This window comes from Novosphingobium profundi, from assembly GCF_018491765.1.
GTDB classification, from domain to species: domain Bacteria; phylum Pseudomonadota; class Alphaproteobacteria; order Sphingomonadales; family Sphingomonadaceae; genus Novosphingobium; species Novosphingobium profundi.
The window spans coordinates 1-55,885 of sequence record NZ_JABWCU010000020.1 but is presented as its reverse complement, the minus strand read 5'-3'; the positions used below and the strand labels follow the sequence as shown (position 1 = coordinate 55,885).

Genomic DNA, 55,885 nt, shown 5'->3' with positions numbered 1-55,885 from the left:
GAGCCGGACGCGAGGGCGCCCATGCGGCGCGCGTTTCAGCTGGGAGAGCCGAATTGTCCGTTGAGGCCGTTGCCGTTTCCGATCGGGTGCAGAAAGCTGCGATCGATCGTCTTCTCAATCCGCGCAGCGTGGCCATCGTCGGCGCTTCGGATCGCCCGGGCTCGCTGGGCGCTTCAGTGCTCAAGAATCTCGTGGGCAGCGACTTTCCGGGCGTGATTCATCTCGTCAATCCCAAGCGCGAGGAAATCGGCGGACGCCCCTGCGTGCCCGACGTCGCCGCCTTGCCCGAGGGCATCGATGCGGCGGTTCTCGCGATCCCGCAAGGCGCGGTGCTCGAGGCCGTGCGCGAACTTGCGAAGAAGCGCTGCGGCTCGGCGGTGATCTTCTCGGCCGGGTTCGCCGAGGACGGGGCCGACGGTCTCGCCCGCCAGGAGGAACTGGCGCGTATCGCGCGCGAGGCGGGCATGGTGATCGAAGGGCCCAACTGCCTGGGTCTCGTCAATTTCGATGCCAATGTCGCGCTGACTTTCGTCGAACTGCCCGAGGCGCGGGCGAAAGGTGCGCGCAAGGTCGGCGTGGTCTCGCAGTCGGGTGCGATGGCGGCGGTTCTGGCCACCACCATGATTGCGCGCGACGTGCCCTTGTCGTGCTACATTTCGACCGGGAACGAGGCTGCGAGCGGGGTCGAGGACTACCTCGACTACCTGGCCGCCGACGAGGGCACCGCCGTCATCGCGATGATCGTCGAGCATTTCCGCAAGCCTGCCGATTTTCTCGCCGCCGTCGGGCGGGCGCGAGCCAGGGGCAAGCACGTGGTGCTGCTCCACCCGGGCTCGAGCGAGGCGGGGCGCGAGAGCGCGGCCACGCACACCGGTGCCATGGCGGGCGACCATGCGGTCATGGAAACGCTGGTGACGCGCGCGGGCGTGATCCTCGTCGAGGGGCTGGAAGAATTGGGCGACGTCGCGGAAATGGCGCTGCGCTGCCCGCGCCTGCCGGGGCCCGACCTTGCCGTGGTTTCCGAATCGGGCGCGCTCAAGGCGATGATGCTCGACGGGGCCGAGCGCCTCGCGCTGACCTTGCCCAAACTGGGCGATGCCGACAGTCCGGCGCTGCGCGAGGCGCTGCCGCCCTTCGTGCCGGTCAGCAACCCGCTCGACATCACCGCGCAAGGCCTGGTCGATCCTACACTCTACAACCGTACCATTGCCGCGCTCGGCGGCGATCCGCGCATCGACACGATCCTGGTGCCGCTGATCCAGACCGACACCCACACCAGCCATGTCAAGTTCGCCGCCGTCGCGCAGGCGATCGCGGACCTCGACGGCGCGAAGCCGATCGTGGTTGCCGGGGTCGACGAGGGCGGCGGGGTCCTGGCAGACGACATCGCGGCGATCCGCGCGCTCGGCGTGCCCTATTTCCCGACGCCCGAACGCGCCCTCAAGGCTCTCGCCCGGCTTGCGCACGGCCGCGCGGCTGTGGGCAGCGGCGCGCCGAGCGAGGCGGTCCGCATCGACGGACCTGGCCCTGGCGAAGTGATCCCCGAGTACCGCGCCAAGGCCTTGCTTGGCCCCCACGGTATCCGCTTCTCGCCCGGCGAACTCGCGACCACGGCGCGCGAAGCGCGCGCGATCGGCGCGCGGCTCGGTTATCCGGTGGTACTCAAGGCCCAGGCCGCCGCGCTCAGCCACAAGAGCGATGCCGGCGGCGTGATCGTGGGGATTGCCGACGGCGACGCGCTTGAAGCCGCCTGGGCGAAGATGCAGACGGAGGTTGCCGCCGCGCGCCCCGGTCTCGTGCTCGATGGCCTGCTCGTCGAGGCGATGGGCCCGCGCGGGGTGGAGATGATCGTCGGCGCCAGGCGCGATCCCAGCTGGGGGCCGGTGCTCCTCGTCGGCTTCGGCGGCGTGGCGGCCGAACTGCTCCACGACGCGGTCCTCCTCGCCCCCGACCTCACCCGCGAGGAGATCAAGGCGCAGATCCGCACCTTGCGTATGGCCCCGCTGCTCGAAGGCTTCCGCGGCGCCCCCCTGGCCGACCTCGACGCGCTAGCTTCCACGGTAGAGGCCCTCGGCGCCATCGTGCGCGGCACGCCCGAAATCGGCGAGGTCGACCTCAATCCCGTGCTCGTCCTGCCCCAAGGCGAAGGCGCCCTGGCGCTCGACGCGCTGATTTCGGGCTAGTCGCCGGTCTGGCAGTCAGGAGTAAGCGGATTTTCGAGGGGCAAGGCCCCTCGAGCTCCCAGAACCGTGCAAATTGGGCCGGTTTCGGAAAGTCTGGTTTGGAGCCGGGTTGCGGGGATAGCTGCCGCTCGTTCGGAGTCGGATTGCGTCGTTCGCCGAGCGGGTGTTGAACGGCAGCTTCACCAGAACCTGCCGTTCGCCATGTCGCGTGCATATGCCCGCTTTGTCCCAGGGCGCGATCTGCGGGATCCGGCAGAGCGGGCGCCGGGCAGGGCACCGCGCGACATCTACATTCCCGATCTGCGTCTAAGATCGGGAATCATCCCCGGTCAGCTGACCGAAGGCATAAAGTTCAAGCAATGCGACTTTCGATACGAAGAGTCAGAACCAGTCCACTTGCCAGACATAGTCCTTGAAGGCCCAAGGCGCGCTGGTTTGGAGGATCGCCATCGGATAAATCCGCTTCAGTTCGTCACCGAAGGTCGACACGCCCGCATTCAGACCGTCTTCCCACTGAAAATGCCACCATTCCGCGCCGAGGGCGTTAGCTTCGCCCGTTTCGAACCCTTTTCTCGCACGAATCGACCTGAACCCATTTTCGCCGAAAAGCTTCGTGAGGTCTAGGAAATGTCCTGTGATCGACACGCCTTTCACCCGGTTCGCATAGGTGACCGCGTCGTCCACGGTCGATATGGGCGGCAAGCTTCCGGCCTCGGCACGATCGGGCGAACAACGCGCATAGACATTATAGCGACGGTCACCCAATCGCTGGACGACATAGGGATCGACTTCCGGCTTTTGCATTCCACTCCAGACGAAAAGATCCAGGGCGCGTCCCGAGTAATGGAATGAGGTCGCGCTCCGGTTCGAATTCAGCTTGGCGTTCAGATCGCGGATTCCGCCGGACGACGTCAGCATGCCGCCCCTCCGCCTCACTTCATCGTGGACCTTCAGTTAGAAGCCCATGGCGTCACTTCTCAACCTGACCCTGCCATATCCGTCTCCGTATTTGTCCGCCGGCCCAATCACGATGGACAGACGCTCGTCCACCGGCAGAGGGATCGGACCCGATAGTTCCGCGTGCAGGATTTGCGATGCATCGCGGAGCGCCTTCATCGTCACCGGGCCGACCCTCCCATCGGGATATAGACCATATGACCGCTGAAAAAGGATCACCGCATCCTCGGTGTCTTCCCCGAATATCCCATCCTCCTGCAAGGAACGGAACTCCCTCGTCTCTCCACGTCCTTTGAGATGCAGTCTGTTCAGCGTCTCCTGAATCGATTTGACGCTGTCTCCCCGGGATCCCTTCTCGATGATCATGATTTTGCCCCAAATGACGTTGCGAGTCGACATGCCTCTTACGGCCGAGTGGCGTTTGATCTCGAACCCGGCGAGAACCGGCATCTCCCGCAGCCCGAGACCGCGGGCGTTACCCCCGTCAGGGCAGTTTGCAGGCGGCCTGCGGTCCGGGCCATTCTGCTGGGCTGACCTTCAGCATCGCCTGTACCGTCTCCGGACTGGTAAGTTCGACATGCTCCAGCTTGCCTGCCTGGTCGAAGGACAGCAGCACGGGGGTCTTCCCACCGGCTGACATGACTGCGAGGGCGCCGACCGACAGCAGTTTGCCGCCGCTCTTCTCCTGCACGCAGACGAAGGTGCTGAAGTCCCTGCCAAGCGCTAGCATGGCGTCCGCCCCAAACAGCGACTTGTGCGAGGCGTCGGTGAAACGGAAGCTGTCCAGCTCGATCAGCAGCGCCTTGAGCGTGTCATAGCTGCTGTCGATCATCGTGCCGGAGACCACTTGGCCAAGCGCCGCATTGATGTTGCTGACGCGCACCTTGTATGGGACCGCGTCCACTATTGGATCGGCGAACACATATTCGGCGGACAGGCTCTTAAGCCTGTTGATGTCCGAGGCGGAAAAGCATTCGACCGACCTTATATCGGACATCGTATTGTATCGGCTATAAGCCCTCACCACTGCAAAGCGCGCCGCCAGCGCGTCGTCTCCCACCAGAAACTGTCCGAGCCAACGCCGCACCGCCTGACATTGCTGCGCCATGCTGTCCCTAGTGGTAGCGCTATTGAGGCTCTCGTGACTGAAGCCGCCAGCAAGATTCTGCGTTATGGTCTTGGCCATGCTGTTGACCGAGGTGATGTCAGCGGGGAACATGGCCCGGTTGATGATCTCCCCATACTCGGGCCACTCGTTCCCGTCCGTCAGCAATGACCGTTTGTAGCCCATGAAGAAGGTGACGTTTGGTTCCCAGTTCTTCGCCAGCGTGGGGGCCGACGTGTCTGCATTGATACCCTTAAGGCTGAGCTGCCAAGCGTCAGCGAAGGCGTTCGCAGGCGGTTGAAAGGCAAATCCTACCGACAGCTCGTCTCTCGAAGACTTCGCGAAGACAGTGGTGATAGTCGCATCCAGTCGTCCCGCAATCTGTTCAAGCTTCGCCACCGCAGGCGTCGAGACGAAGGCCATCGCATTGGCTCCGCCGAGGAGTTGGGTGACCATCTTGGCGTCCGACGCGAAAGTGGTCGCTGCCTTAGAGTCGAAGCTCTCTGAGGTCTCGAGCACGAAGTTAAGCTTCAGACCTGACTGACTTTCATTCGGGAGATAGGCAGTCAACTGCACTCTGTCACCGATGATTTTGGAGAAGCACTTAGGCTCACCGGCCTCCGGCTTCTCATTCGCCGACATCTGGTAGATTGGAAGGGCAACCGAAGTCTGGCGGTTCAGCTGTGGCTGGATAGACAGGGTAACCGACGACGCGACCGATTTAGGGGAATTGAACCAGGCTCGTGCATAGCTCCACCAATCCGTCGTTATGCAAGCGTCATCGTTTATTGGCGTGTTGCCCGTGAATTTGACAAAAAGCGCGCCATAGTAACGGCCGCTAGCCGGCCTGCCTCCATCAGGGTTTTTGATGGGGTTGATAATCTGGGAGAGTTTAACGGGCTGAGCACTTGCAGCTGAAGTGGAACATAGAAATGAAACGCATAAAATAGCGCTCTTCGTGAGATAAGATCTTGCCATAAATCCCCAAGTTATCAAACAAAGAATCATTTACCCCTATTTTTACATGCATGTCATCGCTTATGATAGAAATGCAAGATAAAATGGAATTGATTATGGAGAAATACTGTAAAAAAATCTGATTTGTAACGCAAATTTATTGGAATATTACTGAACATCAGAGGGGTTAGTGACCTTCACCGCAATGAGGCTGACCGCCTGTCTTTCGTGCTGCAGCCTGACAACAGGCTGCCCTGAGCGCAGTCGAAATTCTTCGAAAGAAAGGGGGCGCCACCGAAACGCACGTGGTTAACGTGCAGCATGGGCGCTATGCGGGCTGCCCCCTTGCGGCTATGCTCTTCTCGAGCAATGCCAGTCCATGCCATTGATTACTCCAACTCTCGCAAGGACGGTGTGAATCATAACATGCTGGTATTACTCAACAACTTTTGGATCGGGCTCTGAATGTTTTGGCTGCTGCCTCATGGTCGGCATACGCGATTGTTGTCTTCACTGCCCCGATGAGCGAAAGCCAGCTTTCCACCCATCGCGACTGCTGATCGATCTGCTCAGTGAGGGGAACCGGCCGGTCCGCTCTCAGACGCGCAGATCGGCCCTCGAACGACCGGCAAGGGCGCGAAGCCGACCAGTTGCAAACGCCTATTGCAGGCGTCTCTTGACGCACTATTCTACTGACATGGGCAACGGCTACAAAGGTCTCGAACCACGCAACCGAAACGGATGCCTGATTGCTGCGATCATAGGGCTATTTGCTTTCGTCTTCCTCGATCTTGGGCGCATTTTTGGCGATCCGGCTCCGGGAACGGAGGATGCGTGGTGGCGGCAAGTGCCGTTTTTGGTGCCGACCTTGATTGCCGTAACGATAACGTTCTTATGCGTTCGGTTCATCAGCGACCGCAAAGATTCGGATGGCAGCTAGCCACCCATCTGGGCCTCCAACCGACCTGGACGGAGAGGGAAAGCGGTCGGTCGGCTCTCTGGCACGTCAATTCGGCTCTTGAGCGACCGTCAAGGGCGCCAACCAGCCTTGATCATGCCCAAAAAAAGCCGCTCTCCCCGTCGGGAAAGCGGCTTTCGGTCGATCCAGGCCAGGAAGAAGCGATCAGCTTTCCGCCTTGGCCCGGTCCTTGTCGTAGGCGCCGAGGCCTGGCTTGTAGCTCTTTTCGTCGATGAACTGGCGGATGCCTTCCTTGCGGCCTTCGCTCTTGTCGTGGAAGTTCATCGCTTCCTGCAAGCGCACGAGGTAGTCCTCGGCCTCGTCGTAGGTCATCAGGCCCACGCGGCGAACCGCGTCCTTGGCGAACTTGAGCGTGACGGGGTTCTTCTGGAGCAGCATCTGCGCGACTTCGGCGGTGCGCGCCTCGAGCTGGTCGGCGGGCACGCTTTCGTTGACGAGGCGCATCGCGCTGGCCTGCTGGCCGTCGACGAGGTCGCCCGTCAGCGTCATCCACATGGCATCGCGCATCGGCAGGAGGTCGACGACGACCTTGGTCACCCCGCCGCCGGGCAGGATGCCCCAGTTGATCTCGGACAGGCCGAATTTGGCCTCGTGCGAGCAGATCGCAAGGTCGCAGGCGAAGAGCGGGCCGAAACCGCCGCCAAAGCACCAGCCGTTGACCATCGCGATCGTCGGCTTCTGGTACCAGCGCAGGCGGCGGAACCAGCCGTAGCTCTCGCTCTGCGACTTGCGCACGCCGCGCAGGCCCTGCGCTTCGGTTTCGCGGAAATATTCCTTGAGGTCCATGCCCGCCGACCAGGCGGTGCCCTGGCCGCCCAGCACGAGCACGCCCACGTCGTCGCGGTATTCGATCTCGTCGAGCACTTCCATCATGCGGCGGTTGAGCTTGGGGCTCATCGCGTTGCGCTTGGCGGGGCGCGAGAACCAGACCCAGGCGACGCCGTCCTTGACTTCGTAGGTGACGGTATCGGCTTGTTCTTCACTCATCGTCGACTTCCTTTCGCTGGCAGGCTCTCCCGGCCCGAGGTTTTATGTATCCTCAGGATACAATAATGGAAGCGGCGATCAAGCAAAACCGTCATCTTTCGTCGAGGTGGCGAGCGATCAGGTGTGGGGGCCGGTATTGGGCGCGTAGGCGCAGATCTTGTTGCCGTCCGGGTCGCGCAGATAGGCGCCGTACATGTTGCCCGGCGAATTGGGGCGGAAGCCCGGCTCGCCCTCGCAGGTGCCGCCTGCGGCGAGGCCTGCCGCGTGGAAGGCATCGACTGCGGCGTAGTCGGGTGCGCTGAAACCCAGGGTATGGCCGTTGGCAAAGGTCGCCGGCTCGCCGTTCGCGGGCTTTGCGATCACCAGCGCTCCCGCGGCTGCGGGATAGACGTAACCGATGCCGCCATAAGGCTGGGCAACGTAGCCAAGCGCGCCGAGAACCCCGTCGTAGAAGGTCTTGGATTTCGCGAGGTCGTTGCTTCCGAAATAGGCGTGGGTGAACATGACAGGGGTCCTCTCTACCAGGTGTTGGTCGTTTCAGGCCTGCGCCGGGGCGGGGCTGCGCGCGATCCGGAGTGCGATGGCGAGCATGGCCGCGAAGGCGCTTCCCAATACCATCGTCAGCGGCTGAAGCGAAACCGGCGGCCACAGGCTCACCGCCGCGCTGGCGAGCGCGGTGACGGCGAGCTGGATCGTGCCCAGCGTTCCGGCGGCGGCGCCAATGCCGCTGCGCACCGCGTCGAGCGCGCTTGTCGCGGCTGGGGTCAGGACCAGTCCGGCGATCATGAAGAGCAGGACCGAGTAAGCCTGGAACGCGGCGAGCGGCACGCCATCCGGTACGAGGAGCGCGCCAAGGCCGAGCACGGCGGTCAGCAGCAGGGCGGTGCTGGCGGCACTTGCGGCAAGGCGAACTGCGCCCAGGCGCTTCAGGAGGCGCGGGGTAAGCTGTGTCGCCAGGATCGACATGGCCGCGTTGAGCGCGAGCAGGAGGCTGAACCAGCCGGGCGTGAGGTGGTAAAGCCCGGAATAGACGAAAGGCGCGGCGGTGACGAAGGCAAAGGGCACCGTTGTTGCAAGGCCCGCGACGAGGGCCCAGCCGACAAAACGTCCATTGCCGAGCAGCGCGACGATCGCGCGCGGCAAACCGCCCGAGTCCGTCGCGCGATCGGCTGGCGCCAAGGTCTCCGGGAGAAGCAAAAGCACGCACAGCGCGGCAAGAAGTCCCGCCCCGGCGAGGATCACGAAAAGTCCGCGCCACGACACCAGGTGGAGCAGTCCGCTGCCGAGCAGGGGCGCCAGCATCGGCGAGATGCCGATGACGAGGAAGGTGAAGGCCATCAACCGCGCGGCGTGGTGCCCTCTGTGCAGGTCGCGGATGATGGCGCGCGCGCTGCTCGTGCCCGCGCAGGCGCCCATGCCCTGGAGAAAGCGCAGTGCCACGAGTTGCTCGAGGCTTTGCGCAAAACTGCACGCGAACGAGGCGAGGACGAAGAGGGCGAGCCCGGCGATGAGGGGGCGCTTGCGCCCAAAGCGATCGGCCAGCGCGCCGATGGGAATTTGCGCGAAGGCGAGCCCGAAGAAGAAGGCGGACAAAGTGCGCTGGACGGTATTCGCATCGCCGTGGAGCGCGTTCGCCATTTGCGGCATCGCCGGCAGGTAGAGGTCGATCGCGAAGGGGCCGAGCGCAGAGAGGAAGCCGAGCGCAATTCCGAAGCCGAGCCGTGGGCCGCCCGGCTCGGGGCTGGCGGGGATGGTCTGCGAGGCCTGTGTCATTCGGCGTGCCTTGCACGCGGAGCGGGCGACATTGCGAGCTTATTCATAACGAATGTTATAATGTGTGTTGCTTACGAAGCAAGGCATGACTGCGCGCGTGCAACCGCGCCGTGCCGTGCAATTTGCGTTCTGGGAAAGCGCACGGCACGGCGCGCCAAGGTTTCTCGATCGGGAGCTGGCGGTGCTTTGCCGGGAGGTCGGGTCAGTCGTCCGCGTCGGGGCGGGTGCGCTCGAGGAACAGCGAGTGGCCCTCGGCGTCGGTTGCCTCGAGCGTGTCGATCAGCGTGGTCAGGATATGGTCGAACATGGCCACTTCGTGGGGCTTGAGCTGCGACAGGAGATAGTCGGCCACGCGGTCGGTCTGGGGGCGCATGATGGCGTAGAGACGCTGTCCTTCGGCCGTCAGATTCAGGCGCTTTCGGCGGCGGTTGGTCTCGTCGCGCTCGACCTTGACGCGGCCGTGGCGTTCGAGAGCGGCGATCGCGCGCGAGACGCTCATGGCGTTGACGCCGGTGCGTTCGACCAGTTCGTGGCTGGCCGAATCGGGGTGGCGCCCGATCAGCATGAGCATGCGGAACTCGTTGATGCTGATCTTGTACTGGTGCTCGAGGTTGACCGAGAAAGGGGTCATCAACCGGTTCGACAACTTGAGCAGACGATGGAGGATCGCCGCGTGCGGACTGACCGAAACCACCCCGTCGGCCGGGGCTGCAACAGGCTCGCCTGGCAACGATGTCGGGTCGGTTTCATCCATGGATGTCATTTGGGCGTCGGCTTTGCTGGTTGTCAAGATCATCACGAATGTTACTTGTCTCGCTCCGGGATGAGGAGCCAGGCAGGGCTATGCACAAGGTGGCAACGGACGATCGGGGCGCAATCGGAACCTTCTTCAAGGCGTGTGAGGCTGCGCTCGGCATGGATCGGGTGCAGGCTCTGGCACAAGACCGCATGGCCTATACCGACCAGATGGGCTTCGATGCAACCGCGCACGAGCCGGCCGGAGCGGTCGCGCCGCGTTCGGTGGAGGAACTGCGCCAGGTGGTGCGCCTGGCCAACGCGCACGAAGTTGCGCTCTGGCCGGTCTCGCGCGGCAAGAACTTCGGGTACGGCGGCGCCGCGCCGGTGCTGGCGGGAAGCGTGGTGGTCGATCTCTCCGGGCTGAAGCGTATCCACGAGATCGACGTGAAGCGCGGGTTCTGCGTGGTCGAGCCGGGGGTCGGCTTCTACGACCTCTACGACGAGCTGGCGCGGCTGGGACATCCTTTGTGGATGTCGGTTCCGGGCAACGCCTGGGGCAGCGTGGCGGGCAATGCGCTCGAGCGCGGCAAGGGGCCGCAGCCTTACGGTGACCATGGGGCGCAGATCTGCGGACTCGAGGTTATGCTGGCCGACGGCTCGCTGGTGCGCACCGGGACGGGCGCGATGGCGGGCTCGAAGACCTGGCACCTGTCGCGCGATACTTATGGTCCGGCCTGGGACCAGATGTTCTGCCAGTCGAACTTCGGGATCGTCACGCGGCTCGGCCTCTGGCTGATGCCTGCGCCCGAGGCGACCTTGTCGATGGACTATGCGCTGGCCGAGCCGGGCGATCTCGCGCGCGGGGTCGATGCAATCTATCCCTTGCGCCAGCGCGGGTTGATCGATCACGATCCGGCCTGGGTCAGCTATGTCGGGATCGCCTCGTTCGTGGGGCCGCGCCGCACCTGGTACGAAGGGGAGGGACTGCTGCCCGAAGAAGTGGGCGCACAGATCCGGCGCCAGCTCGGCATCGGCTGGTGGAACGCGCAGCTCAACTTCTACGGGCACGAGGAGGTCATTCGCGCCAAGGCGAGGGTCGTTGCCGATGCGTTGGAGAAGGCGCTCGGTCCGCGGCCCGAACCGCGCCTCTGGCGCCAGGGCGACGACTTCGGCGCGAGCCACGCGGGCATTCCCTCCACCCGCGACATGATGATGATCGACTGGTACGGCGGACGCGGCGGGCACCTCGGCTTCTCGCCGATCCTGCCCGCCGATGGCGCGCTTGCGCAGGCGCAGTTCGAACGCACGCGCGCGCGCTTCGAGGCGGCGGGCATCGATTACTACGGGGCCTTCTCGGTGGGGGGACGCGCCATCATCAGCATCAACGAAATCCTCTACGACCGCGACGATGTGGCGATGGCGAAGTCGGTTCCCGTGCTGATGAACCGGCTGATCGAGGACGCCGCGCGCGAGGGCTATGCCGAGTATCGCACGCATATCGACGCGATGGACCGCGTCGCCGCAACGCTCGACTATGGCGCGCGCGAGGGTGGGCCCGGCGCGATGGCGCGGCTCAACGCGTTGCTCAAGGATGCGATCGACCCCAACGGCATCCTCGCTCCGGGCAAGCAGGGCATCTGGCCTGCGCGCTATCGCGAGGGGGGATCGGCGCGCGTGCTCAGGCCATGAGTGCGCAGCTCACCCCGGTGAACTTGCCGTCCTCCACGTGATAATGGATGTACTGGCGCAGTTCCTGGACTTCGCCGGCGCGGATCGGGAAGAACTGGTCGAGCCCCTCGGCTGCAAGCGCCTCGGCGGTGAGGTCGCGCTTCGCCGCGATACGGATCACCCCTTCGAGCGCGACGAGTTCCTCGCTAGCCGCGAACCGCTCGATGCTGAGGCTTTCCTCGACGTGGTCGTGGAGGAAGCCGTAGAAGCGCTTGAACGCCTCGCGCGTCGGCAGTTCCACCCCGAAGAAGGCGAGCCGCGCGCCGGGCGCGTAGAAATCGTAGACGGCATCGTAGTCGCGCGCGTTGAAGGCGGCGGCGTAGCGTTCGTAGTCCTCGCGGGTCATGCGGTTCTCTCCCCTCTTGCGCCGGGCTCTGCGGGCGCTTGCGCAAATTCATAACGAACGTTACGATCGAGCGCAACGAAAGCCATCGCACGTGGTGGAGGGAGAGAGAATGACCCGGACGGCCCAGACCGCAACGCCCGAGACGCGCGCCTACACCGCGCAGGAGCAGGCCAATATCGATCATGTGCGCGCGATGATCCGCGAGGTGCTCGACGCGCTCGATCCCGATGCGGTCGACCGCTTCATCGTGCCCGGCTACATCCAGCACAACCAGATGGTGGGGCAGGGCACCGAGCCGCTCAAGCAGTTCCTGCGCGAGGCGAAAGTCCATTCGCCCGAGCCCGTCCACGACATCAAGCGCATCTTCGCCGATGGCGACCACGTCATCGCGCATTACCACTTGCGGCGCTGGCCGGGCGACACCGGCTACGCGATCATGGATATCTTCCGGCTCGAGAACACCATGGTCGTCGAGCACTGGGACGTGATGATGGAAGTGCCCAGCGACAGCCCCAATCCGATCGGGCCGTTCTGACTGTGGCGCGCGCAGATCGCTTCACGGGCAAGCGCGTGGTCGTGCTGGGCGGAAACAGCGGCATCGGCCTTGCCTGCGCGCAGGGGTTTGCCGCCGAAGGAGCGCTGGTGCGCCTGACCGGGCGCGACCCGGCCACGATCGCGCGAGCAACCGCGTCGATCCCCGGCGCGCGCGGGTCCTCGGTCGACATCGCGGATCTTGCCGCGATGGACGCGTTTTACGCCAAGGTCGAGCAGGAGGACGGCGGGATCGACGTGCTCATGGTCAATGCCGGGATGGGCGGCTTCGCGCTGCTCGAGAGCATGACGCCCGACTACTGGGACCAGGTCCACGCGATCAACCTGCGCGGCTGCGTCTTTGCCATGCAGAAGGCGGTGCGGCTGATGGGCGATGGGGGCGCGATCGTCGTCACCGGCTCGATCGGTGGCCATGCCTTCGTGCCGGGCAACGCGGCCTATGGCGCGGCCAAGGCGGGCCTCGCGCTCGCCATGCGCCAGTTCGCGGGCGAGTACGTCGGGCAGGGCATCCGCGTCAACATGGTCAGCCCCGGGCCGATCGAAACGCCCTTGCTCTACCGCAACCCGGGCATGGACGAGGCGGCGGTCGAGGCGATGCGCGCGCAGATGATCGCGGCGGTGCCGATGAAGCGCATGGGCGCGGCGAGGGAAGTGGCCGACGCGGTGCTGTTCCTCGCCTCGGCCGAGGCCAGTTTCATCACCGCAGCCAACCTGATGGTCGACGGCGGCGCGCTCGAGATCGGCTGAAATGCGAATTGGATGAGGATGCCATGACCCACGATACCACGCCCTATGCCGGGCCCTTTTCGACGATCGACAACCCGCGCCTCGAATTCGCGATGGAAGTGCGCCTGACCTTCCCGCGCGTGCAGATGATTGCCAACACCCCGGCGGGCGGCAACCGCAGCGCGGTCTACGTCGAGGGAGGCACCTTCGAAGGGCCGCACCTCAAGGGCAAGGCGGTACCCGGATCGGGGGGCGACTATGCCTATTTCCGGCCCGACGACGTGGCCGTGTTCGACGCGCGCTACATGCTCGAGGAAGACGACGGCACGCTGATCCTCCTCAATAACCGGGGCTTCCTGTGGGGGCGCAAGCCCGGCACGATGGACCGATTGCGCGACTGGGCCTTCAAGGGGGGCGAGCCGGTCGAGCAGCAGGAGTACTACTTGCGCGGCAACCCCAGTTTCGAATGCCCGGTGGGCAAGCACGACTGGCTCACCAAGCACGTCTTCATCGGGGTGGGCGAGCGCCGTGCCGATGGCAACCTCCTGCGCTACTACGCGCTGATCTGAGGGCGGGCAGGGCATGGAAGCGGAAAGCCTGGAGGCGCGCAACGCACGCGTGGTGCTCGACATGTGGCAGGGGGTGATCCGCGAGGGCAGCCGCGAGGCGGTGCTGCGCTACATCCACCCCGACTACGTCCAGCACGCGGTGAACCTGCCCTCCGGGCGTGAGCAGCTCCTCCACCTGACCGATCTCATCCGCGATCCGCCGCAGGGCTTCGTGCCCCCCGCCACCAAGCACCTCGTGCGCACCGTCGCGCAAGGCGACATGGTGGTGGTGATCTGGCAGCAGGACCAGCCCGACCCCGTGCGTCCGGGCGAGACATATCCGGGGCACGCCTTCGACATGTACCGGCTGGCGGACGGGATGATCGTCGAACACTGGGATGACACGCGCAAGTGGGCGCGGTCGTGGAGCGAGGAACGGCCGGGAGCGGGGTCATGACGGCGACCGCACTCAGGCCCGCAGCACAGGTGCCCGAGGGGCAGACGCCACCGGTGGTCGCCAGCGATCACGCGCAGCTTCTCGCCAGCGCCGACCCGGTGCTCGCCGCCAACAAGCGACTTTGCTACGACATGTACCGCGTGGTGCTGCAAGGCGGGCACGCCGGACGCGCGCACGAGTTCATCGCGCCGGGCTACATCCAGCACAACCCCAACGTGGTGAGCGGACGTGCCGCGCTCGAGGCCTTCATTCGCGGGTCGCGGCCCGAACGCGCGATCCGGCCCACCATCGAATTGCCGCTCGTCGCGATGCTGGCCGAGCGCGACATGGTCTCGATGGCTTTCGTGCGCACCGAGACCGATGCGCAGGGGCAGATCTACCACACCAGCTGGTTCGACCTGTTCCGCATCGAGAACGGGTTGATCGCCGAGCACTGGGACCCGGCGACGAAAAGTGCGGCGATGCTGAAAACCGATCCGAACCGGCAGCGGCTCGACTGAAGACGGGGATTAGCGTTCGGGTTGCGGACGCAGGGCCTTGGCGCGGTAGAGGTCGGCATCGGCGAGCCGGAACAAGGCATTGGGATCGAGCGTACCCTCACCCTTCACGTGCGCCAGGCCCATCGAAGCCCGGATCGTGATCGGGGTGCCTTCCCAGTCGATCGGGATCGCCAGGGTGCGTAGTGCGCGGTGCAACCGCTGCGCCAGGGCGTCCTCGTCGAGGCCCCGGGGAAGCAGCATGGCGAACTCGTCGCCGCCAATCCGGGCCTGGAGGAGGGCGTCGGGAAACAGGGCCTTCAACTGGCTGGCGAACCGCGCGAGACAGGCATCGCCCGCAAGGTGCCCGTGGCTGTCGTTGAGCGCCTTGAAGTGGTCGAGATCGAACAGGACGAGGGTACCTGCGGGCGCGGCAAGCTTTGCGCCGTGAGTGGGGGCGAGAAATGCGGCGTGGAACCAGGTCCGGTTGCCAAGGCCGGTCACGGCGTCGGTGTAGGCCAGCGCTTCGAGCCGCTCGAGATTGCGGCGTTCCTCGGTGATGTCCTGCTTTGTCCCGTGCAGACGCACGGCACGCCCGTTGCGCGATTCGACGCTGGCACAGATGCGGATCCAGCGCTGGGTGCCGCAGGCTGACTGGATCTGCGCTTCGAGCGAGAAGGCGGAAAGCGATTGGATCGCGTGCGAGCGCACCGCATGGAGCGCCTTGCGCGATTCCGGTTCGTACATCTCGAGCGTCATGCGCCGGTCGATCCGGCTGCCGCTTTCGAGCCCGAAGAGGTCGAAGGTCGTCTGGCTCCAGGTCAGGCTTTCGTCGTGCAGGTCGCAGGAGAAGGCGCCAATGTCCCGGGAGCCGAGCGTCCAGCTCTGCCCCTGCTCCGAGGGCGGCGAGAAGGCGTGGATGGCATGGAGCGCCGCGCTGGGTATTGACGGGATCACAATGCGCGAAGCCACTCGAATCTACCGCCCTGAAAGACTATCCTTGCAAGGGGTTGTAGGGGAAAATGTTTAAAAGTGAACTAACCATTGCAAGGCGGTGTTCAGGGGGTTTCGGGGACCCAGACCGCCCCCTTGATGTGGTGGATGAGGCCGGCCTCGTTCACGCGGTAGAGAATGAGGAACTCGACATCGACGCGCGCGCCTTGCGGCACCACCGACATTCCGGGGTAGCCTTTCTGCACGAGGACCTCGGTTGATAGGTCCTTGATCCCTTCGAAGGTGATCACGACGTTGGCAACGAAGCCCTCGGTGCCGGGATAGAAGCCGCGAAATTGCACCGTCTCGCGGCAATATTCGTGGAAGAAGGCGTAGAACGCGCGGAACGCGGGCTTGCCGCGCACCGCGAAGCCCGCGTTCTCGAGCACGAATTCGTCGGTGAAGAAGGCCTCCAGCGCGGCGTAATCGCGCGCGTTGAAGGCCTCGATGTAGCGGTGGTAGTCCGCTTCGGTCAGGCTGGCGGACGTCACAGCGCGGCGGGCATGCCGTCGAGCAGCATGGTCTTGCTCTCGAGGAAGGAATGGAGCCCTTCCACCCCGCCCTCGCGCCCGATGCCCGACTGCTTGAAGCCGCCGAAAGGCAGGCCGAATTCAAGGCGCATGCCGTTTTGCCCGAAGCCGCCCGCGCGCAGGCGTCGCCCGAGGCGGTAGGCGGCATCGACATCGCCGGTCAGCACCGAGGAATTGAGCCCGAACTGGCTCTCGTTGGCGATGCGGATCGCATCCTCCTCGTCCTCGGCGGGGATCAGCGCGAGGACGGGCCCAAAGATCTCCTCCTGCGCGATGCGGCTGGTGTTGTCGACGTTGGCGAACAGCGTGGGCTCCATGAAATAGCCCTTGTTCATCGCGCTCGGCCGATTGCCACCGGTGACGAGTTCGGCGCCTTCCTGCTTGCCGATGCGGATATAGTCCTCCACCCGCTCGAGCTGGCGCTTCATGGCAAGGGGGCCGAGCTGGGTGTCGGGCGCGGTGCTGGGGCCGATCTTGACCCCCTTCATCACGCCCGCGATGGCCTCGGCGAGTTCGTCGTGCCGCGATTTCGAGACGATCGCGCGGCTCAGCATCGCGCAGACCTGCCCGCTCATGACCGTGATCGTGTTGCCCAGGATCTGCGCAGCGGCCTCGATCGGGAAGTCGTCGCGCACGATCGCGGCGGACTTGCCCCCCAGTTCGAGCGTGCAGCGCGCCACGCGGCCCGCGCAGACTTCGCCGATACGTCGGCCCGCCACGGTCGAGCCGGTGAAGCTGACCTTGTCGATGCCGGGGTTGTTGACGAGGTGATCGGAGGCGTCGCGCCCGCCGCACACCAGGTTGACGACGCCCGCCGGGATGCCCGCCGCCTCGGCTGCCTCGGCCATGATATAGGCCTCGAGCGGGGTTTCGGGCGAGGGCTTGAGGACGACCGTGCAGCCCGCGACGAGCGCGTAGGCGGCCTTGCTCGAGAGAATGCCGAAAGGCGCGTTCCACGGCGCGATGCAGGCGGCGACGCCGACCGGTTCGTAGACCACGAGCGCGGTGTCGACCATCTGGCTCGGGCGGCGAACGACGAATTCGAACGAGCTGCCGAGCGAGGCGATGAACTTCATCGTCGCGATCGCGCCGCCGTGCATCTGCGGCGCGAAGCTGGCAAGGCCGCCGACCTGGGCGGTCCAGGCCGCGCAGAGTTCGCCCTGGCGCTTTTCCAGCTCCTCGGCCCAGCGCAGCACGGCCGCGCCGCGCTCGGCCGGGCTCAGCTGCGGCCAGGGACCCGTGTCGAAGGCCTCGCGCGCGGCCGCGACGGCGCGGTCCATGTCCTCGGCCGTCGCGTCGGCAACGACGCCGACGACCTCCTCGGTGTCGGGCGAGACGAGTTCGAAGCGCGCAGTGCCGGTCGATTCGACCCAGGCTCCTGCGATGTAGAGCTTCTCGGGATTGCGGATTTCAACGCCTTCGGGGGTCATTTGCGGGGGTCCTCTTCCATCTGCGCAGCTCTTCGAAGCCGGCTTTCGTCCCGGCCGTGCGCCTGTCTTGCCAAAACGATAACGAACGTTACGATGTGGCGCAACGCCCAAAACGCGTTGGGACCGGTGCGGTCATGCCGGCAGACGGTGGACTGCGTGGGGCATGGGAGAGGACGAAGGGCAATGGACGAGGGCAGCGAGCTGGCCGAACTGCGCGCCGAACTGGCGCATTTGCGCGAAGAGGTGCGCGCCGCGCGCGACTGGACCGGGATCGCCAATCTCCAGGCCATGTACGGCTACTATGTCGACAAGGGGCTGTGGGATCAGGCGGCGGACCTCTTTGCGCCGGACGGCACGCTCGAGATCGCAGGGCGCGGGGTCTACGTCGGGCGTGAGCGGGTGCGCGCCTACCTGCACGCACTGCCGCCCTACGAGCGCGGCGCATTGTTCAACCACATGCAGTTGCAGCCCGTCATCCATGTTGCAGGGGACACGGCCAAGGCGCGCTGGCGCACCTTCATCCAGATCGCCTGGCTGGGCGGCGTGGCGCGCTGGGGCGAGGCGACTTACGAGAACGCCTATCGGCGCGTCGAGGGCGAATGGCGGATCGCCGCGCTCCACGGCTTCATCACCTATTACTGCGAGTTCGACCGGGGCCTCAACGAAGGCGGAGTGCCGCTGTTGCGTTCGATCAACGGGTTGCAGCCCGATCGGCCGCCGACCGTCGATTACGAGGCGTTTCCCGAGGTCTTCGTGCCGCCCTTCCACTATGCTCCGCCGCGCGCGGGAGGGGACGCATGACCACGCGCTGGGAGAGGGCCGGGCTCTACGCCGTTCTCGATGGCTACCTCGAAGCGCTCCTGGCGCGTGATCCCGCGCGCGTGGGGTGGGCCGCAAAAGTGCTCCACACCGAGAACAACGTCGCGCTTGCTCCGGGCGATGGGCTGTGGGGGACGATCACCGGGAGGGGGAGCTATGACTTGCGGTTCTGCGATCCCGAGACCGGGCAGGTCGCCCTGTTCACCACGGTGATCGAGAGCGGCGACGAATCCGCGGCCAGCTTGCGTCTCGGCGTCACGCCCGGGGGCCTGATATGCGAGGTCGAGCTGATCGTGGTGCGCGCGCGCGACGAGGCGCTCCGGTTTCCCGATCCGCGCTTCGAGACGAAGCCGGTGCTCGAGGCCATGGTGCCCGAGGTAGAGCGGATGACGCGCGAGCGCCTGATCTCGGTCGCGAACGGCTATTTCGCGACGCTCGAACAGAACGACGGGCAGCTCTTCACTGCCTTCCATCCCGATTGCCAGCGTGTCGAGAACGGCACGCAGACCACCAACAACCCCGCCTTCATGCTGCCGATCGCGAAGCTGGGCTGCGAGGCGCAGTTTCGCCTTGGCTGGTACCGGTACGACGATCGCTTGCGCGGCCGCCGCTTTCCGTTGGTCGACGTCGCGCGCGGGCTGGTCCTGGCGCATGGCTTCATCGACCATTGCGGACGGCTCGAGCGCTACCGCCTGACCGATGGCACCGAAGTGGAATCGCATATCCGCCGCCCGCACACGTTCTACCTGTCCGAGGTCTTCAAGATCGAGCATGGGGCGATCCGGCAGGTCGAGGCGAATTTCATCACCGTTCCCTACCACATGCCCTCGCCCTGGGACGCCCGGGAGGCGGGCGCATGAGCGAGGTTCTCTGTGCGCGTCAACGCGGAATTTCGCTGGCGTTGTGCGCAGCGGTCATGCTGCTCGACGGCTACGACCTGACCGCAATGCCGCTGGCGGTGCCCCACCTGGTCAAGGCCTATGGCCATGCGCCCGAGACTTTCGGCTTTGCGCTCTCGGCGGTACTTCTGGGGCTGGGCCTGGGCGCGGTTGGTCTCGCCCCGCTTGGCGACCGGCTGGGGCGGCGGCGCGTCATTCTCCTCGCCCTTCCGGTCCTTGCGCTGGCGACGTTCGGCACGGCGACCGGTCGGACGGTCGAGGCGTTCACCGCCTGGCGCCTCCTGACCGGCCTCGCGCTCGGCGCCTGCCTTCCCAACGTCACCGCGCTCAGCGCCGAACTGGCGCGTCCCGGACGCCGGGCGAGCACGATGACGCTGGTTTCGATGGCGATCCCGCTGGGGGCGGCGGGATCGGGTCTGGTCGTCACGCCGCTGGTGGCCTGGGCCGGATGGCCCGCGATCTTCCTGCTGCCGGGCCTTGTCACGCTCTTCCTTCTGGCGCTCCTCTGGCTGTTCCTGAGCGAATCTCCGGCGGCCCTCGAAGTCGCCGACGCCGCGCCGGGAAAGCCCGCGCTGTTGCGCCTGCTCCAGCCTCCCGTGGTATACGCAACCGCGCTTATTTGTGTGCTCTATGGTGTTAACGCGGGGGCGCTCTACTACGTCAATTCCTGGGTGCCCACGGTGCTGCCGCGCGCCGGATTTTCGCTTGAGACGGCGGCGCACGCGGTTTCCTTGCTGCAATTCGGCGGCATGGTGATCGGGCTTCTGCTCGCCCGCCTGCTTGACGGAGGCAAGGTGACGGTCGTGATCGCGGGCAGCTATGGCGTGATCGCGCTGGGCTTGCTGGCCTTCACCCTGTTGCCCCCCACGCGCGAGGGCTGGGGGCTTCTGCTGCTCGTCGCGGGCGGCGGAATCTCGGGAGTGCACGTTGCGATCCTCGCGGTCGCCTCGGGCCTGTTTTCTGCGCGCCTGCTTTCGAGCGTGATCGGGCTGGCCGTGGCGGTGGCCCGGATCGGGGCGATCGGAGGGCCGCTGCTGGGCGCAGCGGTGCTGGGGCAAGGCTTTGGCGCGGCGAGCTTCTTCGCGCTCGCGGCGCTGCCGGTGGCCCTGTGCCTGGGGCTGACCTTGCTGCTACCCGCCGTGCGGCGAGCGTCAGTGCAACCGCGTTGAAAAGTCCCGCTCACCGCGCCAGGCGGTGAGCATCGGTAGATAGTAGGCGCGGTAGGGCCAGAGCAGAACCGCGTTGAAGGCGACCGTCAGCGCACCGAAGACGACTTCGACGACGCCCCATTCGAGCACGAAGTTCCAGTAGGCGATGACCACCGTGAGCGGCACCGCCGCTGCGGCGGCGAGCGGCATCATGCGGTCGGCGAGAACGAGCACGGCCAGCACGATCTCGGCCACCTTGATCCAGGCGAACAGCCCCGAATGGATGAGCGCGAGCGTGAATTCCTGGCCGAGCGGCGTGTTGCCGAGCGGCTGGAGGTCGAAGGGGGTGAAGAACTCCACCCCCGAGAACAGGTACCACAGGCCGAAGACCCAGCGGCTGACGTGATAGACCGTGCGCATGGCGTGTCGTCCTTTCGCTTCGAACGGGGCGTGCGTCAGAACGCGCGGCGCAGCGACACGAACCATTCGCGTGGACGCCCGACGGTGCCGGTGTTGACGCCGTAGTTGTTCACGTTCTCGGCGACGCCGGTGTAGTAGAACCGGTCGAAGAGGTTGGTCACACCGCCGGCAAGCTGCCAGTTTTCGTCATCCGACAGGTACGTCAGGCGCAAGTTGAACAGGCTGCGCGCGGCGATCTTGTTGTAATCGTTGTTGATCGAGTTGAAGTAGAACGAGGACTGGTAGGTCCAGTCGAGACGCGGCGTCAGCGTGCCGCGCTTGCCGCCCAGCTCGGCCCTGTACTGGATGCCCGCGCTCGTCTGCCAGGAAGGGTTGAAGGGGGCGACCATGTCCTTTTCGACGTAGGTCGTGGGATCGACACGGGTGTACTGGAAGTTCAGGTAGCCCAGCGAACCGTCGATGGTCAGGCCGTCGAGCGGTTCGGCGAAGAGCTCGCCCTCGAGGCCCCAGACATCCGCGTCGCCTGCGTTGGCCGGTTGCGAGCAGGTGGTGCTCACGCTTTCGGGGCAGTAGTAGCGGTTGATCTGGAGGTTCTTGTAGCGGTTGTAGAAGACCGTGCCGTTGAAGCGCACGCGCCGGTCGAACAGGTCCGACTTGAAGCCGCCTTCCCAGGTGGTGAGCGTCTCGGGATCGAAGGCGACGATCTGGTCGGGGGTGTAGGGGCGCGGGTTGATGCCGCCGCCCTTGTAGCCCGTTGCGACCTGGGCGTAGACCATGAGTTCGGGCGTGAAGCGGTAGTTGATGCCGAGGCGGTAGTCGGTGCGCGTGCCCTTGAAGGTGCCGACCTGTCCGTCGAGCCCGGCGACGAGGAAATTGGTCGTCAGCGGGATGCCCGAGGGCAGGGTGCCGTCGGGATTGCGGCGGGTGAACTGGTAGGTCTTCTTGTCGTCGGTGTAGCGGATCCCTGCGATCACGTTGAGATCGGGGGTGATGTGGAACTCGGTGTGCGCGAAGGCCGATACGCTGCGGTTCGTCACCGGATCGTCCTCGACAAAGTCGAACAGCGGCTGCGGGATGAGTACACGCCCGGCGATGTTGTCGTCGGCGTCGTAGTAGTAGCCGCCGACCGTGAAATCGAGAAAGTCCTGCACCTGGCCTGAGAGGCGCAGCTCCTGCGTGAACTGGGCGTGGTCGTAGTCGAATTCCTGGACGAGCACCGAAAGCGGCGAACCGTCGAGGTCGATGCCGGTGGTGCCGCTGGCCTTGCGGTAGGCGGTGATCGACTTGAGCGCGAGATTGTCGGCAAGCGCGAGGTCGATCGTGCCCGCGACGCCCCAGCTCTTCGCGGTGCTTTCCGGGCTCGTGTCGTAGGTACCCGGCGCGACCTGGTAGTTGGTGCCGAAGACGGTCGTGTAATTGCCGCCCGAGGCGTAGTTGGCGTAGCTCGAGTACGCGTGCTTGCCGGTCAGGAAGCGGCTGTCGAAGGGGATGCCGCCGCTCGGATCGTCGGCGACGTAGCTGCGCACCGCGGTGCTGTTGGCATAGAGCAGCTTGGTGGCGACCTGTTCGGAATCGTTCTTGGCGTAGTCGGCGATGAGGTTCACCTCAAGCGCCGAGCCGCTCGGCGCGTAGCGCAAGGCAAGGCGCCCGCCCTGAACGTCGATGCCGCCCTCGGTGCCCGAAACGCAGCTTTTGCGCGTGGTCTGCGCGGCAATGCCCGAATCGGGGAAGACGCAGCCGTAGTCGAGCAGCTTGAAGAAGCCGTCCGTGTGCTTGGAAACGCCCGAGATGCGCGCGTAGAGCCCGTCGGTGATGGTAAAGCCCGCGCTGCCGCGCAAGTCGATGCGTCCGTAGCTGCCGGTCGTCGCCTCGACGAAACCGTCGCTCACCTCGTCGGGCTTGCGGCTGAACAGCTTGATCGAGCCGCCGATCGAGTTCTTGCCCGAGAGCGTGCCTTGCGGCCCGCGCAGCACTTCGACGCGGTCGAGGTCGTTGAGGTCGAGGATCGCGCCGAAGGTGGTGCCGTAGTAGACGTCGTCGATGTAGATGCCCACGCCCGGTTCGAGCGCGAAGCTGGAATCGTTCTGGCCGATGCCGCGGATGTAGGCCTGCACCGCGCTGCCGTTGAGGCCGGTCGCCTCCGAGAGGTTCACGTTGGGCGCGATCGCGGTGAGATCGGTGACGCTCTCGATGTTCTTGGCCTCGAGCTCGGCGCCGCTGGTCGCGGTGATCGCGATCGGGGTGTCCTGCAGGCGCTGCTCGCGAAACTGCGCGGTGACGATGATCTCCTGCGCGCCGACGGTGTGGCTCTCCTGCGCCTGCGAGGTGTCCTGCGCCCGGGCTGTGCCCAGGCCCAGCGTGAGGCCGGTCGCGAGCGCGATTACGGCGCAGGCGGTACCGCGCGGGGTGAATGCGGCGTGCTTCATCGAATGTCTCTCCCTTCACCGAGGCTTCGGCCGGAAGAGATGGAAGGCGTTGCATCGCCCTTTCTCATCGCGCGGCAACCCGGTCCATCCCACGGCGGGAAGGGCACGAGTGGCAACGGTCTCCCGACCCAACGGCCATGCGTTGGTGGCTTGTTGTTCTGCGGGCGGGAGCATGACACAGCGGCGCACGGCCCGGGACGGGCAGACGGGACGCTGGTAGTGCAACTACCCTCGCAAAATTAGTAACGATCGTTATTAAAGTGTCAACCGGATTTTCGAGCCCGGAGGCAGGTCGTTCGACCTGCCTTCGAAGTGGCCCCGATGCCTCCGGCGGTCAGGCCGGAACGATCTCTGCGTGGCGTGCCCTGGCCTTTTCCAGCTCTGTGCGCGGGACCCACCAGCCGTGCACTTGTGCGCGCATCGGCATGGGCATCGGCACGCGCGCGACGGGGCCGGCGCTGACGGCTCCGGCATCGATCACCCAAAGCTGCGAATCGAAGCTGTCCGGTCCGGTCTGTTTATCCACGACCGTTAGCAACCAGCCGTCCTTCTCGGGATCGCGCGAGGGCACGTGAACCGGCTCGTTGATCGCCATGCCCGGCTCGAGCGGGAGCGCGTCGATGCGCCCGTTGCCCGGCTCGATCTGGAGGAGCATATTAAACGAAACGCCGACCGGGCCGCCGAGCACGGGCGGGCCACCCTCGGGGTTGATCGTCAGGTACCAGCCCTTGCGGTGAGGGCGACCCTGGTTGGCGTCGGGAATGCGCGGCATGTCGCCCGGAGGGCCGATCACGCGCGATTCGAAGCTCTCGCCGGGCTTGGCCATGTCGAAGCTCCAACGCGTCATCCCGCCCTGGATGTCCTGCTGCGCGCGTTCGACCCCGCCCGCCTCGCGCATGAACTGGAAGGCGCAGGTGTCCGAGAGGCACACGTCCATGTGGATCCTGTCGCCATCGTCGTAGGCGTTGAGGAAGTGGAACGCCGAGACCCCCTTGGGTCCCTTGAACCAGCGCATTTCCTCGACCTTGCCATAGCGCGGCATGATCCCGACCCAGCTTTCCAGCTCCTGCTGGTGCGCCCAGTGCGGGCCGCCCGCCTCGATCCGGGAAAGGTCGGCGGTGGTCGGGAAGATGGGGAAGATCGCGTATTTCTCGGTGATCAGGAAATCGTGGATGGTCGAGCAGTAGGGCTGCTGGAACCATTGCTCGGAAACGAGATTGCCGTCCTTGTCGGCGATGCCGTAGGCGACGTCGAGGCTGGCGAGACCGCCGGCCTCGTAGCCGAAGAAGAACATCTCGCCGGTCTCGGGATCGATGCGCGGGTGGGCGGTGAAGGTCTCCGACTTGAGCGCGCCGTAATAGTCGAAGCGACCGATCGTTTCGAGCGTTTCGGGGTCGATCTCGTAGCCCAGGCCATCCTCCTTGGTCATGAGCAGGCGCCCGCCGTGCCAGACCGGGGTGGTGTTGGCGACGGTGCGGTCCTTGCCCGCGACGCTGGGATCGTCGGTGAAGGGATTGCGGTAGCGCCCGAAGAGCGCGCGGCGGGCCTCCTTCTCGAGCTTGTAGCGCTCGGTCTCGACGTACTTGATCGCGTAGTCGACCACGCCGCCGCGAATGTCGAACTTGGCGACCATGCCGTCGCCCGAGAGCGCGATCTCGTCCTCGAACATGGGCGCCAGCGCGGGATCGGGGACGGCGCGGAAGAAGGCCCCGTCGATCTCCTCGGGGATGGTGCCGACGACGTCGAGATTGCGCGCCGACCATTCGATGCCGACGGGCGTGTTGGTGCCGATGAAATGGATCGTCTTTGGAAAATTGGTCACGGGTTACGTCCTCTCCAGATTGCAACCGGATCGCGGTGTTTCGTCATTCTCCCCGGTGGCCCCGGTTATCGTTCGTCACGCGGCCAGGTTCTGGTTCGCGCGCAGGGCCTTCAAGACATGGTCCGAGCCCTTGTCGCCGACCATGATGGCGGTGGCGTTGGTGTTGCCCGCGGGCAGGCTCGGGAAAACGGACGCGTCGGCGATCCACAGGCCCGCCACGCCGTGGACGGCGAGGTCGGGATCGACCACCGCCATGAGGTCCTCGGCCGCGCCCATCTTCGCGGTGCCGACCGGATGGTAGAGCGGGATCGAGGCGAGCTTGACGTATTCGCGCAGCGCTTCGGGGCTGTCGAGTGCGGCGCCAGGGCGCACTTCGCCGGTGATCTGCGCGGCCATCGGCTCGGCCGCCATGATCCGACGCGCGATGGCGATGCCCTCGACGATCTGCTCGATGTCGTCGGCGCCGGCCAGCTGCTGGTGCGCGATCACCGGGGGGGCGAGCGGATCGGCCGAGCGCAGCGTGATGCGCCCGCGCGCGGTGGGGCGCATGAGCCCGATCAGCGTCGAGACCGCCGCGTCCTTGCGCAGCATGAGCCGGCCCTGTTCGTCGAAATCGAAGGCGAAGGCGGCGAAGGAGATCTGCAGGTTGGGCGCGGCAAGTCCGGGGCGCGAATGGACGAAGGCCTGTGCGTGGCCGATCCCGGTGGTGAGCGCCCCTTTGCGCAAGGCCGCGAACTTGAGCAGCTGCAGCGCGCCCCGCACGCCTTGTGCGTCGGTGTTGAGCGTGTTCGCCTTGACCGTGTTGACGAGGTGCGTGCCGACATGGTCCTGCAGGTTGCGCCCGACGCCGGGCAGGTCGCGCACGAGCGCAATGCCCGTGTCCTGCAGGTGCTCGCCCGGACCGATGCCCGAAAGCATCAGCAGGCGCGGGGTGTTCATCGAGCCGGCGCTGAGCACCACCCCGCGGCTGGTGCGCAAGGTGCGTTCCTCGCCGCCCTGGAGCACGACCACGCCCGTCGCGCGGCCCTCCTCGACCAGCACGCGCAGGACCTGGCATTCAAGTTCGACGCGCAGGCGACCGTGGTAGTCGCGCCCCTCGAGGTAGCCGCGCGCGGTCGAGCAGCGCATTCCGCCGCGCTGCGAGACCTGCACGTAGTCGACCCCTTCCGCGCTCTGGCCGTTGAGATCGGCTGAGCGGGGGATGCCCGCTTCCTGTGCGGCCTCGATCCAGTCGTCGGTTACCGCGTAGCGCGCGCGCACCTCGGAGACGCCGATCGGGCCACCGGTGCCGCGCCAGGCGTCGGGCCCGCGCTCGTTGTCCTCCATCCGGCGGAAATAGGGGAGCACACTGGCGTAGTCCCAGCCCGTTGCGCCCAGTTCGGCCCAATGGTCGTAGTCCCATTTGTGGCCGCGGATGAACATCATGCCGTTCAAGGAACTGCCGCCGCCCAGCAGCTTGCCCGCGGGCCACACGTCCGCCCGACCGCCCAGCGAGGCGTCCGGCTCGACCTTGTAGCACCAGTCGAATTCGGGGTTCTGCACGACCGAACTGGTCAGCGCGGGCACGCGCGACTTGAGCGTCTTGTCCGAACGTCCGGCCTCGAGCAGCAGGACGCGCACGCCGCCCTCGGCAAGCCGCGCGGCCATCGCGGCGCCGGCCGAGCCGCCGCCGATGACGATGATGTCGGGTCTATCCATGGTCCGTCTCCTCTCAGTAGCTGGACAGGATGGTGAGGCTGGGCGTGTCGAGCGGCTTGCCTTCGGCCTGGAGCTTGAGCTCCCGGGTGCGGGCCTTGCCCTGTTCGTCGATCAGCCAGGCGTGGATCGCGTGGGCATCGTCCTTGCTGATGAGATCGTCCCAGCGCGGCATGCCCATCGGCAGGAATGCGCCATCCAGCACGATCTGGTCGAAGGCCTCGTGGATGTCGGGGGTCATTCGGCGAAGGTCGGGCACGCCGGCGCGCAACTGGTTCGAATGGCAGATCGCGCAGTTGCCGAAGAACACCGCCTGGCCGCGCGCGATCGTCGCCGGGGTGACGCCGGGCAATTGCGCGGGCGGGGCCGGGGCAACCTCGGGGGCGGGCAGCGGTTCGGGCTTGGCAACGGGCCCACCGCCGAGCCGGAAGACCAGCATGCGGTTGGCGTTGCCATAGGCATAGGCGGCCGAGTAGCGCGGCACGAAGCCCCAGCCGCCGCCGCCAAAGCCGGTGGCGACCGCGAGGTACTGCACGCCCTTGACGCGGTAGGTCATCGGCGCGGCGAGGATCGAGCGGCCGGTATCGATCGACCACAGCACCTTGCCGGTTTCGGCATCGCGGGCGTAGAGGTGCCCGTCGATGCTGCCGTGGAAGACGAGGCCGGTCCGCGTCGCGAGGACGCCCGGACGGTCCTGCCATCCGGCGGTGTCGACCGCCCACTTGGCCTTGCCGGTCAGCGGGTCGATCGCGCGCACTTGCGCGCTATAGGGCTTGTCCTTGACCCATTGCCATTCAGGCAGTTTCTGCACGGCCTCCTGCACCGGGGGCGGGAGCGTCGCCAGCGACTGGCCAAGGTCCGAGGTGAACAGCAAGGCGGTCTGGATGTTGAGCGCCTTCTTGCGGTGCGGGTCGGCGGGGTCGAGCGGGGGCGTGGCGAACATGAGATTGCCCATGTCGAGCACCGAGGCGAAATAGAGCCCGCGATCCGGATCGTAGGCCGGGGGATACCAGTTGCGCGCGCCGGGCGAGGCGGGAAAGACGATGCGCGGGCCCTTCCAGTAGTTGGCCCCCTCGGGCCGCATCTTGGGGCGTCCGGTTGCCAGGTCGTAGCCCTCGGCCCAGCTCGTGCGCACGATGGCGTTGATCGCGATGGGTTTCCCGGTTTCGCGGTCGAGCACGAAGAGGAAGCCGTTCTTGGGCGCATGAAGGATCACCGCGCGCGGCTTTCCCTCCACCGTCACTTCGGCAAAGAGCAATGGCTGGGTCGAGGTGTAGTCCCAGGCGTCGCCCGGCGTTTCCTGATAGTGCCACTTCACCCGGCCGGTCTTGCGATCGAGCGCGACGAGCGAGCCGAGGTAGAGATTGTCGCCGCCGCCGGGCGAGCGGCGCTCGATGTTGTAGGGCCCGCCGTTGCCCACGCCGATGATCACGCTGTCGTTCTGCGCATCGTAGTTGATAGCGTCCCACACCGTGCCACCGCCGCCGATGTCCCAGCGGCTGTTTGGTGACCAGGTCTTGAGCGCAACATCGAGCTCGGAGTTCTCCTGGGGGCCCAGCTTCGGGTCGTGGGGCACGGTGAAGAAGCGCCAGGCCTGCTTTCCGGTCGCGGTGTCGTAGGCGGTGACGTAGCCGCGCGTGTCGTACTCGGCGCCGGCATTGCCGATCACCACGAGGTTCCCGGCAACTTCGGGCGCGCCGGTGATGGTGTAGCCGCGCGTCCGGTCGGTGACGGTGTCCCGCTTCCACAGCACCGCGCCGGTCTTCGCGTCGAGCGCGTAGAGCCAGCCGTCGAGCGCGCCGACGAAGACCTTGCCGTGGGCCACCGCGACGCCGCGATTGGCCTGGTCGCAGCAGGCGGCGCGGTTGGCCTGCATGTCGACCTCGGGCTCGAACGCCCACAGGGGCTTGCCCGTCGCCGCGTCGAAGGCATAGGCGCGGCCGAGATTGCCGCTGGTGTACATCACGCCGCCCACCACCACCGGGGTTGCTTCCTGGACGCGGTCGGTGCCCAGGTCCTGGCTCCAGGCAAGGCCCAGTTGGCCGACGTTGGCGGGGGTGATGCCTTCGAGTGTGGAGTAGTGTGCCGCGTCCGCGCCGCCCTTGGGGCTGGGCCAGTCGTCGCCAGCCGCAGTGGGTGCGGCGCCCTGGCCGACCGCGCTCGAACAGGCGGCGAGCAGCAGCGCCGGAGCGAGCGCGAGCGTGGCGCGTGCAAGGCGGGCGAGGGGGGGCATGTTGGTCATCGTCGTGCGCCCCTTCACTTCGGCCAGGCCGCGCAGTGCTGGAGCATGACGTCGCGCAGCGAGCGCGGAGGCTTGCCGGTCAGCTTCTCGACGTGGTCGGTCACGCAGTCGAAATAACCCTCTCGGATCGACTGGCCGAAGGTCACCATGTCGTCGCTCGACCAGGGGATCGGCCCGTCGGGCACGATGTCCGAGGCGTGGCGCGGCACGCCCAGCGTGTCGAAATAGGCGAACATCGCCGCGTCATCGACGTGTTCCACCGTGATCGGCTTGCCTGCGATCTCGCTTGCCATGGCCAGCGCCTCGGGGATCGAAATGAGCTCGGGGCCGGTCAGGGTATAGGCGGTCCGGGCGTGGCCTTCCTGGGTGAGCACGCCGACCGCCGAGGCCACGCAGTCGTCGCGGCTGACGAAGGCGACTTTGCCTTCGCCGCAGTTGTCGGGCTTGTGCCCGCTGGCGAGGGCGGGGATGACCATGGCGGTTGCGATCGCCTCGGCGTACTGGCTGTCGCGCAGGTGCGTCCAGGCCGCGCCCGAGGCTTCGATGATCTCCTCGGTGGCGCGGTGGTCGAGCTTGACGATGGCCGGATTGTCGGGGGCGTCGGCGGCGATCAGCGAGGTATAGACGATATGGCCGACACCCGCCGCAACGGCGGCCTCGACGGCGTTGCGGTGCTGCCCCACGCGCGTTCCGACGCGCGCGGTGGAAATGAGCAGCATGCGCTCGCCCCCTTCCATCGCGGCGGGAAGCGAGGCAGGATCGTCGAAATCGGCGGCGCGGACATGGGCGCCCGCCTCGGCGAACTGGCTAAGCTTCTCGGGCGTGCGGGTGAGGAAGACGAGGTCGTCGGGCGCGCACTTTGCCAGCAGCAATTGCGCCGCACTGCGGCCGAAGGCGCCCGACGCGCCGGTGACGATGATCTTGCCCAAACTCTCTCTTCCCAGTCTCGCTCCGAGTCCTCCCGGAGTTCTTGTGGAAGAAAGTAACGAGTGTTACGGTTAGGTCAAGGCACCTCGTCGCGTCGTCGTCGGACGTCGCCGGGGCGGGGGCACTTCATGGGAGAGAATTAGCGTGTCGAAATTGCCGATCGAAGACCGACTGGCACTTCAGGATCTTATCGCAGACTACAGCTGGGCGCTCGATACGGGCGACGTCGAGGCGCTCGTCGCCTGCTTTACTCCTGATGCGCGCATGGTCGAGGAAGTCTTCGAGGACCCCGACATCTGGGAAGGCCACGAGGGCATCCGCGGCATCGCCGAGCACTATCGCAACGCGCCGGGCTTTCCCGGGCGCCAGCACCACGTCACCCAGACCCAGTTTCGGGCGCAGGAGGACGGAAGCGTCACGATGCGCAGTTTCGCCTTCGTCACCGAATGTGAGGACGAGCCGCCCTACCTCCTGCGATTTACCGGCTGGTACGACGACCATGCGGTGCGCTGCGAGGATGGCGCATGGCGCTTCCACCGCCGCACCGTGCGTCTGTGGGACGGTGAAGTGCTGAGCAAGTTTCCCGGGCGCGGGCATTGGGTGCCGCGCAAGCGGCCGCCTTCGCTGGTCATTCGAAAGTAGACGGAAAAAGAGAGTTTCGAGGGGCAGGGCCCCTCGAGCTCCCATTACCGCCGAGGGACGTGGCAGGCCCGAATGCCCTGCATGATTGCGGACTGATCGGGAGGGATCAATCCGATTGGGCATGGTGCCAGGGTGTGGCCGCCAACATTCTGTCCGTTGCCGCAGCCGCTTCGGGGAAAGGCCCTGTCAGCCATCCAGGTCCTGCGTGAACGGACAGGGCTAGACGGTATACGGGGGCAAGGGGTGCTAAACCCCTTGAATCCCAGACTGTTTGAATCCCAGCTTGCGTAGTCCGGTTAGTTCTTGGGTCGCAAGACCCAGCTGAAGCTCGAGCCCCCGGCGTCGATCCCGCGCCTTGTGCCGCATTGCGGCACTGCGCCCAAGGCAAGTTCGGCGAAGGCCTCGGGCCAGAGCGGGGCGTTGGCGCGGGCAAGGGCGGCGAAGGCTTCGGCGCCTTCGCGGCAGCGGGTTTCGCCAAGGCATCCCGCGCGGTGTGTGATCCGGACGAGCTCCTCGTAGCCCATCTCGCGCGCGACTTCGGTGAAGAGCAGGTGGTCGCTCGCGCGGGTCATGCCGAAGATTGCCATTGGGCGTTGCCCGAGCAACTGGCGGGCCTGGCGGATCGGGTCGCCCTGCAAGGCGATCGCGGGGGTGCCCAGCGCCTGCGCCCGCGCCGCGAAGGCGCGCGTTACGGGCAACGCGGCGTCATGCACGAGGAGGCGCGAGGCGCGCGCGGCAGCGGGTTCGAGAGCAGCCGCCGAGTGGCTCATTGCCACCATCGGGACAGCTGCGGCGGCGAGCGCGAGGACCTCGCGGCGTGCGAGTGCGTTCATGGATGCGCTCCGGCGCTGCCGCCGTCGGCTGCGGGGGTGTTGCGCGAGAGGTAGGTTGCGATCTCTTGCATTTGCGCGTCACTCACTTCGCCACGCGGGATGGCGGGCATGTTGCCGATGCCGGTGCGCGCGGCCTGGACCACGTAGTCGGTTGGAAGGTCCTGGCGCGCCTCGAGCAGCGCGACGTCGGTGCGGCGCGCCAGCAGGCCGGTGCCCATGCCGTTGGGGCCATGGCACATCGCGCACTTTTCGATGAAGAGCTTTTCGCCCGGTCCGGCATTGGGCCGGGAGGCGAGCGTGATCGGTGCGGGCATCGGCGGCGGGCCCTGCCGGGGCTTGGGTGCGGCGGCGTCCTGTGCGACGTCCTGTGCGGCTCCGACACCGGTAGCGAGCGCGGCGAGGGCGCCGGCTCCCGCCATGGCGAGGACGATACGCGAAACCAGGCTCATGCGCGGGCTCCCTTCGCTGCGGTCGGCCAGATCCCGCTCTTACCAGGCGCGATGATGCCGGCCGGGTCGAGCGCGTTCTTCACCTTTTCGTTGAGTTTGAGCAGGGCGTTGCCGTTGAAGTCGTACGTCGAGGCAACAAGGTCCATGTAGTCGAGGTGCGTGCGATATTCGCCGTAGCCTTGCGCCTTGGCGTCGGCGACGAGCTGGCGCAGGAAGGGATCGACACGGGCCATCATCTCGGGGTTGTCCTTGTCGAGCAGGACCGCGTTGACGTTGATGAGGTGGCGCTCGCCGAAGGCGAAGCTCGCCTGGTAGTCCATTCCGTATTCGCGGTAGCGATCGTAAGTGCGCTTGAACTGCGCCATCGCGGCCTTGCCCGACTGGGGCAGGACCGGCGAGAAGCCGATGTGTCCGCCGCGACCGCCGTGCCAGTTCGCGTTCTGCATCGGGAAGGTCATCGGCGTGCCGGTCCAGCCCGAATTTTCCAGAGGCTCGCCCCGCCTCCATTGCGCGGGGCGCAGCGAAAGGGGCTTCAGGTCGCTCATCGCCTTCTCGAGGATCGGGTAGGCGGCCTTGTTGACCGCCTCGCGCCCGTAAAGGCGCAAGCTAACGCCCCACCAGCCGACATGGTACTTCCTGCGGATGGCATCGATGATCGGGTCGCTCAGCGCGCCGGGCTGGTCGGTCCATTCCGCGCGGGTGGTGAGCACGGCGGCGGCGCGCAGCCAGTTGCCGATCGTGGGCGACTGCTGGAGCAGTCCCTCGCGGCGCAAGGGGCCTAGCGCGTCGATCAGGGGGCCGAGGTCCTCGGGGCGGTCGAATTCGACATCCATGCCCATCAGCGATTCGGGTTCGGGCATGAGCCAGAGGCCCATCTTGGTTACGACGCCGAAGTTCGACTGGACGAAGAGCTGGTCCCACGATGGCCCGAAGCCATAGCGGTAGAGCTGCCAGGTCGGCGAACCCTCGAGCGCGCCCATGCCGGTGCGCACCAGCGAGCCGTCGGCCAGGGCGACTTCCAGGCCGCAGATCTTGCTCGTGTTCTCGCCATAGGGGGTATAGCCCACGCCCCGGTCGAGCGCGTTGCCGACCACCGAGCCCCACGAATTGCCGGGCGTCGAGAGCCAGTGCTTCATGCCGCGCGCCTGGAGGAAGTCGTAAAGGTCGTAGAAGCCGACGCCGGGCTCGAGGAGCACGGTGCCGTTCTCCTCGTCGTACTCGATCTTCTTCATGCGCGAGAGGTCGAGTACGACCGAGCCCGCCAGCACCGGCGCGCTGCCGCCATAGCCCAGGTTCTTGCCCCGGCTGATCGGCCAGAGCGGCACGCCGTGTTCGGCGGCGATGCGCAAGGCCGCCTGCACTTCCTCGGTGCTTGCCGGGGCAAGCGCGCCCGCCGGGTGATGCCGCGTGTCGTCCACTGCGAACTTGTCGGCATAAGTGGCCGCGTCGTCCTCGCCGAAGAAGACGTTGTCCGCGCCCAGCGCGCCCTGGAATGCCTTGAAGGCTTGCCGGATCCGGGCCGGATCGGCGGCCTGATCGCCTTTGGAAACCATCGCTCTCCACCTTGCCGAAGGCCCGGTGGTTCACACGCGCGGCGCTGCGGCTTCGTTCTTATTAGTAACGAACGTTACTGTGTAGAAGCCGGGGGCGCTTGTCAATGCGGTGCGGGCTAGGGCTGGGAGGTGTCGTCGCCGGACGCGCTGTGGATACGTTCGAGCAGGCCGATCAGGGTCTCGACCTCGCTTGCGGAGAAGCGTCCCTTGAGCCAGGCCTCATGGGCGAGGACCGAATTGCGCGCCTCTTCGAGCACGCGTTCGCCTTCGGCCTCGAGGCGCAGCGAACTCTTGCGCCGGTCGAGCGGGGAGGGCTCGCGGCGGATCAGGCCGCGCGCGGCAAGCCGGTTGATGATCTCGGTGGTCGTCGCCCGGTCCATCTGCAGTTGCTGGCCGAGATCGGCCTGGATGAGGCCGGGTTGCTCGGCCACCAGCCACAGCACCGAAACCTGCTTCTGGGTCAGCCCCAGTTCGCTGAAGGTCTCGGTGAAGTGCCGATAGACCGCGCCATGCGCCAGGCGGATGTGAAAGCCGAGCACCGAATCGAGATCGCCGCGAGTCGCGCGCGCCATCGGGTCCAGGCCGGTTTCGAACGTGTTTTTGTCTGTGCCCACGTCCCCATGCTTAGCCCGGCGGGGGAATGGTTCAACGGGGATTTTGGGCGCTTGTGCAAAATTAGTTCGTTTCACGAACATTCTCTCTTGTGCGGATTTCGAGGGCGCGATAATCTTGTCCTCGCACGCGGCAAGGCCGTGGCATGACTTTAGGAGAGGTGAGATGGCAGACAATCTCGAGCAGGTCCTTCAGGGCGCTGGCAACATCGTCGAGATGCTTCGCAATTCGCAGCTCGGGGCCTATGTGTACCCCGTCGTTGCCCCCGAATTTTCCAACTGGCGTTCCGAACAGTGGGCCTGGCAGCACAGCGCCGTCCTGTTCGACCAGTCGCACCACATGGTGAACCTCTACATCCGCGGCAAGGACGCGCTCAAGCTCCTGTCCGACACCATGATCAACAGCCCCAAGGGCTGGAGCGTCAACAAGGCCAAGCAGTACGTGCCGACCACGCCCTATGGGCACGTCATCGGTGACGGCATCATCTTCTGGGAAGAAGAGGAAAGCTTCACCTACGTCGGCCGCGCGCCCGCTTCGAACTGGCTGCGCTACCACGGCGAGACCGGTGGCTACGACTGCGAGATCGAGCTCGACGACCGTTCGCCGATGCGCCCGATGGGCAAGCCCGTCTCCCGCAAGGAATGGCGCTTCCAGATCCAGGGCCCCAAGGCCTGGGACGTGATCGAGAAGCTGCACGGCGGCCCGCTCGAGAAGCTCAAGTTCTTCAACATGAGCACCATGAACATTGCGGGCAAGACCGTGCGCACGCTGCGCCACGGCATGTCGGGCGCGCCGGGCCTCGAAATCTGGGGCCCCTACGAAGAGCAGGAAGAGATCCGCGCCGCGATCCTCGAGGCGGGCAAGGAATTCGGCCTGATCCCCTGCGGCAGCCGCGCCTATCCCTCGAACACTCTGGAATCGGGCTGGATCCCGTCGCCGCTGCCGGCGATCTACACCGGCGAGAAGCTCAAGGGCTTCCGCGAGTGGCTCGGCGCCAACAGCTACGAGGCGACCGGTTCGATCGGCGGTTCGTTCGTTTCGGACGACATCGAGGACTACTACCTCAACCCGTGGGAGCTGGGTTACGGCAACTTCGTGAAGTTCGACCATGACTTCATCGGCCGCGAGGCGCTCGAGGCGCTCGATCCGGCCAAGCAGCGCAAGAAGGTCACGCTGGCCTGGCATCCCGAGGACATGGCCAAGATCATGGCCTCGATGTTCGATCCCGATGGCGAGGCCTACAAGTTCTTCGACGTGCCGCTCGCGAACTACGCCTCGTCGAACTACGATGCGGTGCGCGATGCTTCGGGCAAGACCATCGGTTTCTCGATGTTCACCGGTTTCTCCTACAACGAGAAGCAGGCGCTCAGCCTCGCTACCGTCGACCCCGAAACCCAGATCGGCGACGAAGTTACCGTGCTGTGGGGTGAGGAGAACGGCGGCACGAAGAAGACCACGGTGGAGCCGCACAAGCAGCTTGCGGTGCGGGCGATCGTCTCGCCGGTGCCCTATTCGCGCGTTGCGCGCGAGACCTACCAGGAAGGCTGGCGCACCGTGAAGGCCGACGCCTGACACGGGGCCCTGTCCGCGACAGGGCATTCGGCAACAAAAAGAAGAGGCCGTCCGCGCGTTCGCGGGCGGCCTCTTCTTTTTTGCGCAGTGCCAGCGCCGGACGACGTCTGCCGTCAGACCCAGTAGGCGATCGCGCGGAGCTCGACCGAACTGCGTGGCGGGGCGTCCTGGGGCGCTGCGGGGTTGTCGAAGGCGACATGGGGGACGCAGCAGGCCGTGCCGGGGGCGCTGTCGAAGGTCTTGAACAGGATGGCCTCGCCGACCTGCATGTCGCTGAACCAGACCCAGCGGTGCTGCGGGGCATGGGCGAAGACGAGCCCTTCCATGGTCCAGATGTCCTCGCCGTCGCGATCGAACACCGCGTCGGCGGGGAGCAGGTCGGCCATGGTGAACGAACCGGCATCGCAAAGTGCCAGCGGGACGTCTTGCGGCGGTGGGGATGTCGGGCACCACAAGTTGTAATGCGCGGTGCGGCGATAGCTCGGCAGGTCCGAAGGCCGTGAACGCAGCGAGAAGGCATGTGCCGTCGCGGCGGATACGTCGACATGGGCGAAACGGGCAGGGCGCGAATTGTCGAGCTGGCCCGAAAGGTCCGAGCGCTCGGCGAAGCGGTGGACGGGCGGCGTACTTATGACGATCCGGTCCGCGCCGGTAAGGTCTGCGATCAGTCGGCGGGTCGAATCGGTGTCGGGTTCGAGATGGCCGTTCGGTCCGGCGGTCATAACGCTCGAGACAATTTGGTACCCATTACAATCCAGCAAGGGGTTTGACCGGCGTCCATCGGCAATATGCATGGCCTGCGGAGCCAGTTCGACGGTGTCGCGCGAGGAGTCGTTGGCGCGGTAAAGCATCCGCTCACGTCCACGGGCGACATAGTTGATGACGCTTGAGAAAGGCTCCATATCTTGGTTTTCTCCCGATTTCCTGCATTCATGCAGTGTGTGTAAAGGCATTTGCTGGCCAATGAAGCTTCGGCGGGGAAGGTCAATTAAATGACTTTCGAGTAAAAAAACATGCGCGGGCTCGTCTCCGGGCTTGCCTTCCACATATTGTATGCCATACAAACAACATGTCGCACAACGCGACGGCATGAAAGGTGTACGGAGACCATAATCTCCGGCGCTGGTTCAGGAGAGGACCGATATGCAAGGCATTTCCAAGAAGGGGCTGCGCTGCGCGCTGCTCGCGACCGCTTCGGCGGCTACTCTTTTCGCCGCTTCGAACGCGCAGGCGCAGGACGCCGAGGCGCCGAAGAAGGAGCAGTCCAGCGATGATGCCGCCATGCGCGAGATCATCGTGACCGCGCAGTTCCGCTCGCAGAAGCTTCAGGACACCCCGCTCGCGATCACCGCGGTCGACTCCGCGCTGCTCGAAGCGCGCAACCAGACCGACGTCTCGCAGATCGCGGCGCAGGCCCCCAACGTGCAGATGACGCAGATGGGCGGCGCCTTCGGGTCCTCGATGGCGGTCTACATCCGCGGCATCGGCCAGTACGACTTCAACCCTGCCTACGAGCCGGGCGTGGGCATGTACATCGACGATGTCTACTACGCGACGCTCACCGGCAACATCATGGACCTGCTCGACGTCGAGCGCGTGGAAGTTCTGCGCGGCCCGCAGGGCACGCTGACCGGACGCAACTCGATCGGCGGCGCGATCAAGATGTACTCGATCAAGCCGGAGTTCGAGGATTCGGCGAAGATCGACGTCGTCTACGGCGCACGCGAACGCGTCGACTTGCGCGCCAGCATGAATTTCGGGCTGACCGACAACCTCTTCGCGCGCGTCGCGGGCGTCTACAAGCACCAGAACGGCTACGTCGACCAGGTCGACTACGGGTGCGCCAACCCGGACAACGCGCTCGGCATCTCGGGCAACCCCTCGACCCCCAAGGACTGCGTGGTCGACAAGCTGGGCGAGCGCAACTACGCGGGTATCCGCGGCTCGCTTCGCTTCAACCCGAGCGATGATTTCGACTGGATCGTGACCGGCGACTACACCTGGGAGCACCGCAATGCGGCGGCCGGGGTGCTCACCCAGAACGATACCTCCAAGACCGACGGCATCGATTTCACCTGCGGCCGGTTCTGCACCTACGCGAGCTGGTACATGCCCGCCGGCGGGCAGGCGACCGAGGCCTATTACATGCCCAATTCGGTCAAGTTCTGGGGCTGGGGTGTCTCGAGCGACATGTCGATCAACCTCGCCGACAACATCAACCTCAAGTCGATCACGGCCTATCGTGAATACGAGCAGATCTACGGCACCGACGACGACTACACGCCCAACCCGAACATCGGCGGCGCAGGCTTCAACGACCTGACCTTCCGCTTCTTCAGTCAGGAACTGCGCCTCAACGCCAGCATCGGCGACTTAGCGGACCTGACCGTGGGCGGCTTCTATTCGGACCAGAAGTCGGTCTACTTCACCCGCCAGGACATCCGCTATATCGGCCACGGTCTGGAGGCGCTGTTCCTCCAGTTCCAGGGCGACGACCCGATCAAGGCGGACAGCAAGGCGGTCTTCGGTACCGCGATCTTCCATCCGGCTCCGGGCCTCAACGTCACGGCTGGCGTACGCTACACCAAGGAGCACAAGGACTACACCTTCGTGCGCAAGGCCTGGGACGGCGGCGCGCTGACCGACATCTTCGGCGTCGGCGCGCTTGACGGGACGGTGGCCAATTACGATGGCGACCGCGTCGATTATCGCCTTTCGGTCGACTACCGCTTCAGCGAGGCCGTGCTCGGCTACGCGACGATCAGCACCGGCTTCAAGGGCGGCGGCGTGACCGCGCGTCCGTTCACCCAGAACCAAGCGGTTAACGGCACCTTCGATCCCGAAACGCTGACCGCCTACGAAGTGGGCCTCAAGACCGACTTGTTCGGCCGTCGCCTGCGCGTCAACGTCGCGGCCTTCTACAACGACTACAAGAACATCCAGCTCCCGCTGGCGGACTGCGCGATCCTTGACGGGTTCGAGCCCGGCACTGATCCCTACCCTTGCGCCGCGATCGGCAACGCGGGCGATGGCGAGATGTACGGCGCCGAGCTGGAAATCACGGCAAGCCCGGTCGACGGTCTCGACATCGACGGCTCGCTGAGCTGGATCGACGGCGAGTGGAAGCGTATTGGCGATCAGGTCGGCGGTTCGATCACGCTGGGCGACCCGATCACCACGCCCAACTGGCGCGGAAGCTTCGGCATTCAGTACCGCGGTGACATGGGCACGAACGGTTCGATCACGCCGCGCTTCGACATCGCCTATACCGGCAAGCAGAACATGGGTCGCCTTGCGGGCAGCGATACGCTCGACTTCAACCCGGCGCGCGCGATTGCCAATGCCCGGCTCACCTGGCGCAACGAGAACGACGACCTGGCGATCTCGTTCGAGGTGCAGAACCTGTTCGACAAGTACTACTTCCTGCCGATCCGCTTCGCCGCGCTCTACGCGAGCGCGGGCACGACTTACTCGAACGTGGGCCGTCCGCGTGAGTGGGCCTTCAGCGTACAGAAGAAATTCTGATCCGGGTGGCGGCGGAGAGCCTTGCAAAGGGCTTGCTCCGCCGCCCCTTTCGAGACACGACATCGGGCGGGAGAATGATGCGATGGCTGAAGTCACGCTTTACCACTGGGAACCCAACGCCAATTCGGGCAAGCCGATGCTTGCGCTGATGGAAAAGGGCGTTCCCTTCGACAGCCACTACATCGACATGCTCAACTTCGACCAGCACCGGCCGGAGTACCTGGCGATCAACCCGCAAGGGACGATCCCGGCGATGACCCACGGCGACAAGGTCCTGGTCGAGAGCACGGCGATCATGGAATACGTCAACGAGGCGTTCGACGGGCCCGACCTGATGCCCACCGACGCACGCGATCGCTGGCGCGTGCGCTGGTGGATGAAGTTCATGGACCAGTGGCTCGCGCCCAGCTTCTCGATGATCGGCTGGTCGGTGTTCATCGGCCCCGTCGTGCGCCAGCGCGATCCGGCCGAACTGGAGGCCGCGATCGAGCGCATTCCGATGCCCGAACGGCGCGTCTCGTGGCGCAAGGCGATCTACGGGACCTTCTCCGAGGCCGAGATCGCCGAGAGCCAGCGCCGCGTGGCGCTCGGCATCGGCATGCTCGAGGCGGAACTGGGCAAGCGCGAATGGCTGGCGAGCGACAGCTATTCGCTGGCCGACATCAATGGCTTCAACCTGGCCTACGCGATCCCGCTCAGCCAGCCGCATCTCTCGAACGACGAGCTGACCCCCAACCTCTTGCGCTGGCTGCGGGCGATCTACGCGCGCAAGGCGGTCAAGGACTGCTGGGCGCTGGGCCGCACCGACATGGTGAAGCGCGTGACCATTCTCGAGCAGGAGCGTATCTGATGGCGACGATCCTCTACCATGGCGAACCCAACGGCCCCTCGCTCGCGGTTCTCGCCGCGATGGCCGAGACCGGGGCGGACACGGCGCTCGGCATCGAATGCCGCGCGATCGATCTGCTGAAGGGCGAACGCCACACCATTCCCGACCTTGTCGAGCCGCTGGCGCGCGACATGGGGGTCGAGGGCGAGGGCCCGGTGCTGGTGGTCGAGGGCGAGGCGCTGACCGAATCGGTCTTTCTCGCGCAGTTCTTCGACGAAGTGGGGGATGGTGCTTCGCTCCAGCCCTCCGACCCTTACGCGCATTGGGAAATGATGATGTGGTGCCGCCAGATCACCGAGCGGCTCTCGCCGGCGGCCGCGCTGCTGGGCAACCTCGCGTCCTCGCACCGCCATCTCGACGCGCTTTCGGACGATGCCTTCGCCGCGCAAGTCGAGCCGATCGCCAGCGCCGACCTCAAGGTGCGCTGGGACCTGGTGCGTGACGGCGAGGCCGACGATGCGCAGCTCGAGGACTGCGAGGCCAAGGTCATGCAGGCGCTCGAGCGCTGCGAAAGCAAGCTGGGCGACGGACGCGAGTGGCTGATGGGGCCGCTCACCATCGCCGATTTCGAGACTTTCGCCTGGCTCGTGGGCATGGAGCCGATCGTGCCCGGTGCCTTCCAGGGCAAGCCGGCGACGCGCCAGTGGATGGCCCGCGTGCGCGCGCGGCCGAGCGTGGTGGCCGCGCTCGCGCGGGCGACCAGGGGCGAACCGGAACGCGCCTGGGCGCCGGGGCCGGAAATCAACCGCTGGGGATGAAGACCCCCACAGGGATGCGACGATACGATGCCCCGACACCACGGCAGGTGTCGGGGGGCAATAAGGGAATGGGTACGAGGATGAACACGCTGACGGGCTCGCACGGGCATTCGCATCGCAAGGCGGCGCGGGTTCGCTGGATCGCAGCCACGAGCGTAGCGCTCGCCGGCGCACTGCTCCTGGCGGGCTGCGGCGGCAAGGCGACGACCTCGGGGGCCGCAGCGGACGGCGCGGTCAACGGCGAACTCATTGCGCGCGGCGTCGACAGCGCGTGGCTGAGCTACGGGCGCACTTACGACGAGCAGCGCTATTCCCCCCTCGATGCGATCAACCGCGAGACGGTGGGGCAACTCGGTCTCGCCTGGTCGGCCGATCTTGATACCTCGCGCGGGCAGGAATCGACCCCACTGGTGATCGACGGGGTAATCTACATCACCACCGCCTGGTCGAAGGTACGCGCCTATGATGCAAGGACCGGCAAGGAGCTGTGGGCCTACGACCCGCAAGTGCCGGGCGCAGCGGGGGTGAAGGGTTGCTGCGACGTCGTCAACCGCGGCCTCGCTGCCTGGGGCGACAAGCTCTACCTCGGCACTTTTGACGGGCGTCTCGTCGCGCTCGACCGCAAGAGCGGCAAGCCGGTCTGGATCAAGGAGACGGTCGACCCGTCCAAGCCCTATACCATCACCGGCGCGCCGCGCGTGGTGAAGGGCAAGGTGATCATCGGCAACGGCGGCGCCGAGATGGGCGTACGCGGCTACATCACCGCCTACGACGCCGAAACCGGCAAGCAGGCTTGGCGCTTTTACACGGTCCCCGATGCGCCCGGAAAGAACAAGGAACAGTACCTCAAGGACGCCGAAAAGACCTGGCACGGCACGTATTGGGCCGAAGGCGGCGGCGGCACCGCCTGGGACTCGATGGCCTACGATCCCGAGCTGGACCTGCTCTATATCGGCGTCGGCAACGGCTCGCCGTGGAACCAGGGCATTCGCTCGGAGGGCAAGGGAGACAATCTCTACTTGTCCTCGATCGTCGCGGTCCGTCCCGAGACCGGCGAATACGTCTGGCACTTCCAGGAGACGCCCGGCGAAACCTGGGACTTCACCGCCACGCAGAGCATCATCCTCGCCGACCTCGAGATCGGCGGCAAGCTGCGCAAGGTGCTTATGCAGGCGCCCAAGAACGGCTTCTTCTACGTCATCGACCGCGAGACGGGCCAGTTCATCTCGGGCAAGAACTTCGTCTCGGTCAACTGGGCGAGCGGGCTCGATCCCAAGACCGGTCGCCCGATCGAGAACCCCGAGGCGCGCTACTACAAGACCGGCAAGATGTGGGTGGGCTCGCCTGGCGCGGGGGGCGCGCATTCGTGGCATCCCATGGCCTACAGCCCCAAGGACAAGCTGGTCTTCATCCCCGCGCAGCATGCCGCGCTGCCCTATTTCCCCGACAAGGACTGGAAACCCAAGCCCAAGGGCTTCAACACCGGCGTCGACATGTCGGCCGGTGCGATGCCCGCCGACGCGGCGGTGCGCAAGGCGGCGGCGGAAGCCACCAGCGGCGAGCTCATCGCCTGGGATCCGGTGGCGCAGAAGAAGGTCTGGGGCGTCAGCTTCCCCAGCGCCAACAACGGCGGCGTGCTGGCGACCGGCGGGGGCCTCGTGTTCCAGGGCAACATGACCAGCCACTTCGCCGCCTATGCTTCGGACACCGGCAAGAAACTCTGGTCCTTCCCGGTCCAGACCGGCGTCGTCGCGCCGCCGATCACGTATGAAATCGATGGCACGCAGTACGTCGCGCTGGTCGCAGGCTGGGGTGGAATCTGGGCGCTTGCGCCGGGTATCCTGGCGCAGGACGGCGGGCCGATCCGCAACGTCAGCCGCCTTCTGGTCTTCAAGCTGGGCGGCAAGGCCAAGCTCTCCAACCCGCTGCTGGTCGATACGCTTCCGCTCGATCCGCCCGCCTTCACCGGTACCAAGGAGCAGGTGGCCAAGGGCTCGTACCGCTTCGGGCGCTTCTGTTCGACCTGCCACGGTGACGCGGCGATCGGCGGCGGGGTGCTGCCCGACTTGCGCCGCTCGGGCTTCATCCAGGACAAGGCGGCCTTCCAGCAGGTGGTCCATGACGGGGCGCTGACCGATCTTGGCATGGTGAGCTTCGCCGACACGCTCTCGCCCGACGAGATCGAGGACGTGCGCCAGTACATCATCCACCGCGCGAACGAGGACAAGGCGCTCGAGGCCAAGTCGGGCAAGCCGGTTGGAAAGTCGGCCGGCACTCCGGCCGACAAGGCCACCGCGGCGGCAGCTGAGATCGTCAAGGATCAGGAGAAGACCTCGGGCCCGCGCCGGTGACCCTCGATGTCGCCTCGATCGCCGCGATCGACGTCCACGTCCACGCCGAAGTCTCGTGCCACGATCCGGAAGACCCGGTCATGGCGCAGTTCTTCGACGCCGCCTCGGCCTATTTCAAGGCGCCGCGCGCACGGCCGAAAATGCCCGAGATTGCGGAAATCTACCGCGCGCAGAACATCGCCTTCTGCCTCTTCACGGTGGATTGTGAGAGCGGGCTGGGCGCGAAGCGGGTTTCGAACTACGAGGTGGCCGATTTCGCCGCGGCCAACGCCGACGTGTGCATCCCCTTCGCCTCGATCGATCCGCGCAAGGGCAAGCTCGGCGCGCGCGAGGCGCGCGATCTTGTTGAGAACCACGGCGTGCGCGGGTTCAAGTTCCACGCGATCATGCAGGACTGCCATCCCGCCGATCGCGTGGGCTACCCCATCTACGAGGTCATTGCCGAATACGGATTGCCCGCCATCTTCCACACCGGCCATTCGGGCATGGGCACGGGCATGCGCGGCGGTGGCGGGGTGCGCCTGAAATATGGGCGGCCGATGCTGGTCGATGATGTCGCAGTCGACTTTCCCGACATCAAGATCATCCTCGCGCATCCCAGCTGGCCCTGGGTGGACGAGAGCCTGTCGATGGCGCTGCACAAGGAGAATGTCTTCATCGACCTCTCCGGCTGGAGCCCGAAGTACTTCCCGCCGCAGATCGTGCGCTACGCAAATGGCCAGTTGAAGCACAAGATGATGTTCGGCTCCGACTTCCCGCTGATCCGTCCGGACAAGTGGATCGAGGCGGCGAAGGAGATCGGGTTCAAGGACGAGGTCATGCCCGGCATCATGAAGGACAACGCCGCGCGCGTGCTGGGCCTGGCGCAAGGATGAGGGCACAGGCCATGGATTTCACCGGCAAGCATGTGATCGTGACCGGGGCCTCGAGCGGGATCGGCGAGGCCACGGCGCGCACGCTCGCGGCGCGGGGCGCCGCCGTCACGCTGATCGCGCGGCGAGCCGAGCGGCTGGTGGCGCTGGCGGCGGAACTGGGCGGCAAGACGCGCTGGTTCGCGGCCGATGTCGGGGATGGAGAGGCGCAGTGCGGGGCGCTGGAACAGGCCGTCGCAGAAGGAGGAGCTGTCGACGGCCTGTTCCTCAACGCTGGCACCGGCGGAAGCTTCGCGCCGGTCGAGAGCTATGGCGAGGCGGCCTTCGAACAGGTTCTGAACGTCAACCTTATGGCGCCCTATCGGGCCATCGCGCAGCTCTTGCCGGCGATGAAGGCGCGGGGGCGGGGTGCGATCCTCGTGACCGGAAGCCTCGCCAGCGAGCGCGGCATGGCCAACAACGCGGCCTATGTCGCGTCCAAGCACGGCGTGCTCGGTTTGGCCCGGGCGGTCGCGCTTGAAGCCGCGCCGCATGGCGTGCGTTGCAACTGTATCGTTCCCGGTTTCATCGAGACCGAGATGTTTGCCGCGCTTCCTTCCGATGCGCTTGCGCAGATCGCTGCGCGCGTGCCGCAGGGCCGTACGGGAAGTGCTCAGGAGCTGGCTGAGGCCGCCACGTTCCTGCTCAGCGATGCGGCTTCGCACGTGACCGGGCAAAGCCTTGCCGTCGACGGCGGCGTGCTCGGGACCCTGTCGGTCTAGACCTGCTTCGAGGGGCATGGCCTCTCGAGGCAGCAAAACCGTCCAGGGCAAAGGGCGCACTTATGTGACGTGCTAGGCACGAGGTCGACGGTAACGGGGTCAAGGGGCAATGGCCCCTTGAATCGTTTTCCTATTCCTCGAAGAAATTGAGCTCCAGCAGTACCCCGTCCGGATCATGGACGAAGAGCTGGCGCAGCCCGATCGAGTGGATCACGTTGCTTTCGTAAGGAAGGCCGCGATCTTCCAGCCGGTCGCGGATGTCGTCGAAACCTTCGCAGCGCAGCGCGATATGATGCAGCGCCCCGGTCGGCCCCTTGGTCATGTCGCGGTCCATCGCGCGCGGCGCCTGGCGGGTGTTGAGGTGGATGATCGGGCGCTCGTCATGGTCGTAGATCCAGCGCGCGGTCTCGCGGGTGAGCGGGGCAGGGGCTGCATAGGATTCGAGCGAGAGCACGTCGCGGTAGAACGCTTCCGAACGGTCGAGATTCTCGACCACGACGCAGAAGTGATCGAGCGCGACGACACGCGCGCGAACGCGCGTGTCGAACTGCATGAAGGGACTGTTCACGCGGTTTCCTCCTCTTTTGCCTGGCCGCCGGGCACGCCATGCGCCACGCGCCGTTCGTATTCGGGATCGTCCTCGGGCTTGGCGAGGGCTGCCATGACGCGGGCGTGGATGTCCTCGAGCGGCTGGCGGAACTCGGGGTAGGCGAGGACGTAGAGCTGGTTCACCTCGACCGCCTTGAGCACATGGTGCGCGAGCGTGGTCGGCTCCATGCCGCAGGCGATGACGTTCTTGAGATGCGCGAACATCTCGGGACCCGCCTTGTAGTACCCGGTGTCCGAAAGGTGCTCGGGGCGGGTCAGCAGGGCCTCGTGGATGTTGGTGTTGACCGCACCCGGGCACAGCAGCGAGACGCCGATGCCGTGTTCCTCGAGGTCGAGTGCGAGCGTCTCGGTGAGGCCGCGCACCGCCATCTTGGTGGTGCAGTAGATCCCCGTGCCCTTGAGCGCGACGAAGGCCGACATCGAGGCGGTGTTGATCACGTGCCCGCCGTTACCGCGTTCGATCATGCGCGGCACGAACGTCTTGATGCCGTTGATCACCCCGCGCAAGTTGACGTCGATCTGCCAGTCCCAGTCGTCGAAGGTCGCATCCTGGATCGCGCCGAAGTGCGAGACGCCGGCGGTGTTGAACAGCAGTTCGACCGGCCCCAGCTTCGCCTCCACCGCATCGGCTGCGGCCGCGTAGGCTTCGCGGTCGGTGATGTCGAGCTTGATCGCCATGACCTCGTAGGCAGCGCCCTTGGCGTTCTCGGCCTCGAACCAGGCCATCGCTTCGTCGAGATGGTCCTGGCGGATATCGGCGATGGCGACCTTGCAGCCCGCTTCGGCGAAAACCTTGGCCTGTCCGAGCGCCACGCCCGAGCCGCCACCGGTGATGAAGGCGGTCCGTCCCTTTACCTGTGTCATCGTTCTCTCTCCCTGCGTGTTCGTGGTGGACGCCTCAGGCGTAGGCGTGGTTCGCCAGCCCCAGGCGGTCGCGGGTCTCGCCCGCGCTCGACACTTCGGCACCCAACCGGTCGATCAGGTCGACCGCCCAGCGCACGTGCGCGGCGTTGTCGGGCGCCATCTGGCCCTTGCGCAGATAGATCGTGTCCTCGAAGCCGACGCGCACGTGGCCGCCCAGAAGCACGGATTGCGCGGCCATTGGGTAGGAATGGCGGCTGACGCCGAAGCCGGTGAAGGCCGCGCCGCGCGGGATCTGGTTGGCCGCGTAGACCATCGCCTCGGTCGTGGCGGGCAGGCCGTACTTGGTGCCCAGCACGAAGGAGAAGGGCACGTTCTTGGGGATCGCGCCCTTGGCCATGAGATCGTCGGCGAAGACGAAGTCGCCGGCCTCGAAGCACTCGATCTCGGGCAGCACGCCTGCGTCCTGGATCATGTGGCCCATGCGCGTGATCATCGGATCGAGATTGATCGCGACACCGCCCCACAGCTGCATGGTGCAGATGTCGAGCGTGCACATGTCGGGCTTCAAGTCGAGGATATGCTCGAGCCGGCGCTCGGCGGTGAACATCAGCGTGCCTTCGCCGCAGACCGCCGGGTCCTCATCGCTCTGCATCCAGGTGCAGCCGGGGCCGGTGGTGACATTGAGGATGACCTCGCGGTTCTTCTCGCGGATCATGCCCACGACCTCGCGGTAGTCCTCGAGCGCCTGCGACGGTACGCCGGTCTTGCCGTCACGCACGTGGACATGGATGATCGAGGCACCCGCCTCGGCGGCGGCAAGGGCTTCGGCCGCGACGTGTTCGGGCCGGAACGGAAAGTTGGGATGATCCGGCATCGGTGAACTTCCTGTCACCGCGCACGTAATGAAGACCTTTTGGGCCAATTTCGCTCTCCTCTCGCCTTGCATGCCCGTTTGATTTCGGGTTCACTGCGGCCAAACTACAAGATCGAGGCTGGCGGAATAGTTCAGCACATATCCTATCACGCGCGGTAACTGGTACTGGCAGTGACAGGAAGGGATTGAGAGAGGGGACGAGAGATGTCGCATCGCGAGGAACTGTCGCGATTCCTGAAGTCGGCGCGCGCGCGCCTGTCGCCCGCCGAAGTGGGCCTGCCCGAAGGCGAACGCCGACGCGCCAAGGGCTTGCGCCGCGAGGAAGTGGCCGCGCTCGCGGGGATGAGCGTCACCTGGTACACCTGGTTCGAACAAGGCCGAGAGATCCAGCTCTCGGCGCCGATGATCGAGCGCCTGGGGCGCACCTTGCGTCTGTCGGACACCGAGCGCGACTACCTCTTCGGACTTGCGCAGCATCGCCCCCCGCCGCTCGCCTCGCGACTCGACGAGGAGATCCGCCCCGGCACCCGGCACATGATGGACAGCCTGGGCATCCCGGCGCTCGTCATCGTCGCGGACTGGACGGTGGTGGGCTGGAACCCGCTGGTGACCGCGGCCTTTCGCGATTACGCGGTACTGCCGCGCGGGGAACGCAACCTGTTCAAGATCCTCATGCTCCACGAGCGTTACCAGCGCGATCCTGAATCGTTTCGCGAAATGGCCTCGCATCTCACCGCGCGCTTCAAGTGGGACTACAGCCAGACCGGCAATCCGGAAGTCTTCGACGAGTTGATCGCCGAGATGATGGAGAAGTCCGAAATGTTCCGCGAGTTCTGGAAGTGCAGCGCGATCCAGGCGCATTTTCGCGGGGAGAACAGCACGCGCATTCCCGAGGTGGGCAAAGTGCGTTTCCAGCACAGCTCCTACGCCATCGAGGAAGTTCCCGGCCAGCGCCTGATCCTGTTCTCGCCCAAAGGCGAGGAGGACGCGCGCAAGCTGGAGAAGCTGCGTGCGCTCAGGCCCGAGCTGGTGGCTCCCTGAGCGCAGCGCGCTGGGTCACCTGCGCGCCGGCATCGGCGGGCAGGCGCGCGAAGAGCACGACGGCAAGTGCGCCAAGCGCCGAAAGCGCGAGCAGAGCGACACGGTAGGGCAGCGGGTCGGCGGCACCCGTCTGGCCGAGGGGCAAGTTGAGGAACAGCGCGCCGAGCGAGATGCCCGCCGCGGCCGACAGCGCGTTGCCGATCGAATTGAGCACGTTGGCGCCGGGAAGTTCGTCGGCCTCGACGTCGGCGAAGGCAAGGCTCATCATGCCGGTAAAGGGCACCGAGCGGGCCATGCCCACCAGCAGCATCGCCAGCGCCATCAGTGCGAGCGGCGTAGCCCTGGGAATGGCGGCGATCGCGGCGGTCGCGGCCATCATCATCGCGGTCCCCGCCACCAGCGCGAGGCGCAGGCCGGTAGCGCGCAGAATGCGGGAAATGAAGGGCTTTACCGCAAGGTCGCCCAGGTTGTTGGCAAGCAGGAGGATGCCCGCGGTCGCCGGCGAGAGCGCGAAAGCGAGCTGGAAATAGAGTGGCAGGACGAGCGCCAGCCCCATGTGCGGCAGGCGCATCAGCATGCCGGGCCCGAAGGCGATGGCGACGAAAGTGCGGTGGCGCAGCGCGTCGAGCGGGACGAGGCCGTGCCGCGCGCGGCGCAGCCAGCGCCAGGCGAGCACGGCGATGAGCGCGCCCGCCGTGATCAGCAGGCCGGGTAGCGCAAGGTGCTCGGGGTGGGCGCCCAGACGGTCGAAGCCGTAGATCAGCAGCGAAAGCGCGGCGGCGATCAGCACGAAGCCGATGGCATCGAAGCGCAGCCTTTGCGCAGGCACGTGCGGCAGCAGGCGGCGGGTGAGTACGGCACCCAGAAGCGTCAGCGGCAGGTTGACGAGGAAGATTGAGGGCCAGCCGAAGGCCTCGGTGAGAAAGCCCCCGAGCGGAGGGCCGATGACGGGCGCGATGAGCGCGGGCGTAGTGCTTATCGCGAGGATTTCCACCAGGCGGTGCTTGGGCGTAATGCGCAGCAGCACGAGATTGCCGACCGGGGTCATCAGGCTCGAGCACAAGGCCTGCAGCGCGCGCGCCGCGACGAAGAGGGCGAGCGTCGGGCTCTGCGAGCACAGCAGCGAAGCAATGCCGAAGCCGAGCAGCGAGGCGGTCAGCACGCGCCGTGGCCCCAATCGCAGCGCGAGCCAGCTGCTAAGCGGCAGGAACGCGGTCGACACCATCAGGTAGGCGGTTATGCCGATGCCCAGTTCACTTGGCGCCACGCCGAAATCGCGGGCCATGTCGGGGAGCGCGGTCGCGATCACCGTCCCCTCGAGGATCGAAAGGAACAGGATGAACGCCACCAGGAAGGCCGCCGCGCGCGGATCGGCCTCCACCGGTGGCGTCCCCGGTGCCGGTTCGTGCGCCGTGCCCCTCGACTGCACTTCAGTCTGCGCCCGCCCCGGCAGGCCTCCCACCCCGTCCAGGGGTCAGCCCTTCTTTTCGAAGTAGGCGATGGCGCGGAACTCGTAGCTCTTGCGCACGCGCGCGTCGGGTCGCGAGGTGTCGTGGAAGGCGGTGTGCGGGCTGCGCCAGGCGCGCGAATGGTCCGAATCGTGGAACTTGATGAAGATGACCTCGTCGCGGGTCATGTCAGGGAAGTACCACCAGCGGTGCCCCGGGCTGTACTTGAAGATCGTCGCCGCCAGCATGTCCTCCTCGCCCGGGATCGGTGCGAAGAGATCGGCGCCGGTGGGGATCGTATCGACGTCGACCTTGTAGTTCGAAATGCTGTCCTCCTCGCCAACCGAAGGCCCTTCGCAAAGCGCCAGCGGCCAGTTCTGGGGAGCGGGCGAGAGTGCGCGCCACAGGCTGAAGCAGATGAAGCGATCGAAGCCGGGGCCATCGGGACGCAGCTTGTCGTAGAAAATCTGCGCGATCTTGTTGGCGGTGGGGGTGTTGAAGTCGACGTGCGCTTCCGCCGCCGGGGGCTGGATGCCGCGCGCGTCGATCACCGGCGAGCGCAACTGACCGCCCATCGGGTGGATGAAGTCGCAGCCAGTGAGCGCCTTGGCGACCGTCTCGACTTCGGCCGGGTAGGCCTTGAGCTCTTCGAGGTCGGCGAAGTCGGTGACCTTGGTCTCGTGGCGGGAGAGGCAGAAGCCATCGGCATCGAGCGTGGGCGCGCTTTCGCGCAGGCGCGCGTTGCGGATGGTGGCGGGATAGAAGTCGTAGACCCCGGTATTGTACTCCGCGCCCGGCGCCCAGAAGCGGCGGTTGATGCGCGAGGTGGGCACCAGGTACTTGATTTCGGTCTCGATCGCCGCGTCGGGGCGCGACAGTGTTTCTGCGTCCATCTTGTCCTCTCCTCCTCAAAAATCCGGGGCCATGCACGCCTCGCCGGTCTTTTGCCGGAACCTGGACGTACACTCCGGGCGAACCGTCCCTAGTGGTTCGCGAAACGCGCGCGCACGTCCTCGGGCACGGGAGCGGCCTTGAGCCGCCCGTCTTCGTGCACGGTCCAGACACGCTTCTCGCTTCCCTCCACGCACAGCGCATCACCAAGACGGATGCGGTGCGCGATGGTGAAGCTGGACGTGCCGAACTGGGGGGCGTCGGCCTCGATCGTCACCACGTCGCCGTAGCTCGACGGCTTCAGGAAGCGGGCCGAAAGGTCGACCAGCGGAAAGCCCGCTACGCCCATTTCGCGCAGCATGTCGCGCTTCTTCGGCAGGCCGGCGGCCTCGAACAGCAGGATCGAGCTCTCCGCGAACATGTCCATGTAGCGCGGGGCGAAGACGATCCCGGCCGGATCGCACTGGCCCCATTCGATGCGGTGTTCACGCGTGATGAACGGTCTGGTAAGTTCGGACATCGCTCAGGCCAGGATGTTCTTGCCCTGGCGGGTCGTCTTCTCGGCCATCTCGTCGGCCTTGGGCGGTTCGGGCAGGAGCAGCCCGCGCTGCACCGCCGGGCGCTCCGCAATGGTGTCGAACCAGCGCTGGAGATGGGGCAGGCCGGTCATGTCGATGCAGGCCCAGTCGTGTCCGCGTACCCAAGGGAAGCAGGCGATGTCCGCGATCGAATAGTCGCCCGCAAGGTATTCGTTCGTGGCCAGGTGTCCGTCCATGACTTCGAACAGCCGGCGGCTCTCACGCGTGTAGCGATCGATCACCTCGGGCAGCCTGGGTTCGAAATAGCGGTTGAAGACGGTTGCCTGCCCCATCATCGGCCCGAGACCCGACATCTGCCACATGACCCATTGGATCGCGCGGCTGCGGCCCATGGTGTCGATCGGCAGGAAGCGGCCGAACTTCTCGGCCAGGTAGATCAGGATCGCGCCCGATTCGAACACCGCGAAGCCACCGTTTGCACTGTCCACCTCATGGTCGATGAGCGTGGGGATGCGCCCGTTGGGGTTGCGCGCGGTGTACCAGTCTTCCTTCTGCTCGCGGTTGGTCAGCGAGATCGGACGCAGAGTATAGGCCGCGTCGAGCTCCTCGAGCATGATCGTCGTCTTCCAGCCATTCGGCGTTTCCGAAGTCCACAGTTCCAGCACGTCTCTCTCCCCTGGCGCGCGGGCCTGATTCGCCTCGCACATGCCTTTTGCGGATCGAGCAGAGCAGAGCCCCGCGTGCCGGGCAAGGCGAGTGCAAACAGTAGTAGTGGCAGTGACAGGTTGGGTGGGGCGCGCTCAAGCAGTTGGCAAAAGTAATAGTATCGCTGCTGGACTTCCCCGCGCCCCGATCGCGACGCAGTCTGCGCCCCGAGAGATCCGCAAGGACGACATGGAGAGGACGCGCTACGCGATGTTGACGTTGTACAGCTTTGGCCCTGGGGCCAATTCGCTCAAACCCCTGCTGGCGCTTTACGAAAAGGGCCTCGAATTCACCCCGCGCTTCGTCAATCCGGCGACCTTCGAGCACCACGAGGAGTGGTTCAAGAAGATCAACCCGCGCGGCCAGGTGCCCGCGCTTGACCATGACGGGCACATCATCACCGAATCGACGGTGATCTGCGAATATCTCGAGGATGCCTTTCCCGACGCGCCCCGGCTGCGCCCCACCGATCCGGTCCAGATCGCCGAGATGCGCGTGTGGACCAAGTGGGTCGACGAATATTTCTGCTGGTGCGTCTCGACGATCGGCTGGGAGCGCATGATCGGCCCGATGGCGCGCGCGCTCTCGGACGAGGAATTCGAGGAGAAGGTCAGGCGCATCCCGGTGCCCGAGCAGCAGGTCAAGTGGCGTAATGCGCGTGCCGGCTTCCCCCAGGCCGTGCTCGACGAGGAAATGCGCAAGATCCGCGTCTCGGTCGACCGGCTGGAGAAGCGCCTTTCCGAAAGCCCCTGGCTGGCGGGCGAGGATTACACCCTTGCCGACATCTGCAACTTCGCCATCGCGAACGGCATGGAGAAGGGTTACCCCGAACTCGTCAACGCCAAGGACACGCCGCACCTTCTCGCCTGGATCGAGAAGATCAACGCGCGTCCGGCCTGCCAGGAAATGTTCGCCAAGTCGCAGAACGAATTCGCCGACCGCAAGGTCGAGGCCTGAGGAGCGCAAGGGACATGGCCAAGGACAACCGCATCACCCTTTACGATCTCCAGCTCGCCTCGGGCTGCACGATCAGCCCCTTCGTGTGGCGCACCAAGTACGCACTCGCGCATAAGGGTTTCGACGTCGACCTGGTGCCCGGTGGCTTCACCGGCATCGCCGAACGCACCGGGGGCCGCTCCGAACGCGTTCCGGTGATCGTCGACGATGGCGAATGGGTGCTCGACAGCTGGAAGATCGCCGAATACCTCGACGAGAAGTATCCCGATCGCCCGATGCTGTTCGAGGGCCCCTCGATGAAGGTGCTCACCAAGTTCCTCGACGCCTGGCTCTGGAAGACCGCGATCGGTCCCTGGTTCCAGTGCTACATCCTCGATTACCACGACCTCTCGCTCCCGTGTGACCACGCCTATGTTCGCGAATCACGCGAGACGATGTTCCTGGGCGGACGCAAGCTTGAAGACGTGCAGGCGGGGCGCGAGGATCGCCTGCCGCTGGTGCCGCCCACGCTCGAGCCGCTGCGCCAGCTCCTGCGCGACACCCCCTGGCTGGGCGGCGAGACACCCAATTTCGCCGACTACACCGCGCTTGCCGTGTTCCTGTGGACGGGATCGGTCTGCACGACCCCGCCGCTTACCGAGGACGATCCCTTGCGCGACTGGCTCGACCGCGGCTTCGACCTCTACGGCGGTCTGGGGCGCCATCCGGGCATGCACACGCTGTTCGGTCTGGAACTGCGAGAAGGCGATCCCGCGCCGTTCGACCGCAGCGCGGCCGGCATCGAAGTTGCGCCGATCAACAAGGGGGCTGCGGCACCTGAACCGGTGGCAGCGGACTGAAAGGGCACGCCATGGCATGGGACGTCGAACCCGAAGGGGGCTCCCTTCGCATGTACCACATTCCGGGCTGTCCCTTCTCCGAACGGGTCGAGCTTCTGCTCGACCTCAAGGGATTGGGGGATCGCCTGGCCGACCACGAGATCGACATCTCGAAGCCGCGCCCGGACTGGCTCTTGAAGAAGACGCGCGGGACGACCGCGCTCCCGGCGCTTGAACTGGAGAACGGCGAGACCTTGAAGGAGAGCATGGTCATCATGCGCTACATCGAGGATCGCTTTCCCGAAGTGCCGGTTGCGCGCCAGGATCCCTTCGAACATGCGGTCGAGGCGATGCTCTGCGCCACGGACGGCGCCTTCACCGGGGCGGGCTACCGCATGATCCTCAATCGCGACAGGGCCAAGCGCGAGGAATTGAAGGCCGAAGTCGACGCGCAATACGCGCGCCTCGACGATTTCCTGCGGCACTACAGCCCGGACGGGGTCTACCTGTTCGACCGCTTCGGGTGGGCTGAGGTGGCCTTTGCGCCGATGTTCAAGCGCTTGTGGTTCCTCGAATATTACGAGGACTACGACGTGCCGCAGAACCTGACGCGCGTGCTCCTGTGGCGCGAGGCGACGCTGGCCGAGCCGGTCGTCCAGGCGCGCCACGGGCATCGCGAATTGATGACCCTCTACTACGATTACACCCAGGGCGGCGGCAATGGTCGCCTGCCCGAGGGGCGCAGCGTTTCGAGCTTCACGCTCGAGCCGCATTGGCGTGAAAGGCCGATGCCGCCGCGGGACAAGTGGGGGCCGGGCGCGAGCGACGCCGAACTGGGCCTGATCCCGGGAATTACCGTGCGCGGCGATGCGGTGCCCGCCTGAACGCGCGCGAACGAGAGCACAGACCATCTCAGATGAGAGCAGGAATCCGAACATGAAGAGCTATCTCCAGAACTACATCGATGGCCAGTGGGTCGACAGCCAGGGCGGGGTGAAGCACACCGTCATCAACCCGGCGACCGAAGGTCCGGCGAGCGAGATCGTGCTCGGCACGAGCGCCGACGTCGATGCCGCTGTCGTCGCCGCGCGCCGCGCCTTCGAGACCTTCAGCCAGACCAGTCGCGAAGAGCGCATGGCGCTGCTCGGTCGCGTGATCGAGGCTTACAAGGCGCGCATCCCCGACATCGCCGAGGCCATCGCGGTGGAGATGGGCTGCCCGATCTCGACCGCCTCGACCGCGCAGGCGGGCTCGGGCCTCGGACACCTTGCGCAGGCACTTGCGGCGCTTGAGAAGTTCGAATTTTCCGAGACCATCGGCGACAACGTCGTCGTGCGCGAGCCGATCGGCGTGGTCGCGCTCATCACGCCGTGGAACTGGCCGATGAACCAGATCGTCGCCAAGGTGGGGCCGTGCCTTGCCTCGGGCTGCACGATGATCCTAAAGCCCAGCGAGGAAGCGCCGACCTCGGCCGCGATCTTCGCCGAAGTGCTCGAGGCTGCCGGCGTGCCCGCGGGCGTGTTCAACCTTGTGCAGGGTGACGGTCCGGGTGTCGGCACCGCACTGGCCGCGCACCCCGACATCGACATGATCAGCTTCACCGGCTCGACCCGTGCGGGCATCATGGTCGCCAAGAATGCGGCCGACACGGTCAAGCGCGTGGCGCAGGAACTGGGCGGCAAGTCGCCCAACATCATCCTCGAGGGCACGCCGCTCGACAAGGCGCTGCCCGGCGGCGTGGGCGGCGTGCTGCTCAATTCGGGCCAGTCGTGCGTCGCGCCCACGCGCATGCTCGTCCATGTCTCGCAGCACGACGAAGCCGCCGCCCTGGTCGGCCAGATGTTCGCCGACAAGCCGGTGGGCGATCCCTTGCAGGAAGGCCCGCATATCGGCCCGGTCGTCAACAAGGCGCAGTGGGACAAGATCCAGGGCCTTATTCAGAAGGGCATCGACGAGGGCGCGACGCTCGTCACCGGGGGCACCGGCCGTCCTGAAGGCTTCGAGCACGGATTCTACGTCAAGCCGACGGTGTTCTCTAACGTGACGCCCGAAATGACCATCGCCAGGGAGGAGATCTTCGGTCCGGTCCTGGTGATCATGCCCTACCAGGACGAGGCCGACGCGGTGCGCATCGCCAACGATACGCCCTATGGGCTGGGCGCCTATATCGCGGGCGATCCGGCCAAGGCCAGCAAGCTTGTGGGCAAGCTGCGCGCGGGCGCGGTCTTCGTCAACGCCGGGGGCCTTGCCATGGACATGCCTTTCGGCGGCTACAAGCAGTCGGGCAACGGGCGCGAATTCGGCAAGTTCGGCCTCGAGGAATTCCTCGAGATCAAGGCCGTGATCGGCACTTACGTGCCCGAGGTCGCCTGAACGCGGCCAATTGAGAGTTAACCTCCCGAGGTGACTTCGAACCCCCTGGCGAGGCGACCTAACGCCTGTGTTATCGCGGGCTGGCT

53 protein-coding genes are annotated in these 55,885 nt (G+C 65.9%); 24 read left to right on the top strand and 29 right to left on the bottom strand.

Annotated features, from left to right (window positions below; translation table 11 throughout):
• Positions 1 to 53: 53 nt before the first annotated feature.
• A complete protein-coding gene (locus tag HT136_RS20930; RefSeq protein ID WP_214201796.1) occupies positions 54 to 2,183 on the top strand; it encodes an acetate--CoA ligase family protein in 2,130 nt (709 codons plus the stop codon).
• 381 nt (positions 2,184 to 2,564) lie between these two features.
• On the opposite strand, the gene HT136_RS20925 is transcribed toward HT136_RS20930, so the two are convergent.
• The 3 genes from HT136_RS20925 to HT136_RS20915 are packed head-to-tail and all read right to left on the bottom strand — an operon-like array spanning position 2,565 to position 4,815.
• Positions 2,565 to 3,101, bottom strand: coding sequence for a hypothetical protein (locus HT136_RS20925; RefSeq protein ID WP_214201795.1), 537 nt, complete (start codon positions 3,099 to 3,101; stop codon positions 2,565 to 2,567).
• Between the two features lie 36 nt (positions 3,102 to 3,137).
• Positions 3,138 to 3,590 carry a peptidoglycan-binding domain-containing protein gene (locus HT136_RS20920; protein WP_214201794.1) on the bottom strand — a complete coding sequence of 151 codons (453 nt, stop codon included), beginning with the start codon at positions 3,588 to 3,590 and terminating at the stop codon, positions 3,138 to 3,140.
• A gap of 34 nt (positions 3,591 to 3,624) precedes the next feature.
• Entirely contained in the window at positions 3,625 to 4,815 is a 1,191-nt protein-coding gene (locus tag HT136_RS20915; RefSeq protein ID WP_214201793.1) for a hypothetical protein, read from the bottom strand.
• A gap of 1,063 nt (positions 4,816 to 5,878) precedes the next feature.
• On the opposite strand from HT136_RS20915, the gene HT136_RS20910 reads away from it, so the two are divergent.
• Positions 5,879 to 6,142 (top strand): hypothetical protein, encoded by a 264-nt coding sequence (locus HT136_RS20910; RefSeq protein ID WP_214201792.1) that lies wholly within the window; start codon positions 5,879 to 5,881, stop codon positions 6,140 to 6,142.
• 183 nt (positions 6,143 to 6,325) lie between these two features.
• On the opposite strand, the gene HT136_RS20905 is transcribed toward HT136_RS20910, so the two are convergent.
• The 4 genes from HT136_RS20905 to HT136_RS20890 form a co-directional block, all read right to left on the bottom strand.
• Complete coding sequence (locus tag HT136_RS20905; RefSeq protein WP_214201791.1) at positions 6,326 to 7,168, bottom strand: p-hydroxycinnamoyl CoA hydratase/lyase; 843 nt, start codon at positions 7,166 to 7,168, stop codon at positions 6,326 to 6,328.
• A gap of 117 nt (positions 7,169 to 7,285) precedes the next feature.
• Positions 7,286 to 7,672 (bottom strand): VOC family protein, encoded by a 387-nt coding sequence (locus HT136_RS20900; protein WP_214201790.1) that lies wholly within the window; start codon positions 7,670 to 7,672, stop codon positions 7,286 to 7,288.
• 33 nt (positions 7,673 to 7,705) lie between these two features.
• The gene (locus HT136_RS20895; RefSeq protein ID WP_214201789.1) at positions 7,706 to 8,941 is read right to left on the bottom strand and encodes a multidrug effflux MFS transporter; all 1,236 of its coding nucleotides are present in this window, start codon (positions 8,939 to 8,941) and stop codon (positions 7,706 to 7,708) included.
• Between the two features lie 202 nt (positions 8,942 to 9,143).
• The gene (locus tag HT136_RS20890; protein ID WP_246544037.1) at positions 9,144 to 9,704 is read right to left on the bottom strand and encodes a MarR family winged helix-turn-helix transcriptional regulator; all 561 of its coding nucleotides are present in this window, start codon (positions 9,702 to 9,704) and stop codon (positions 9,144 to 9,146) included.
• Positions 9,705 to 9,784: 80 nt separating this feature from the next.
• On the opposite strand from HT136_RS20890, the gene HT136_RS20885 reads away from it, so the two are divergent.
• Entirely contained in the window at positions 9,785 to 11,368 is a 1,584-nt protein-coding gene (locus tag HT136_RS20885) for an FAD-binding oxidoreductase (protein WP_214201788.1), read from the top strand.
• Here the strand turns inward: HT136_RS20885 and HT136_RS20880 are convergent.
• Positions 11,358 to 11,753, bottom strand: a complete 396-nt coding sequence (locus HT136_RS20880) for a nuclear transport factor 2 family protein (RefSeq protein ID WP_214201787.1) — start codon at positions 11,751 to 11,753, stop codon at positions 11,358 to 11,360. The two genes, HT136_RS20885 and HT136_RS20880, sit on opposite strands and share 11 nt — an antisense overlap.
• Positions 11,754 to 11,862: 109 nt before the next feature.
• Between HT136_RS20880 and HT136_RS20875 the strand changes: the two genes are divergently transcribed.
• The 5 genes from HT136_RS20875 to HT136_RS20855 are packed head-to-tail and all read left to right on the top strand — an operon-like array spanning position 11,863 to position 14,536.
• Complete coding sequence (locus HT136_RS20875; RefSeq protein ID WP_214201786.1) at positions 11,863 to 12,288, top strand: nuclear transport factor 2 family protein; 426 nt, start codon at positions 11,863 to 11,865, stop codon at positions 12,286 to 12,288.
• Between the two features lie 2 nt (positions 12,289 to 12,290).
• Complete coding sequence (locus tag HT136_RS20870) at positions 12,291 to 13,052, top strand: SDR family oxidoreductase (RefSeq protein WP_214201785.1); 762 nt, start codon at positions 12,291 to 12,293, stop codon at positions 13,050 to 13,052.
• A gap of 23 nt (positions 13,053 to 13,075) precedes the next feature.
• Entirely contained in the window at positions 13,076 to 13,600 is a 525-nt protein-coding gene (locus HT136_RS20865) for a DUF3237 domain-containing protein (protein ID WP_214201784.1), read from the top strand.
• A 13-nt stretch (positions 13,601 to 13,613) separates the two neighbouring features.
• Positions 13,614 to 14,036 carry a nuclear transport factor 2 family protein gene (locus tag HT136_RS20860; protein ID WP_214201783.1) on the top strand — a complete coding sequence of 141 codons (423 nt, stop codon included), beginning with the start codon at positions 13,614 to 13,616 and terminating at the stop codon, positions 14,034 to 14,036.
• On the top strand, positions 14,033 to 14,536 hold the full coding sequence (locus HT136_RS20855) for a nuclear transport factor 2 family protein (RefSeq protein WP_214201782.1): 504 nt from the start codon (positions 14,033 to 14,035) through the stop codon (positions 14,534 to 14,536). The genes HT136_RS20860 and HT136_RS20855 overlap by 4 nt, the downstream gene beginning before the upstream one ends.
• A gap of 9 nt (positions 14,537 to 14,545) precedes the next feature.
• On the opposite strand, the gene HT136_RS20850 is transcribed toward HT136_RS20855, so the two are convergent.
• The 3 genes from HT136_RS20850 to HT136_RS20840 form a co-directional block, all read right to left on the bottom strand.
• On the bottom strand, positions 14,546 to 15,484 hold the full coding sequence (locus HT136_RS20850) for a sensor domain-containing diguanylate cyclase (protein WP_214201781.1): 939 nt from the start codon (positions 15,482 to 15,484) through the stop codon (positions 14,546 to 14,548).
• An 86-nt stretch (positions 15,485 to 15,570) separates the two neighbouring features.
• Complete coding sequence (locus tag HT136_RS20845; protein ID WP_343222267.1) at positions 15,571 to 15,996, bottom strand: nuclear transport factor 2 family protein; 426 nt, start codon at positions 15,994 to 15,996, stop codon at positions 15,571 to 15,573.
• Positions 15,993 to 17,465, bottom strand: coding sequence for an aldehyde dehydrogenase (locus HT136_RS20840; protein WP_214201780.1), 1,473 nt, complete (start codon positions 17,463 to 17,465; stop codon positions 15,993 to 15,995). The genes HT136_RS20845 and HT136_RS20840 overlap by 4 nt, the downstream gene beginning before the upstream one ends.
• Before the next feature lie 183 nt (positions 17,466 to 17,648).
• Here HT136_RS20840 and HT136_RS20835 point away from each other — a divergent pair, with 183 nt between their 5' ends.
• From HT136_RS20835 to HT136_RS20825, 3 genes are read left to right on the top strand one after another with little or no spacing between them, the layout of a single operon-like run.
• Positions 17,649 to 18,266 carry a nuclear transport factor 2 family protein gene (locus HT136_RS20835; RefSeq protein WP_214201779.1) on the top strand — a complete coding sequence of 206 codons (618 nt, stop codon included), beginning with the start codon at positions 17,649 to 17,651 and terminating at the stop codon, positions 18,264 to 18,266.
• Positions 18,263 to 19,144, top strand: a complete 882-nt coding sequence (locus HT136_RS20830) for a DUF8021 domain-containing protein (RefSeq protein WP_214201778.1) — start codon at positions 18,263 to 18,265, stop codon at positions 19,142 to 19,144. The genes HT136_RS20835 and HT136_RS20830 overlap by 4 nt, the downstream gene beginning before the upstream one ends.
• A complete protein-coding gene (locus tag HT136_RS20825; protein ID WP_214201777.1) occupies positions 19,141 to 20,352 on the top strand; it encodes an MFS transporter in 1,212 nt (403 codons plus the stop codon). The genes HT136_RS20830 and HT136_RS20825 overlap by 4 nt, the downstream gene beginning before the upstream one ends.
• Here the strand turns inward: HT136_RS20825 and HT136_RS20820 are convergent.
• The 6 genes from HT136_RS20820 to HT136_RS20795 all read right to left on the bottom strand — a co-directional run bounded on the left by HT136_RS20820 (position 20,335) and on the right by HT136_RS20795 (position 29,865).
• Complete coding sequence (locus tag HT136_RS20820; protein ID WP_214201776.1) at positions 20,335 to 20,751, bottom strand: hypothetical protein; 417 nt, start codon at positions 20,749 to 20,751, stop codon at positions 20,335 to 20,337. The genes HT136_RS20825 and HT136_RS20820 overlap by 18 nt on opposite strands.
• Positions 20,752 to 20,786: 35 nt before the next feature.
• The gene (locus HT136_RS20815) at positions 20,787 to 23,177 is read right to left on the bottom strand and encodes a TonB-dependent receptor (RefSeq protein ID WP_214201775.1); all 2,391 of its coding nucleotides are present in this window, start codon (positions 23,175 to 23,177) and stop codon (positions 20,787 to 20,789) included.
• Between the two features lie 334 nt (positions 23,178 to 23,511).
• A complete protein-coding gene (gene nov2, locus HT136_RS20810; RefSeq protein WP_214201774.1) occupies positions 23,512 to 24,999 on the bottom strand; it encodes a lignostilbene-alpha,beta-dioxygenase NOV2 in 1,488 nt (495 codons plus the stop codon).
• 75 nt (positions 25,000 to 25,074) lie between these two features.
• The gene (locus HT136_RS20805; protein WP_214201773.1) at positions 25,075 to 26,697 is read right to left on the bottom strand and encodes a GMC family oxidoreductase; all 1,623 of its coding nucleotides are present in this window, start codon (positions 26,695 to 26,697) and stop codon (positions 25,075 to 25,077) included.
• A 13-nt stretch (positions 26,698 to 26,710) separates the two neighbouring features.
• Entirely contained in the window at positions 26,711 to 28,936 is a 2,226-nt protein-coding gene (locus HT136_RS20800) for a PQQ-dependent dehydrogenase, methanol/ethanol family (RefSeq protein WP_246544036.1), read from the bottom strand.
• Between the two features lie 14 nt (positions 28,937 to 28,950).
• A complete protein-coding gene (locus HT136_RS20795; protein ID WP_214201772.1) occupies positions 28,951 to 29,865 on the bottom strand; it encodes an NAD(P)H-binding protein in 915 nt (304 codons plus the stop codon).
• A gap of 142 nt (positions 29,866 to 30,007) precedes the next feature.
• On the opposite strand from HT136_RS20795, the gene HT136_RS20790 reads away from it, so the two are divergent.
• The gene (locus HT136_RS20790) at positions 30,008 to 30,505 is read left to right on the top strand and encodes a nuclear transport factor 2 family protein (protein ID WP_214201771.1); all 498 of its coding nucleotides are present in this window, start codon (positions 30,008 to 30,010) and stop codon (positions 30,503 to 30,505) included.
• A gap of 296 nt (positions 30,506 to 30,801) precedes the next feature.
• On the opposite strand, the gene HT136_RS20785 is transcribed toward HT136_RS20790, so the two are convergent.
• The 4 genes from HT136_RS20785 to HT136_RS20770 form a co-directional block, all read right to left on the bottom strand.
• A complete protein-coding gene (locus HT136_RS20785; protein ID WP_214201770.1) occupies positions 30,802 to 31,338 on the bottom strand; it encodes a hypothetical protein in 537 nt (178 codons plus the stop codon).
• Complete coding sequence (locus HT136_RS20780; RefSeq protein WP_246544035.1) at positions 31,335 to 31,787, bottom strand: c-type cytochrome; 453 nt, start codon at positions 31,785 to 31,787, stop codon at positions 31,335 to 31,337. Before HT136_RS20780 ends, HT136_RS20785 begins: the two co-directional genes overlap by 4 nt.
• Entirely contained in the window at positions 31,784 to 33,340 is a 1,557-nt protein-coding gene (locus tag HT136_RS20775) for an FAD-binding oxidoreductase (RefSeq protein WP_214201769.1), read from the bottom strand. Before HT136_RS20775 ends, HT136_RS20780 begins: the two co-directional genes overlap by 4 nt.
• Positions 33,341 to 33,456: 116 nt before the next feature.
• On the bottom strand, positions 33,457 to 33,954 hold the full coding sequence (locus tag HT136_RS20770) for a Saro_0803 family transcriptional regulator (protein ID WP_343222266.1): 498 nt from the start codon (positions 33,952 to 33,954) through the stop codon (positions 33,457 to 33,459).
• A 163-nt stretch (positions 33,955 to 34,117) separates the two neighbouring features.
• Between HT136_RS20770 and ligM the strand changes: the two genes are divergently transcribed.
• Positions 34,118 to 35,524 (top strand): vanillate/3-O-methylgallate O-demethylase, encoded by a 1,407-nt coding sequence (gene ligM, locus HT136_RS20765; protein ID WP_214201768.1) that lies wholly within the window; start codon positions 34,118 to 34,120, stop codon positions 35,522 to 35,524.
• Positions 35,525 to 35,637: 113 nt separating this feature from the next.
• On the opposite strand, the gene HT136_RS20760 is transcribed toward ligM, so the two are convergent.
• Positions 35,638 to 36,426 carry a CmcJ/NvfI family oxidoreductase gene (locus HT136_RS20760; RefSeq protein ID WP_214201767.1) on the bottom strand — a complete coding sequence of 263 codons (789 nt, stop codon included), beginning with the start codon at positions 36,424 to 36,426 and terminating at the stop codon, positions 35,638 to 35,640.
• A gap of 241 nt (positions 36,427 to 36,667) precedes the next feature.
• Here HT136_RS20760 and HT136_RS20755 point away from each other — a divergent pair, with 241 nt between their 5' ends.
• The 6 genes from HT136_RS20755 (at position 36,668) to HT136_RS20730 (ending at position 44,680) form a co-directional block, all read left to right on the top strand.
• Positions 36,668 to 39,049: a TonB-dependent receptor gene (locus tag HT136_RS20755; RefSeq protein WP_214201766.1), complete on the top strand. Its 2,382-nt coding sequence runs from the start codon at positions 36,668 to 36,670 to the stop codon at positions 39,047 to 39,049.
• Between the two features lie 82 nt (positions 39,050 to 39,131).
• Complete coding sequence (locus tag HT136_RS20750) at positions 39,132 to 39,899, top strand: glutathione S-transferase family protein (RefSeq protein ID WP_214201765.1); 768 nt, start codon at positions 39,132 to 39,134, stop codon at positions 39,897 to 39,899.
• A complete protein-coding gene (locus HT136_RS20745; protein ID WP_214201764.1) occupies positions 39,899 to 40,696 on the top strand; it encodes a glutathione S-transferase family protein in 798 nt (265 codons plus the stop codon). The genes HT136_RS20750 and HT136_RS20745 overlap by 1 nt, the downstream gene beginning before the upstream one ends.
• A gap of 80 nt (positions 40,697 to 40,776) precedes the next feature.
• Positions 40,777 to 43,047, top strand: coding sequence for a PQQ-dependent dehydrogenase, methanol/ethanol family (locus tag HT136_RS20740; protein WP_214201763.1), 2,271 nt, complete (start codon positions 40,777 to 40,779; stop codon positions 43,045 to 43,047).
• Positions 43,044 to 43,922: an amidohydrolase family protein gene (locus HT136_RS20735; protein WP_214201762.1), complete on the top strand. Its 879-nt coding sequence runs from the start codon at positions 43,044 to 43,046 to the stop codon at positions 43,920 to 43,922. The genes HT136_RS20740 and HT136_RS20735 overlap by 4 nt, the downstream gene beginning before the upstream one ends.
• An 11-nt stretch (positions 43,923 to 43,933) precedes the next feature.
• Positions 43,934 to 44,680 (top strand): SDR family NAD(P)-dependent oxidoreductase, encoded by a 747-nt coding sequence (locus tag HT136_RS20730; protein WP_214201761.1) that lies wholly within the window; start codon positions 43,934 to 43,936, stop codon positions 44,678 to 44,680.
• Between the two features lie 130 nt (positions 44,681 to 44,810).
• Here HT136_RS20730 and HT136_RS20725 read toward each other — a convergent pair whose 3' ends face one another.
• The 3 genes from HT136_RS20725 to HT136_RS20715 are packed head-to-tail and all read right to left on the bottom strand — an operon-like array spanning position 44,811 to position 47,099.
• Positions 44,811 to 45,248: a VOC family protein gene (locus HT136_RS20725; RefSeq protein ID WP_343222265.1), complete on the bottom strand. Its 438-nt coding sequence runs from the start codon at positions 45,246 to 45,248 to the stop codon at positions 44,811 to 44,813.
• Positions 45,245 to 46,153 carry an SDR family oxidoreductase gene (locus tag HT136_RS20720; protein WP_214201760.1) on the bottom strand — a complete coding sequence of 303 codons (909 nt, stop codon included), beginning with the start codon at positions 46,151 to 46,153 and terminating at the stop codon, positions 45,245 to 45,247. Before HT136_RS20720 ends, HT136_RS20725 begins: the two co-directional genes overlap by 4 nt.
• Before the next feature lie 34 nt (positions 46,154 to 46,187).
• The gene (locus HT136_RS20715) at positions 46,188 to 47,099 is read right to left on the bottom strand and encodes a beta-keto acid cleavage family enzyme (RefSeq protein ID WP_281423479.1); all 912 of its coding nucleotides are present in this window, start codon (positions 47,097 to 47,099) and stop codon (positions 46,188 to 46,190) included.
• A gap of 132 nt (positions 47,100 to 47,231) precedes the next feature.
• On the opposite strand from HT136_RS20715, the gene HT136_RS20710 reads away from it, so the two are divergent.
• Positions 47,232 to 48,068 carry a helix-turn-helix transcriptional regulator gene (locus HT136_RS20710; RefSeq protein ID WP_214201758.1) on the top strand — a complete coding sequence of 279 codons (837 nt, stop codon included), beginning with the start codon at positions 47,232 to 47,234 and terminating at the stop codon, positions 48,066 to 48,068.
• Here the strand turns inward: HT136_RS20710 and HT136_RS20705 are convergent.
• The 4 genes from HT136_RS20705 to HT136_RS20690 all read right to left on the bottom strand — a co-directional run bounded on the left by HT136_RS20705 (position 48,043) and on the right by HT136_RS20690 (position 51,611).
• Complete coding sequence (locus HT136_RS20705) at positions 48,043 to 49,449, bottom strand: MFS transporter (RefSeq protein ID WP_214201757.1); 1,407 nt, start codon at positions 49,447 to 49,449, stop codon at positions 48,043 to 48,045. The genes HT136_RS20710 and HT136_RS20705 overlap by 26 nt on opposite strands.
• A 93-nt stretch (positions 49,450 to 49,542) precedes the next feature.
• Positions 49,543 to 50,409 carry a CmcJ/NvfI family oxidoreductase gene (locus tag HT136_RS20700; protein ID WP_214201756.1) on the bottom strand — a complete coding sequence of 289 codons (867 nt, stop codon included), beginning with the start codon at positions 50,407 to 50,409 and terminating at the stop codon, positions 49,543 to 49,545.
• An 89-nt stretch (positions 50,410 to 50,498) separates the two neighbouring features.
• Positions 50,499 to 50,927: an acyl-CoA thioesterase gene (locus HT136_RS20695; protein WP_214201755.1), complete on the bottom strand. Its 429-nt coding sequence runs from the start codon at positions 50,925 to 50,927 to the stop codon at positions 50,499 to 50,501.
• Between the two features lie 3 nt (positions 50,928 to 50,930).
• The gene (locus HT136_RS20690) at positions 50,931 to 51,611 is read right to left on the bottom strand and encodes a glutathione S-transferase family protein (RefSeq protein WP_214201754.1); all 681 of its coding nucleotides are present in this window, start codon (positions 51,609 to 51,611) and stop codon (positions 50,931 to 50,933) included.
• A 229-nt stretch (positions 51,612 to 51,840) separates the two neighbouring features.
• Between HT136_RS20690 and HT136_RS20685 the strand changes: the two genes are divergently transcribed.
• From HT136_RS20685 to HT136_RS20670, 4 genes are read left to right on the top strand one after another with little or no spacing between them, the layout of a single operon-like run.
• Complete coding sequence (locus HT136_RS20685; RefSeq protein ID WP_246544032.1) at positions 51,841 to 52,608, top strand: glutathione S-transferase family protein; 768 nt, start codon at positions 51,841 to 51,843, stop codon at positions 52,606 to 52,608.
• Positions 52,609 to 52,622: 14 nt separating this feature from the next.
• A complete protein-coding gene (locus HT136_RS20680) occupies positions 52,623 to 53,447 on the top strand; it encodes a beta-etherase (protein ID WP_214201753.1) in 825 nt (274 codons plus the stop codon).
• A 50-nt stretch (positions 53,448 to 53,497) separates the two neighbouring features.
• A complete protein-coding gene (locus HT136_RS20675) occupies positions 53,498 to 54,310 on the top strand; it encodes a glutathione S-transferase family protein (protein ID WP_214201752.1) in 813 nt (270 codons plus the stop codon).
• 52 nt (positions 54,311 to 54,362) lie between these two features.
• Entirely contained in the window at positions 54,363 to 55,799 is a 1,437-nt protein-coding gene (locus tag HT136_RS20670; RefSeq protein ID WP_214201751.1) for an aldehyde dehydrogenase family protein, read from the top strand.
• Positions 55,800 to 55,885: the final 86 nt, after the last annotated feature.

Coding starts and splice junctions, on each gene's coding strand:
- HT136_RS20925 (WP_214201795.1), bottom strand. CDS start 3,101: ATGCTGACGTCGTCCGGCGGAATCCGCGATCTGAACGCCAAGCTGAAT.
- HT136_RS20920 (WP_214201794.1), bottom strand. CDS start 3,590: ATGCCGGTTCTCGCCGGGTTCGAGATCAAACGCCACTCGGCCGTAAGA.
- HT136_RS20905 (WP_214201791.1), bottom strand. CDS start 7,168: ATGAGTGAAGAACAAGCCGATACCGTCACCTACGAAGTCAAGGACGGC.
- HT136_RS20900 (WP_214201790.1), bottom strand. CDS start 7,672: ATGTTCACCCACGCCTATTTCGGAAGCAACGACCTCGCGAAATCCAAG.
- HT136_RS20895 (WP_214201789.1), bottom strand. CDS start 8,941: ATGACACAGGCCTCGCAGACCATCCCCGCCAGCCCCGAGCCGGGCGGC.
- HT136_RS20890 (WP_246544037.1), bottom strand. CDS start 9,704: ATGACATCCATGGATGAAACCGACCCGACATCGTTGCCAGGCGAGCCT.
- HT136_RS20885 (WP_214201788.1), top strand. CDS start 9,785: ATGCACAAGGTGGCAACGGACGATCGGGGCGCAATCGGAACCTTCTTC.
- HT136_RS20880 (WP_214201787.1), bottom strand. CDS start 11,753: ATGACCCGCGAGGACTACGAACGCTACGCCGCCGCCTTCAACGCGCGC.
- HT136_RS20875 (WP_214201786.1), top strand. CDS start 11,863: ATGACCCGGACGGCCCAGACCGCAACGCCCGAGACGCGCGCCTACACC.
- HT136_RS20865 (WP_214201784.1), top strand. CDS start 13,076: ATGACCCACGATACCACGCCCTATGCCGGGCCCTTTTCGACGATCGAC.
- HT136_RS20860 (WP_214201783.1), top strand. CDS start 13,614: ATGGAAGCGGAAAGCCTGGAGGCGCGCAACGCACGCGTGGTGCTCGAC.
- HT136_RS20855 (WP_214201782.1), top strand. CDS start 14,033: ATGACGGCGACCGCACTCAGGCCCGCAGCACAGGTGCCCGAGGGGCAG.
- HT136_RS20840 (WP_214201780.1), bottom strand. CDS start 17,465: ATGACCCCCGAAGGCGTTGAAATCCGCAATCCCGAGAAGCTCTACATC.
- HT136_RS20835 (WP_214201779.1), top strand. CDS start 17,649: ATGGACGAGGGCAGCGAGCTGGCCGAACTGCGCGCCGAACTGGCGCAT.
- HT136_RS20830 (WP_214201778.1), top strand. CDS start 18,263: ATGACCACGCGCTGGGAGAGGGCCGGGCTCTACGCCGTTCTCGATGGC.
- HT136_RS20825 (WP_214201777.1), top strand. CDS start 19,141: ATGAGCGAGGTTCTCTGTGCGCGTCAACGCGGAATTTCGCTGGCGTTG.
- HT136_RS20820 (WP_214201776.1), bottom strand. CDS start 20,751: ATGCGCACGGTCTATCACGTCAGCCGCTGGGTCTTCGGCCTGTGGTAC.
- HT136_RS20815 (WP_214201775.1), bottom strand. CDS start 23,177: ATGAAGCACGCCGCATTCACCCCGCGCGGTACCGCCTGCGCCGTAATC.
- HT136_RS20805 (WP_214201773.1), bottom strand. CDS start 26,697: ATGGATAGACCCGACATCATCGTCATCGGCGGCGGCTCGGCCGGCGCC.
- HT136_RS20800 (WP_246544036.1), bottom strand. CDS start 28,936: ATGACCAACATGCCCCCCCTCGCCCGCCTTGCACGCGCCACGCTCGCG.
- HT136_RS20785 (WP_214201770.1), bottom strand. CDS start 31,338: ATGAACGCACTCGCACGCCGCGAGGTCCTCGCGCTCGCCGCCGCAGCT.
- HT136_RS20780 (WP_246544035.1), bottom strand. CDS start 31,787: ATGAGCCTGGTTTCGCGTATCGTCCTCGCCATGGCGGGAGCCGGCGCC.
- HT136_RS20775 (WP_214201769.1), bottom strand. CDS start 33,340: ATGGTTTCCAAAGGCGATCAGGCCGCCGATCCGGCCCGGATCCGGCAA.
- ligM (WP_214201768.1), top strand. CDS start 34,118: ATGGCAGACAATCTCGAGCAGGTCCTTCAGGGCGCTGGCAACATCGTC.
- HT136_RS20760 (WP_214201767.1), bottom strand. CDS start 36,426: ATGGAGCCTTTCTCAAGCGTCATCAACTATGTCGCCCGTGGACGTGAG.
- HT136_RS20755 (WP_214201766.1), top strand. CDS start 36,668: ATGCAAGGCATTTCCAAGAAGGGGCTGCGCTGCGCGCTGCTCGCGACC.
- HT136_RS20750 (WP_214201765.1), top strand. CDS start 39,132: ATGGCTGAAGTCACGCTTTACCACTGGGAACCCAACGCCAATTCGGGC.
- HT136_RS20745 (WP_214201764.1), top strand. CDS start 39,899: ATGGCGACGATCCTCTACCATGGCGAACCCAACGGCCCCTCGCTCGCG.
- HT136_RS20740 (WP_214201763.1), top strand. CDS start 40,777: ATGAACACGCTGACGGGCTCGCACGGGCATTCGCATCGCAAGGCGGCG.
- HT136_RS20730 (WP_214201761.1), top strand. CDS start 43,934: ATGGATTTCACCGGCAAGCATGTGATCGTGACCGGGGCCTCGAGCGGG.
- HT136_RS20720 (WP_214201760.1), bottom strand. CDS start 46,153: ATGACACAGGTAAAGGGACGGACCGCCTTCATCACCGGTGGCGGCTCG.
- HT136_RS20715 (WP_281423479.1), bottom strand. CDS start 47,099: ATGCAAGGCGAGAGGAGAGCGAAATTGGCCCAAAAGGTCTTCATTACG.
- HT136_RS20710 (WP_214201758.1), top strand. CDS start 47,232: ATGTCGCATCGCGAGGAACTGTCGCGATTCCTGAAGTCGGCGCGCGCG.
- HT136_RS20700 (WP_214201756.1), bottom strand. CDS start 50,409: ATGGACGCAGAAACACTGTCGCGCCCCGACGCGGCGATCGAGACCGAA.
- HT136_RS20695 (WP_214201755.1), bottom strand. CDS start 50,927: ATGTCCGAACTTACCAGACCGTTCATCACGCGTGAACACCGCATCGAA.
- HT136_RS20685 (WP_246544032.1), top strand. CDS start 51,841: ATGGAGAGGACGCGCTACGCGATGTTGACGTTGTACAGCTTTGGCCCT.
- HT136_RS20680 (WP_214201753.1), top strand. CDS start 52,623: ATGGCCAAGGACAACCGCATCACCCTTTACGATCTCCAGCTCGCCTCG.
- HT136_RS20675 (WP_214201752.1), top strand. CDS start 53,498: ATGTACCACATTCCGGGCTGTCCCTTCTCCGAACGGGTCGAGCTTCTG.
- HT136_RS20670 (WP_214201751.1), top strand. CDS start 54,363: ATGAAGAGCTATCTCCAGAACTACATCGATGGCCAGTGGGTCGACAGC.